This window comes from Vescimonas sanitatis (genome assembly GCF_049060325.1).
In the GTDB taxonomy this organism is placed as follows: domain Bacteria; phylum Bacillota; class Clostridia; order Oscillospirales; family Oscillospiraceae; genus Vescimonas; species Vescimonas sanitatis.
The window spans coordinates 169,457-219,422 of the sequence record NZ_JBMGPW010000003.1; the positions used below are offsets into that span (position 1 = coordinate 169,457).

Sequence of the window (49,966 nt, forward strand, 5' to 3'; positions counted from 1 at the left end):
CACCGAAAGGCGGTATTTGTTGCGCGTTCCTTTGATTTTGGACGCAAAAAAAGATTGCAGCCGCCATGCGCTGCAATCTCCCGATTTCTCATATTGTGAGGTTAATCCTCTGCTTTTTCGACTTCCGTTATCTCCCTTGCTGTTGCGGTTACAATCCGTATGCCTTTATCGCTCATACCGTCCAGCAGCGCGTCAAGCTGCCGCCGCCCGGTGGATTTCTCCGCATTGCTGTTCGGGAAGAAAAATTGATCTACCGAAATATGATACCGGGTTACAAGGTCATAGAATACCTGTAAACTCGGCTGTTGTCCCTTGTTCTCGATATTCGCAAGGTAGCGCGGGGAAATATATAACTCGTCGCTTACCTTTTTGCGGCTCTCGCCGTATTCATTTCTCGCGGCTTTTATAGCTGCCCCGAAAGCCTTAAAGTCGTACAATGGTACGGGTCTTTTTGCCATTTTCATTCACCCTGTTACATTTTACAGTTCACCTTTCTTTTTGGATATGTCCACACAATTCATATCATTAGGTTAAATACTTCCTGTTGTGTATTGACAGTAGACTGATTTTCTGATAAAATAAAATTTATGTAAAAGGAGGCGGCGTTTATGTTGCATAGCATGCGTATTAGATAAGCATTGAAAAAAAGGATTTTCCCATTTTCAACATGGGCTTTTTTGTCATGCTTATTTTGCGGATGCTATACAAAAAACTAACGACGTATAGATATAGTATAGACATAGTGCAAGCTATGCCTTAGTTTTGTTGTACTGCTCTGTGCATTATAAATGCAGGTCAATGCTCATGTTGAGGATTGACCTGCATTTTTTTGTGTAAAAAGGACGAGTGAAATATAATGCTTAAAAAATATTGGATAAAATGTCCGATTTGTAACGGAAAGACGAGAGTTCAAGTATTTCATAATACTGTATTAAAAGATTTTCCTCTTTTCTGCCCTAAATGCAAATTGACGCATATCATTGATGTAGAAAAATTAGAGATTGTAATCAAAAATACAGAAAAACAAACTTTTATTATTTAGAAGAAAGGATATAAAAATGAAACGTTTACCTAAATATACGCCTGCGGAAGTACGGAATGATCCATACGGATTTACTTACAAAGAAATGTCGGAAGTTATTGGCGAGAATGAAGCAAAAGCCTTATATGAAGAATTATATAAGCAATTACCACGCAAAAAAAATCTATCAATGTTGGTAAAAAATATTTGCAAAAGCAGTGATACTGAAAAGTATGTTTACGAACTGAAAGACAACAAATACATTGAAACGGTTTTTATCAAGCGGCGAGATGGTGGAACTGTTTGCGTGAGCACACAAGTCGGTTGTCCTGTTGGTTGTATTTTTTGTGAGTCCGGGCGAAATGGCTTTGTTCGTAATCTAACATCGTCAGAAATCGTACAACAGATTATATTGTTGCGTCGAAAAGTAAACCGTATCGTTTTTATGGGTATGGGAGAGCCTTTATTCAATTATGACAACTTGATAAAAGCAATCCATATTCTCCGAGATAGATATGGGCTCAACTTTCCAACCGACGGCATTACCATATCAACAGTTGGTCCGGTCGATCAATTAAAAAAATTGCGCGAGGAACATCTTAAAATTCAGTTGACAATATCTTTACACGCAGCAACACAATCTGCAAGAAATCGTATTATTCCTCACATGCGCATATATGCTATTGAAGATGTTGTTAAGCAAGCCTTATCCTATTCTGAAAGGCATAATCGCAAAATTGTCTTTGCGTATTTGCTTTTACCGGGTATAAATGACCGGCCCTCAGATGTAAGACAACTTGCAAAATGGTTTCGGGGCAAAAAAGTTATGATTAACGTGTTACAATACAACCCAACAAGCAATTCAAGAATTAAAGCACCACAGAAACGGGAAATAGTTGCATTCAAACATCAATTAGAGCAAGCAGGACTTGAAGTTACTATGAGAGTTTCTCATGGCAGAGAGATTAACGCGGCTTGTGGACAGTTAGCTAACACATATAATAAATTCAAAAAAAAATGATTAAAAGTGCCAGACGCATAGACGCAGAGCCGATAACGCATTAGGTCAAAAAACCTATGTGTTATCGGCTTTTTTATTTAATATTGCGCAAAAGCCGCTGTTCCCTATTATAGAATGGATTGCGGGTAGTGTATTAAAGTCGCCCTTTTTTAAGGATACGGCGGTATCGGGGAGGTATCGCCGTGTCCATTTTTATTTACTGTAACCCGCCTAATGCTTTGCGGTCAAAAAAAGCTATGCTCCGCAAGCGGGATATTCCGGCTATGAATGTGAACTGTCAATACATTTAGCTACTGCTTACATTTCCTTTGCGCCCGTCCGCGTCTTGCGGACGGGCGCATTTTGCTTTTTTCAACTTTTTTCTGAAAAGCGCACTCAAGAGCCATCTCCCGAACGGGTACGGAGCGAAAGGGGCAGAGAGGACAAGCCCTTAACTCCCGTCCTCTACTCCACGCGGGAAGGAGGTGAACTCTATGGAGCTATCTTCTTCCGACAAGGAAAGAATACAACATCAGTACGACGCATTAGCAAAGAAAACTTTGGTCGGCGAAGCGAAAAGCCACCGCCGCACTCTTGCGAAACGCGCAGCACGCGAAGTTACTTTTTCGGATTTGAGCGAAAGCGAACTCGCGCAGCTTTTCACAACGGACGAATACGAAAGCGATTATTTCCGTTTTCAAGTGTCCGGCTTTGATGTACTCGTCAAAAATGAACTGCTTGCCGAAGCCCTTAACGCTTTGCCCGAAAGGAAACGCGACATTATCCTTTTGTCCTACTTCTTGGATATGAGCGACGCGGAAATTGGCGAACTGCTGAATGTTGTACGCACGACGGTTTTCCGGCACAGGAAATCCGCGCTTGCGAAAATCAAACAGTATTTGGAGGGAAAAGCAGATGATGAATACCGTTAGGAAGTCTGAAAATCTGTTGCCGTTCCCTGTCATTTCCGCAGCGGCAAACGGCGACACAACCGCCATGTGCGCGATCTTGAAGCACTACGAGGGTTACATAGCGAAACTTTGTACCCGCACGCTGAAAGACGACGCGGGCAATACCTATTCCTATGTGGACGAGGAAATGCGTAACAGGCTGCAAGTGCGCCTTATTACCCGCACCCTTGCTTTTCATGTAGGATAATCTTTTAGCCCATGCGGGGAGCGTGTCCCCTTTCCACGCTTCCCGTTATGGGCTATTTGTCGTTCCGCAAAAGCATATCCGCTGTTGATGTGCTTTTGCAGGCCGACAAAGCCTATTGTTCTTTGACAAAGAAAGCGGCCTTTGGTGCGCAGCATAACAGGCAAACGGGTACATTCCGTCTGTACCGAGCCAGTCGGCGGGTACGCCATGACAGCTTTTCCCCATAGGGGAAAAGCCGAGCGAGAACTACCGCGCCGTAAAACAGGTTTAGCAGCTTGTGGGCGACGACATACAAGGCGGCACAATGATACTCCCGCGTTGAACACCCTCAAAGTATTGCGCGGCGCACCCATAAGCATGGGCCGGGGTGAAACTCCCGTGAGGTTGCAGCTAACAACCGCCCGTTTTTGCCTTTTGACGAATATAGTTTATCCATACAGGAAAAGGAGGTTTTTCTAATGGATAAAAAACAGACAATTACAACCGAACGCAAAATAGGGAAAATCACCTATCTTGTTCAAGCGTTGCCGAGTGAAAAGGCAACCGATACAATCCATAAAAAGATTGAGAAACTCATTGTAAAGGATTTGCAGAAAAAGCCCGGAAATCCGGGATTTTTAGCGTCCGAGTAGTGCATTAGGCGGCGGGATATGGTATAATGATAGCAACACATTATACCTGTTTATTCGGCTGTCGGAAAGGAGGACTAATGTTACAGTCGAATAAAATCACCGCCCTTTACTGCCGTTTAAGTCAAGAGGATATGCAAGCCGGAGAAAGCGGAAGCATACAGCACCAAAAAATGATACTTCAACGCTATGCGGACGAACACCATTTTTTGAACACAAAGTTTTTTGTGGACGACGGATTTTCCGGCGTGAGTTTTGAGCGCGAGGGGCTGCAAGCGATGTTGCAGGAAGTGGAAGCCGGACGAGTGGCGACGGTCATTACCAAAGACCTTTCCCGTCTTGGCAGAAACTATCTGAAAACGGGCGAACTCATAGAGATTGTATTTCCCGAAAACGGAGTACGCTATATCGCGATCAACGACGGAGTTGACACAGCGCGGGAGGATAACGAGTTTACCCCCTTGCGGAACTGGTTTAACGAGTTTTACGCCCGCGACACAAGCAAGAAAATCCGCGCAGTTAAACAGGCACAGGCGCAAAAAGGCGAGCGCGTCAACGGGGAATATCCATACGGCTATATCCCAGACCCGAACAACCGCCACCACCTTATACCCGACCCGGAAACCGCGCCGATTGTCAAACAGGTTTTCGCTATGTTTGTTAGCGGCGTGCGTATGTGCGAAATCCAAAAATGGCTTGCGGAAAACAAAGTCTTGACGATTGGAGCGTTGCGCTATCAGCGTACAGGACAGGCGCGGTATCAGCGGGCAATGATCGCCCCCTATACTTGGCCGGACAAAACGCTCTATGACATATTAGCAAGGCAGGAATATTTAGGGCATACCATAACCGCGAAAACTCACAAGGTATCCTACAAGTCGAAAAAGACCCGGAAGAACGAAGAAGAACAACGCTATTTCTTCCCAAACACCCATGAGCCGCTTGTTGACGAGGAAACCTTTGAACTTGCGCAAAAGCGGATTGCTACCCGCCACCGCCCGACAAAAGCAGCGGAGATTGATATTTTTTCCGGCTTGCTGTTTTGCGCTGGTTGCAGACATAAGATGTATTACCAACAGGGCGTAAATATCGAGCCGCGCAAGTTTTCCTATTCTTGCGGCGCATGGCGCAACAGGGCAAGGACAGGCAGCGAGTGTACCTCTCATTATATCCGCAAAAACGTACTTCTTGATTTAGTGCTGGAAGATATGCGGCGGGTTTTGCGGTATGTTAAGGAACACGAACAGGACTTTATCTGTAAAGCTACCGAGTACGGCGACATGGAAGCGAGAAAGGCATTAGCGCAGCAGCAAAAGGAACTTTTCAAAGCACAGGCGCGTATGACCGAACTTGACACGCTTTTCCGCAAGCTGTATGAGGACAACGCATTAGGCAGACTGACAGATGAACGGTTTGTGTTTCTAACTTCCGGCTATGAGGACGAAAAGAAATCCCTTGCCGCAAGGATAGACGAGTTACAACAGCAGATCGCAACCGTTACCGAGCGAAAAAGGGATATATCAAGGTTTATTCAGATTGTCGGGAAATACAGCGACATACAGGAATTGACCTATGAAAACGTCCATGAGTTTATCGACCGTATTTTGATACATGAATTAGACCGGGAAACCAACACCCGGAAAATCGAAATCCATTATAGCTTTGTCGGACAGGTTGATACCGAGCAGGAGCCGACGCAAGTTGTCAACCATGACCGCCGCAACATGGTAGATGTAAAAAGTATCGCTATCTAACCCCAGCAAAATTCGCGCCGGAATAGCCATCGTCCACATAAAATCTGGTGTTCTGGAACCCATTCTCATCGGCGTACTTTTGCAGGATAAGTTTTTGGTTCTGGATACTGTTGGAGTCGCCCTCCAGATTATCATCTCGGGACAGACGGCAATAGAGCGCCGTGATCTTTTGGTTTGGCTGTAACATATTGACCTCCTTCATAAAACGCCAAACCGATTGAGAGATTGCAACCATACAATACCCTCAATCGGTTTGTTTGTCTATGCGAACCTGTTTTTCAGGCGGAAATATTTTTTGCGTCCTGCTCCAGGTCGATGACCTGTTTCATAAGATCGACCGTAGATTGCGTTCCTCCGAAACTGAATTCCGCGAACACAATGTACTCTCTGCCGCATACATGCTGTCGGCGGCTTTTTATAATCTTGCCGTCCCTTTCTTCCACTGCGGTATCCCGCACTGCCTTGGCAGAGGGAATATCCTCATCTCCATGCTTTTCTTCACTGTAGGAGCGGGGACGCTCATTGTATTTGAATTTATACGCCATATCGTTCCTTTCCCCTGACGCTACAGTCAGGCAACAAAAATAGCAGACCGTTACATGGTCTGCTGCTGTGTTTGTTCTGCCTGCTGATCTTCGGTCCACTGCTGTTCTGTAGATGATTGCTCATCCTGTGTGAGCACCATGGCTACGCCGGCCACCAGTCCGATGACAGCGCCGATATTTTTGGCTTCCTGTTCTGCCTGGATACGGCGGTAACGTTCCTCGACATCTTCGTTACCATCATCCAGTAACGCTCCAGTTACCGCCAGACCATACAGTCCAGCGTGGAGCGGCTTCATAGAAACAGGTTGCGGATGTTGCTGACCACTGTCGCTGTGCCATACCCCATCCCCAGCAGTGCCGCCACGATGAGCAGTACCAGTACGATCCATTTGGCCACTACGATCAGGTCGAAGTCCGGAAGCCAGTCCAGCCATTTGCAGGAATGCTTTTCTTTCTTCTTCCCAGCCTGTTCCAGCAGAGTGGTCATCTCCGTCAACGATTTCTGGATCTCCGCCATGCTGTTCTGCACCGCTGTCAGGTCTGTGTGTGATCTCAGGTTCGGAATATACTCCCGCATTCCACGCACTTCCCACCCGATGGATTCTGTCTTCTGTGTCAGCATCGTCAGAGCCTCCGGCAACGGACACTGGATGACAATGGGCGTGATCGGTGAACTCGACTCCTGCGCTGTCGGCTGCGGTGAAGGCTCGGGCCGGTTCAGGGCCATGAGCTCGTCCATAGATAATTTCTTCTCTGATCCTGAATTCATATTCCATGTTCTCCTTTAGATATTTGTCACCGAACAGCAAACGGTCCCGACACTGCCAGCCACTCGGCGTGGTATAGGTGATATTCTTTCGGGACTTTTCCCAGCGAACCTTGTAGCCCTCGCTCTCCATCAGCGCAATGAACTCCTCGCGGTTGGAAGCGTGGCGCATACAGTCATTGATGATATTCATGAGCTGCAGCTTCTTGCTCTGACCACGGGCCGCCGTGTGATACTCTCCGATGGTCATAGTCTTTGTTTTCTGCTTTTGTTCCCTGGGTTGAAATACAGGAAGTGAAAACTCCTTGCAGACCATGTCGTTGCGTTGCCGCAGTTCCTGGAGCTGCTCCTTTGCGATATGCAGTTTCCGTCCGGTATCGAAATTGACCGAGTTGATGAGGAAGTGGGAATGGATGTGCTCACGGTCTGTGTGGGTGCAGACCAGAACTTCGTATCCCTCATAGTACTCGGCCAGCTTCAGCGCGGCCGCGTGAGCGGTGACCGGGTCGACTGCTTCGCCTTTCGGGAAGCTCTGTACCATGTGATAGAACAGTACACCGTCCGTCTTGTGGTAGAGCCGCTTGGTGGTCATGAAATCCGCGTAGACAGATTCCGGCTGACAGTTGATACCTGTGACCAACTGCTGCCCCTCGAACTCGGTCTTTTTATCCTGCATGGTATACCGCATCACGGCGCTCATGCATCCGGTGGTCTGGCCCCGCTTGTAGTTTGTGAAGCTGATGATAGCCATAGCTTACCAGCGCTTTCGTTCAAGGATCATCCGAACGGCACCACAGAGTTCAGAGAACGCCCGACATACGCTTTCCAGATCGATCACGGTCACTCGTCCCATGTGCGCCAGGGTGACGAGCTGGTTCAGATTTCTGCCGATGGACTTCAGCTCCTTCAGCACTTCTTTCAGGCCGTCGATGACCACCACCTGCTTTCCCAGGCAGCAGGCAGTGACGTAGTCGCTCATGGACATCCCGGACTGCTTCGCCAACTCCTTGATGGCCTCCCGGTCTGTGGACGCCATGCGGGTGCTGAATTTAACATCTTTTTTCATGTCGTTTCCTCCAAATCGTAGATAAAGTGGGCCCGGGCTTCTGCCCGGAATTCATGCGGAAGTCGGGCAGCGGCGTTGCCGCAGACCAGACAAACGCGATGCTGGCCACCTCCAAGGAGGTGATTTCCCTGCACCGAACACCCGCGCTCCGCTTTCGGCCACAAATGGCCACAAACGGCGTTTCTTTTTCCCTGCGGGTGTTTACTCGCCATGCCCGGCAATCTCCCGCAAATCGCCGCACAGCGCCCCAACAGGGTCAACAGGGGCGACCACAGGTACACCCTGGGCATCGTCACTTTCGGCACGGCGCAGCTCGATGAGCCGCTTCCCGTTGCTGCGGCGCACCATACCGAAAATTCCGATTTTGCTTAGCGCGTCAAGGCTTTGCAGGATCAGGCGGGACACTTTCTTAGGCGAGATACGCTCCATACCGACAGGGTCGATTTTTTCAGACAGCTCTGTGGGAGTGCCGATAAATTTCGTACGGTCGCGCATCAGTTCAGAGACCAGATAGGTGATCCGGTCGCCCAGTAGCTCCGGCTGCGTTCTGCTGTCTGCTACCATCTCCCACACGTTTTCAACGTTGCGTTCCAGAGACAACTCCCGGTATTCAATGTCACGACCGATGCAGGAGAGCTTCGCCTTACCGCTGCCGCGCCGATCTTCCACCAGAGTAAAACTGGAATCCACCGCCCCGCTGATGGCTGTCGTACCGGAGATACGGTTGAACACATCATCGGCAGTTTCCTTTCGCAGATGATGGATCAGCAGGATGGCGATGCCGTGCTTGTCCGCCAGCCACTTCAGCACGGACAGGTCCCGGTAGTCATTGGCGTAGGTGGCATCGTGGACGGGGCGGACCATCTGCAGCGTATCGACGAGGACCAGAACAGTATCCGGGTGAGCTACGAGGAAGCCCTCCACCTGCTCCTCCAGCCCCTGACCGATGGGAGCGCACTCCGTACAGAAATGGACGCTGTCCGGCGCGTCCTCTGTGATCTCGAAGAGGCGGTTCTGGATGCGAAGGACGGAGTCCTCCAGGCAGAGATAGAGGGTGGTGCCCTGCTTCACGCTCATTCCCCAGACCGGTTCTCCCTTGGCCACCGTCACCGCCAGCCACAGGGCCAGCCAGGACTTGCCCACCTTGGGTGAACCCGCCAGGATATGCAGACCCTGAGAGATCAGCGTGTCCACCACAAAATTGGGCGGCTCCAGCGGACGGTCCATCAGCGTCCTACCGTCCACCGTGACCAGAGGACGGTCCATTTTGTTGCTCATAGTCAGTACCTCCAATTCAAAATATCTGAATACAAAAATCTCCCACCTCGAAAGAAGTGGGAGTAGTATTCTTTTAGAGGAGCAGTGCCCACAGGACTTTTGAGCATCCCCTTGCCCCTCTGCTCGTATTGTGGTGGAAAAGATGGTATCCTGATAAAAAGCATGGACAGATTAAAAATCAAGTAGGACAAATTATTGCAGAGGAGGGGGCCAGCGGAAATGGAGGGGAGCATCATATTCTATACCTACGGCAGCACCTTGGAGCTGAACGGGCAGCAGTTTGAGGCAGGCAGGCTGACCGAAGATCTGCTGAATCTATCACCGGATGACTACCACCCCCTGCACGAACGGATGGTGCGCATCCGTACCCTTATGGACATCTACGAGTAAGTCCGCAAGAGTGAACTTTGGTGGAAACTGAATGATGAGATGGAGCAGTTCTGTCAGGAACTTCGCCGCTATACTGTGTTCCGCTTGCTACCGGACGATTGCTATGACGCTTTCTTTTCGGTGATACGGGAGATCACAGGACAGTTCAGCTTGTTTCCTCCCGAGGAGCACAGCCTTTCAGAGGATGATCAGACAAAACTTCTCAGCGCCTCAGCGGAAGAATTCTTCCAGAGCGATGATGGGGACAGCGATCCTGAAATCTCCTTGGGACTGCTGGATCTGTTTCGTCGCAGAGAGGGCAGCGAGGAAAAGGGCGAGTTGTTTTATTACGAGATGTTTCGCCTCCTGGGAGCGTGCGAAGATACCTGGAGTGCCTACAAGAAATACATCGACCGCTACATGATGTATCTTCACGACATCCGTGCCTTTATTGCCGCATCACCAGAGTGAGCAAGCCCCGAGGGCGTCCACCGAAAGCAAAGGCGGGTGGGACCCATGACCAATGAGGAATTGGTCCGCCGATATTACGGCGGTGATGAGCGCGCGCTGGAGGAGTTGTACCGCAGGAATCTCGGGCTGATCCGGCGCATCGCCCGGGAGACTGCCAGAGAGTTCAACTGTCTGCATATGGACAGGGAAAGACCGGGAGAGTTGTCCGGCTATACGAAAACGATTCTGGAGGATCTTTGCGGCGAGGGTGCGTTGGAATTTCTGACACGGGTCCAGAGCAGAGAATACGATAAGAGCCGTGCTGTGCTTGCCACCTACCTGTACCCACATCTGAAAGGCCGGATGACCCGTTGGCTGGAGCAACATATCGGAAATCTTTCTCTGAGCAAGCACGAGATGGATGCTGTCCGGCAGGCACAAAGGCTATATCATTCAGGTCAGTTCAGCATCGAAGAGATCGCGGAGAAAATGGATGTCCTTCTGGAACAGGCTGTCAAGCACATCCGTTACAACACCCATTTTGTTGGTGTCAATGATCTTATCCCTGGGAGCTATGACGGTGATCCCTTTGAGCGGCTGATGCCTGGGAATCTCTCTGTTTCTGCGGAGCAGGTCGTGTATCGAAAAGTCTGCATTGAGCTGCTGCAGGAACTATTTGATGCTCTCCCGAAGAAGGACAGGGACATCCTCGGAAAATTCTACGGCGTATTCGGATTTGAAAAAACTTCGCTGAAGGAAATCGGCATGTACCACATGATGAAGGAGTCCGCCGTGGAAAAGGCAAAGGAGCGTGCTGTCACAAAGCTGAAAAAAGCCTATCCGGGTAGCAGGCTGCAGATCTGGAGGAATGTTCATCGTATGATACGCAGACCGATCCTGCCAGCGAAGGATGACAGAGCACTGCGGCGCAGCTTCACGACTTCGACCCTACGAAATCAGGAGTCTGGAAGATCGTAGTTTCGATACAGTCTGGTGAGAATTTTGCGCAGACAGGAGACCGCAACAGTCCCCTTTAGGACATGTTTAGGAAAAATCAAGAGTCATACTCGCTTTTTTATACGTTCCGTGCTATAATGCAGAAAAACACGAAAGGCCGGCAACTATGGCTACACATATTTTAGTCGTCGATGACGAGACTGCGATCGCAGATCTGGTGGAGGTCTATCTGAAAAACGAAGGCTTCACCATCCACAAATTCTATAATGCCTCCGACGCCCTGGCTTGTGTGCGGACGACACGCTTGAATCTGGCGGTGCTGGATGTGATGCTGCCGGACATGGACGGCTTTACCCTCTGCCAGCGCATCCGGGAGGACCACCTGTTCCCCATCATCATGCTCACCGCAAAGGTGGAGGATATGGACAAGATCATGGGGCTGACCTTGGGAGCGGACGACTACATCACCAAGCCCTTCAATCCTCTGGAACTGGTGGCCCGGGTCAAGACTCAGCTGCGCCGCTACACCCGGTACAACCCCAGGGAGGGGACAGTCCAGGAGGTCACCGAATACGACTTCCGAGGCCTTCAGATCTCCAAGGCCACTCACAAGTGCGTCCTGTTCAGCGAGGAACTGGCCCTGACGCCCTTGGAATTCTCCATTCTCTGGTATCTATGTGAGCACCGGGGGAATGTGGTGTCCAGCGAGGAACTGTTTGAACATGTTTGGGGCGAGGCGTTTATGGACAGCAACAACACCGTCATGAGTCACATCGCCCGGCTACGGGAAAAGATGCACGAGCCCAGCCGAAAGCCCAAATTCATCAAGACCGTTTGGGGGGTGGGGTACACCATTGAGTAAGAAAGGAAATACCCGCAGCCGCCGGAGATCTTTGCGCATCTGGGGCGGCTACCTGCTGGTCCTCATGGCTTGGGTGGTCGCAGTGATGGCCTTGGCATTTCTGGGCTTCATCATCTGCGCCAGCATCACCTGGCAGCCCTCGCCGCTCTACGACTTCCTGAATTGGGTTCGAGACTACATCGTTCTGGTCTGCATCGTCACAGTGCTGGCGGGCTGGGTGGTCATCAGCTTCTATTTTATCTCCAAGCCCATCAAGCAGCTGGACGTGGTGGCCAATGCGGCAGAGCAATTATCCCGCCCCAGTGAGGAGCCCATCCAGCTGCCGGATTCCCTGGAGGACATCTCCATCCAGCTGAATCTGGCCCGGGAGCAGGCTCTCCGGGACGCCCGGGCAGCCCGGGAGGCAGAACAGCGGAAAAACGACCTAATCGTCTATCTGGCCCACGACCTGAAAACGCCCCTGACCAGCGTCATCGGCTACCTGACCCTCCTGCGGGATGAGCCTCAGATCTCCCCGGAGATCCGGGCCAGGTACACCGGCATCGCCCTGGAGAAGGCGGAGCGGCTGGAGGACCTCATCAACGAGTTCTTCGACATCACCCGCTTCAACCTCTCTCGCCTGGAGCTGGAGCGGCAGAGCGTGGACCTGACGCGGATGCTGGAGCAGGTCGCCAGCGAATTCCGCCCCATTTTCGCAGAATCGGGGCTGTCATGCAGCCTGGATCTGCCGCCCAAGCTGCACTATTCCTGTGACCCGGATAAGCTGGCAAGGGTCTTTGATAATCTCCTGCGCAACGCGTCTTATTATAGCCTGCCGGACAGCACGGTGGAAATTGCCGGACGGATAGAGGCCGGGAAAATCGTACTCACCTTCTCCAATGCGGGAAAGAACATCCCCCAGGAGAAATTGGACCGGATCTTTGAACAGTTCTTCCGCCTGGACAGCTCCCGCGCCACCCGGACAGGTGGTGCGGGCCTTGGCTTAGCCATCGCCAAGGAGATCGTGGAGCTCCACGGCGGGACCATTCGGGCGGACAGCACTGAGGATCGGATCACCTTCACCATCTGTCTTCCGTCAGACCATTCAGAAGCGCCGTAAGAAAATCACAAGAATTTCGCAGAAAACTTGCAAGGCATCCGTTGGTAGATAGACAAGTATGAAACGCCTGGTTCTGGTACCATTTCAGTATCAGAACCAGGCGCTTTATTTTGATTAGGAGGTCTTATCCCATGAAAACCATTCTCGTTCTCTTCGGCGGATGCTCCACGGAGTACGAAGTTTCTCTCCATTCCGCCTATGCGGTGCTGTCCCACATGGACCCCGCCCGCTATACTCCTTTGGCTGTGGGCATCACACGGGAGGGGCAGTGGCTCTGCTATACCGGCGACCTCTCCCGGCTGGAGGACGGTACTTGGCAGCAGGCGGCAGACTGTATCCCCTGCACCCCACTGGTGGAACGGGAGGCCCACGCTTTACTACTGCTGGACGGCTCCGGCCGCCGTCTCCTCTTTGACGCGGTATTCCCAGTCCTCCACGGCAAGAACGGCGAGGACGGTACGGTACAGGGACTCTTTGAACTGGCCGGGGTCCCGGTCATCGGCTGCGGGACATTGTCCAGCGCCTTGTGCATGGACAAGGACCGGGCCCACCAGCTGGCGGCCCTGGCCGGCATCCGGGTCCCCCGGAGCCACGTCTTTCATTCCAGCGATGATTTCAGCCGGATCGCCCAGGCAGCGGAGGAACTGGGATACCCGGTGTTTGTCAAGCCGGTCCGGGCCGGTTCCTCCTTCGGTATCACCAAAGTCTCCGGGCCGGAAGAGCTGCCCGCCGCCATGGAGGAGGCATTCCGCCACGACAGCGCCGTGATCCTGGAGGAGACGATCCCCGGCTTTGAGGTGGGCTGCGCGGTCATGGGCAACGAGGAACTGACCGTGGGTCTGGTGGACGAGATTGCGCTGTCGGAGGGCTTTTTCAACTATGAGGAGAAGTACACCTTAAAGACCTCCGCCATCCACTGTCCCGCCCGCATCCCGCCGGAGAAGGCGGCAGAGATCCAGGCAGCGGCAAAAACCATTTACCGTGCCCTGGACTGCCGGGTATTCGCCCGGGTGGATCTGTTCCTCACCCCGGATGGGGAGATCGTCTTCAATGAGGTCAACACCATCCCCGGCTTCACCGCTCACAGCCGCTACCCCAGCATGATGCAGGGCATCGGCATTTCCTTTGGGGAGCTGGTGACCCGCCTGATCGAGTTGGGGGTGGCGGGATGAGAACCGTGTCGATTCCCCGGGAGCAGATTTTTCAGGGGCCGCTGGTCCTGGTCAACCGGTCGCATCCCCTGCATGAAAAAGAGCGATCTGCGCTGACCTCGGTGGACCCGCACCACCCCGACATTCTTCTTGAAAGCCGGGCACGGCAGCTACTGTCTGCCTGTATCCAAAAGGCGGGGGGACAGCGGGAGATCGTGCCGGTGTCCGGCTGGCGGAGCCAGCAGGAACAGCAGCGGATCTGGGACGACTCCATGGCGGAGCATGGGGAGACATTTACCCGCCAGTATGTGGCCCTTCCAGGATGCAGTGAGCATCAGACCGGCCTCGCCATCGACCTGGGAAAGGCTGCCGGATACATCGACTTCATCCGGCCTGCCTTTCCCTATGACGGCGTCTGCGGAAGATTTAGGCGTCTGGCGGCCCGGTACGGCTTTATCGAACGCTACCAGCGGGGCAAGGAGGAAGTCACCGGGATCTCGGCTGAGCCGTGGCACTTCCGCTATGTGGGGGCGCCCCACGCCCAGCTGATGGAAACCAACGGGCTGTGTCTGGAGGAGTACCGGGACTTTTTGCGGCAAGGTCCCCGGAGCGTCGCTCTGGAAAACGGCCGCATGGCCCAGGTGTTCTATGTGCCCGCCGCCGGAGCCGTCACAGAGGTGGAAGTGCCGGAGGGCTGCTGCCAGATATCCGGCGACAATGTGGAGGGATTTATCCTGACATGGTGGGGGGATACCCATGAGAACGGCTAAGAAAACCGTCCCGACTTTGGACCTCTTTCGTCTGGCGGCAGTCCTGCTGGTGGTGATGAACCACACCTCGCCCCTGGCGGATGTGTCTGCCATGGCTGATTTCTGGCTTACCCGGGTACTGGCCCGGGTGGCAGTCCCATTCTTTCTGATGACCACTGGGTACTTTCTGAGCCGGAATCACTGGGCTGGTGTGGGGCGGCAGCTGAAAAAGCTCTGCCTGCTCTACGGCGTCTGCATCCTTTTGTATCTGCCAGTGAATCTCTATGCCGGCAGCTTCACCGGTCCGGCGGATGTTTTGCGGAAACTGCTGGTGGACGGCACCTTCTACCACCTGTGGTATTTCCCGGCGACCATTCTGGGCATCGTCATCGCCCGGTGGCTCAGCCGGCTGGGCCTGCGGGTGGCTCTGCCTGTGGCGGCGCTACTCTATCTCATCGGTCTGGGCGGGGACAGTTACTATGGACTGGTTTCCCAGATCCCGCTGCTTCGGACCCTTTACAACGGCATTTTTACACTGTGCGGCTATACCCGCAATGGCCTGTTCTTCGCGCCACTGTTCCTTCTGCTTGGGGCCGCCGGAAGGCGGTGGAACCAAAAGCTGTCTCTGGCGGGCTTCTTCCTCTCTCTGGCAGCCATGAGCGCCGAGGGGCTGTGGCTCCATCGCATGGATGTCCAGCGCCACGACAGCATGTACCTCGCCCTCCCCCTGTGCATAGTATGCCTTTTTTCTCTGCTGCTGGGCGGAAACAAGGGCGAGTCCAGGAAAGTCCGGGAATTTTCCACAGCCATGTATGTGCTCCATCCCCTCTGCATCGTACTGGTCCGGGGAGCGGCAAAACTACTGGGACTGGGAGAAATGCTCATTGAAAACAGTGTTCTCCATTTTATTGTGGTGCTGGCGCTCAGTGCGCTGCTCTCCGCCCCTTGCCTGCTGAGGCTTCAAAAGAAGCCCAGCCCCACCGCTCGGGCCTGGCGGGAGGTGGATCTGGCGGCCCTTGGGCACAACGCCCAGGTGCTGCGGAACACATTGGCCCCGGGGACAGAGCTGATGGCGGTGGTAAAGGCGGAGGCCTATGGTCACGGCGGGGCAGTGACCGCCCGCACCTTACAGCGAGCGGGCGTCCGGGCCTTTGCCGTGGCCTGCCTGGCCGAGGGGATTGCTCTGCGAAAGGCGGGCATCCGGGGGACGATCTTGATCTTAGGTTATACCTCCCCGGAGGAAGCTCCGCTCTTGACACGATGGCATCTGACCCAGACGGTGGCGGATATTGACCACGGGCGGGCCTTGGCAGCCAGAGGGCGGCGTGTCCATGTCCATCTGGCCCTGGACACGGGGATGCACCGGCTGGGCATCCTGGCGGAAAACCGGAAGGAGATCCTGGAGGCATTCCGGCTTCCAAACCTGGTAGTGGACGGTGTCTTTTCTCATCTATACGTCTCGGACAGCCTGGAAGCCGAAGATGTTGCCTACACCCAGGAGCAGCTGACCTTGTTCTATGATACGGTGACCTGGCTCCGAACTGCCGGATATGATCCCGGCAAAGTTCATATCCAGTCCAGCTATGGACTTTGGAACCTCCCAGCTCAGCCCTGTGACTATGTCCGGGCTGGAATCGCACTCTATGGAGTTCGAAGCGATGATGCGCCTGTTCAGCGAAGCCTTGACCTGCGGCCGGTTCTGTCTCTCCGGGCCAGAGTGGCCAGTATCCGCACTGTGCAAGCCGGAGAGAGCGCCGGGTACGGGCGGGTCTTTCAGGCAGAGCAAGAAACCAAACTGGCGGTGGTCACCATCGGCTACGCGGACGGTCTGCCCCGGAATCTGCCTCAGCGGGGCGGCCAGGTGCTGATTCAGGGCCGGCGTTGTCCTATGGTGGGGCGGATGTGCATGGACCAGTTGCTGGTGGACGTCAGCGATCTTTCGGAGGTCGCTCCTGGCGATACAGTGACTATTATCGGCCGGGATGGCGGTCAGGTGATTCGGGCAGAGGAACTGGCTGCATGCTGTGGGACGATTACCAACGAACTGCTCTCCCGGTTAGGCATGCGGTTACCCATTGTTTCTGGTTAAAGAGCGGTAGGGAATTTTACAAAGATTCCGGTTCGGATTTCAACATGAATATACCTTTAAACAGAAATAGCCACCAACCACGATGAAATGGTTGATGGCTATTCCCGTTTGGTCGACACCAAGAGATTCTCTCAATCGGTTTAATCTGGTGTTTTCAAGATGTCCTTATGAGGAGTCGCCCTTGCGGTCTCTTTTTTATTACATTCTTCCGCTGATCCGCAGTCGGTTCAGGGCGCGGGCCAGGTTGCCCTGGGCCAGCTGGTACTCAGCCATGCTGCGCTTCTGCCGCAGCTCCTCCTCCGCCTCCCGGCGGGCCCGGAGCGCGCGGTTCACGTCGATATCCTCCGGCCACTCCGCCGCGTCCAGCAGCAGAAGCACCCGGTCCCCGTCGATCTTGAACAGCCCCGGCGCCACCGCCGCCCGGCGGTGCTCGCCGTCCTCCGTCTCGAACCGCAGCTCGCCGGCGCACACCGCGCCCACAGCGTTGCTGTGGCCGGCCAGCACACCGTACTCGCCGTCCGTCACGGGGATGACCGCCGACACGCACTTGCCCTGAAAGAAGGGCACGCTGGCCGCCAGCACGTCCAGTTGGAACACGGCCGCCATCACATACCGCCTTTCTTCAGCTCCTCGGCCTTGCGCTTCACGTCGTCAATGGTGCCCGCGTTGAAAAACGCCGCCTCGGGATACTCGTCCATCGCGCCGGACAATATCTCCTTAAAGCCCCGCAGCGTCTCGTGCAGCGGCACGAATACACCGGGTGCGCCGCTGAACTTCTCCGCCACATAGAAGGGCTGGGACAGGAACCGCTGGATACGGCGCGCCCGCGCCACGGTCTTCTTGTCCTCATCGCTGAGCTCTTCCATACCCAGAATGGCGATGATATCCTGCAGCTCCCGGTACTTCTGCAGCGTGGACTGCACCGCCCGGGCGATGTTGTAGTGCTCCTCGCCCACGATGTCGGGCTCCAGAATGCGGGAGGTGGACTCCAGCGGGTCCACAGCGGGATAGATGCCCTGCTCCGCGATCTTACGGCTCAGCACCGTGGTAGCGTCCAGATGGGAGAACGTGGTGGCCGGCGCCGGGTCGGTCAGGTCGTCCGCGGGCACATACACCGCCTGCACAGAGGTAACAGACCCGTTCTTGGTGGACGTGATGCGCTCCTGCAGTGCGCCCATCTCCCCCGCCAGCGTGGGCTGATAGCCCACGGCGGAGGGCATGCGTCCCAGCAGCGTGGAAACCTCGCTACCCGCCTGGACAAAACGGAAAATATTGTCGATAAACAGCAGCACGTCCTTGTGCTCCTGGTCGCGGAAGTACTCCGCCATGGTCAGGCCCGACAGCGCCACGCGCATACGCACGCCGGGGGACTCGTTCATCTGCCCGAAAACCAGCGCTGTCTTGTCGGACACGCCGGACTCCCGCATCTCGCCCCACAGGTCGTTGCCCTCGCGGCTGCGCTCGCCCACGCCGGTGAAGATAGAGTAGCCGCCGTGCTCCATAGCCACGTTGTGGATCAGCTCCTGGATCAGCACGGTCTTGCCCACACCGGCGCCGCCGAACAGACCGATCTTACCGCCCTTGGGATACGGCTCGATCAGGTCGATGACCTTGATGCCCGTCTCCAGAATATCCGCGGCGGGCATCTGCTCGGCGAAGGTCGGCGCGGCGCGGTGGATCTCCCACCGGGGCGCGCTCTCGTCCACCGGCGGTTCGCCGTCGATGGGATCGCCCAGCACGTTGAACATACGTCCCAGCGTCTTCTCACCCACCGGCACCCGGATACCGTGTCCTGTGGCGGTGACGGTCAGCCCGCGGGCAAGCCCGTCGCTGCCTGCCATCATCACGCAGCGTACGGTCTTGTTCTCCAGGTGCTGCTCCACCTCCATGGTATAGCGCTGACCGTTCGCCTCCACGGTCAAGGCCTCATTGATGGCGGGCAGGCTCCCCTCCGGGAAGCGCACGTCGATAACAGGGCCGGAAATGCCCGTGATACTACCTTGTTTCATTGAGGTCAGCCCTCCTTTTCTTTCTTGCTGCGCTGGGCGCGCTCACCGGCGGAGACCTCGGTGATCTCCTGGGTGATGGCGGCCTGGCGCGCCCGGTTGTACTGGACGGACAGGTCCTTCAGCAGCTCCTCCGCGTTCTGATCCGCCGCGTTCATGGCGGTCATGCGGGCGCTCTGCTCACTGCAGAAGCTATCCACCAGCGCGCTGTAAATATAGCCGGTCAGGCAGCTGCGGGCGGCGTTGTCCAGCACCGCCCCTGCGGACGGCACGAACTCATACGCCTTATCCCCGGCGGCAGCCGCCGCGGCGGCGTGAAAGTGCTCCCGGTGCATCGGCAGGATCCTCTCCTGCCGCACCACAGCCTCCAGGCCGTTCTTCATGTCGGTATAGATGACCCATACCGCGCTGATCTTCCCCGCGTCAAACCGTTCCAGCAGCAGCTCCGCGATGTGCCGCGCCCGGTCCAGCGTAGGGTTCTGCGCCGTGTAGTGAAAGCTCTCCTCGATGGCGATCCCTCGCTGGCTGAACCAGCGCCGGCCATACTCGCCCACCACATACAGCACCGCGTCGCCCTGGGCGGTCAGCAGCTGCTGCGCCTGCCGTATGGCGTTCTGGTTATACGCGCCGGCCAGTCCCTTGTCCGCCGTGATCAGCAGGCACGCCGGCACGCCGGGCAGGGGCTTGGCGTTGGGATCCACCGGATCCACATACCGGCTCTCTATGGTGCTGTCCGCGTTGAACACGCGGCCGATCTCCGTCTGCAATGCCTGGAAATAAGGCCGTGTGTTGTCCAGATCCTGTTTGGCCTTCCGCAGCTTCGCCTGGGAGATCAGATACATGGCGTGGGTGATCTTCTGGGTCTGCCGTACGCCTCCGATGCGCCGGCGGATCTCACTGGTGCTGGCCATGCGCTCACCGCCCGCCTGCGCGCTTGAATTTCTCCAGCGCCGTCTTTGCAAAGTCGTTGATCTGGCCCCGCAGCTCGTCGTCCAGCGCCGCGCCCTGCTCCAGCTGGAGCATCAGGCTCTGCCGCTGCGCGGCGAACTCGCCCAGCAGGAAGTCCCGCAGGGCGCACACCTGGGCCACCGGCACCTGCTGATAGAGGTGCGCCATGGCCGTCACCAGCGTGACGATCTGCTGTCCCTGGCTCAGCGGAGCACTGCGCCCCTGCCGCAGGATATACATCAGGCTCTGGCCGTAGGCCAGCTGGCTCTTCGTCTCCTCGTCCAGGTCGCTGGAGAACTGGGTGAACACCTCCATCTCGCGGTACTGCGCCAGATCCAGGCGCAGGGTGCCCACGGCCTTCTTCATAGCCTTGGTCTGGGCCGCGCCGCCTACGCGGGACACGGACAGACCCACGTTCACCGCCGGCCGGTGGCCGGAGAAGAACAGACTGCTCTCCAGAAAGATCTGACCGTCGGTGATGGAGATGATGTTTGTGGGGATATAGGCCGACACGTCGCCCGCCTGGGTCTCCACGATGGGCAGGGCGGTCATGCTGCCGCCGCCGCGCTCGTCGCTGAGCCGCGCCGCGCGCTCCAGCAGACGGGAGTGCAGATAGAACACGTCGCCGGGATACGCCTCGCGTCCGGGGGACCGCCCCAGCAGCAGGCTCAGCGCACGGTAAGCGATGGCGTGCTTGCTCAGATCGTCGTACACGATCAGCACGTCCTTGCCCTTGTTCATGAAATATTCGCCGATGGCCGCGCCGGCATAGGGCGCGATGTACTGCATGGACGCGGACTCGCCCGCGCCGGCGCACACAACGATGGTGTAGCGCATGGCGTCGTGCTTCCGCAGCAGCTCGGCGATCTGCGCCACGGAGCTGGCCTTCTGGCCGATGGCCACGTAGATGCAGATCATATCCTTCCCCTTCTGGTTCAGGATGGTGTCGATGGCGATAGCGGTCTTGCCGGTCTGGCGGTCGCCGATGATCAGCTCACGCTGGCCCCGACCAATGGGGAACATGGAGTCGATGGACAGAATGCCCGTCTGCATGGGAGTGTTCACCGGCTGGCGGTCAATAATGCCGGGTGCCGGGCTCTCGATCATGCGGTATTCATCCACGGGGATGTCTCCGCCGCCGTCGATGGGCGCGCCCAGGGCGTCCACCACGCGGCCGATCATGCCGTCGGACACGCCGATACCGGCGGTCTTTCCGGTGCGGTACACCGCCGTGCCCTCGCTGACCTCCTCCACGCGGCCGAACAGGATGCAGCCGATACGGCCGGAGCGCAGCTCCTGCACCATACCCCGGATGCCGCCTTCAAACAGCAGGATCTCGCCGTAGGTGGCGCCCTCCAGGCCCTCCACATAGGCGATACCGTCCGCCACGGTGAGCACGCTGCCCACCTCGCGGGCGCATACCTCCGGCACCCAGCTCTTCACCGCGTCCCGGATCAGGGGGATGACGGAGCCCTCACTCTTCAGTCCGGTCAGCCGTTCCTTCAGCTGCTCCAGCCGGCCCTCCGCCGTCCAGTCGATGACCTCGCTGCCCAGCTCAATGCGGAATCCGCCCTGTGCGGTGCGGTCCTCCTGCCAGACCAGCTCGACGGCCTTGCCGTACTTTTTCGACAGCACATCCTCCAGCTTCTCTTTCTGCGCGCTGTCCGGCGGACAAGCGCTGAGCAGTTTCGCCGTCAGGCGTGCATCAGTGTTCATTCTGTTCCTCCTTCGCGGCATTCACGAAGGCGTCATAGGCCTGGGCCGTCTGGGCGGCCATCAGCTTCTCCATGGCGTCCTCGGCAATAGCCACCGCCTCGCGGTTGGCCTCGGCCACGATCTTCTGGCGCTCGCTCTCGGCGGCGTCCTTGGCATCGGACAGGATCTTGTCCGCCTGCGCCTTGGCCGCGTCGCGCTGCTGCTGGGCAAAGGCCTCCGCCTCCTTGGCGGCGGCGGCACGCTTCTCCTCCAGCACGGCGTCAAAGTCCGCCTCCCGCTGGGCCATGGCGGCCTTCAGCGCCTCGGTGTCCTTCTCCCGGGCCACGGCGGCGGCTTCCATATCCGCATAGTGCTTCTCCCGCTTTTCCATAAAGCTCTTCACCGGCTTGAACAGCAGCAGATACAGACCGCCCACCAGGATGGAGAAGTTGAAGAAGTGCAGCAATATCTGCTGCCAATCAATATTCAGAGGGATATTCATAGCGTCTCTCCCCGTTTCTTACAGCACGAAGATGATCAGGATGACCACCAGCAGGGCATAGATGATAGCCGTTTCCAGGAACACCAGACCCAGCATCATGGTGGTGCGGATCTTACCCTCGGCCTCCGGCTGACGGGCGATACCCTCGGCGGACTTGGCGATAGCCATACCCATACCGATGGCGCCGCCGGCGGCGGCCACACCGATGGCAACACCGGAAGCGATGGCCTTGGCGCTCACGCCGCTGTCGGCCGCTTCCTCGGTCTGGGCGGCGGTGCCGTCGGCAGGTGCGGTATCGGCGAACGCGGTCACGGTGAGCAGGGCGGTCAGTGCCAGCACCAGGCACAGCAGCAGGGCAAAGGCCTTCTTATTGAACAGCTTTTTCATGGTTTCTCTTTCCTCCGTCAGTTATTTACAGTTTCAGCTTTGATTTTTTTGTTTTTCTTGGGCTTGGGTGCGTGCTTTTCCGTAGTCTCTCCGTAGAACATGGAGGTCAGCGTGGTCAGCACGTAGGCCTGGATCAGCGCGTGGAGCAGCGTGAACAGCACGCCCACCACCACCGGCACAACGAAGCTCAGGGACACATAGTAGTACACCAGCTCCGTCACCAGCAGGCCGCTGAGCAGCGCGCCGAACATACGGAAGCTCATGGAGATGGGCAGGGAGAAATCCTTGAGGGCCTTGCCCGCGCCCTTTGCGCCGTTGGCCACGATGCCGCCCACCAGGATCACGCCGTAGGACAGGCAGCCCAGGGAGATGGCCGCGTTCACGTCCGACAGCGGGGCCGGCAGCGCGATGGTGTGTCCGCCCGTGGTGATGGCCTGGAAGCCGAACAGCTCAAACAGCGTTCCCACGAAGATGTACACGCCGGCGCCGAAGATGTATGCGCCCAGGAACTTGTTGCGATGCGGGCTGTTGCCCTTGGCCATCCCGTCGAACAGCCCTACCGCCGTCTCCAGCGCCATCTGCAGCTTTCCCGGTACCATCTTGAACCGAGGGATGACGAACACCCGCAGCAGTATCGCCGCCAGCAGCAGTGCGCCCACCACCACCAGCGAGGATATGTACGCCGGGTTCACGTCCTTCAGCCCGAACAGGCTGATGCGGTTCGTCCCGTGGAGCACTGCGTCACGCATGGCCTCCTGCACCGACTCCGACTTGCCGTGTCCGGGGACAAGCAGAGAACCGGCCAGGAACGCCGCGGTGATCAGCAGCCACACCACGATGAACCTGATTTTCTTCTTTTTTTCCATTCGTCTTTCACCTTTTACATCCGGTAAAATTTTTGTGCCGCGTCGCGTCGTAAAACGGCAGAAGCGGCACGGCGCCGACCTCACCCTTCCGATTTCTTGTCGAAATCTTAACGTGCGGTACCAGCATCTTGACACTTCTTTTTTATTATAATAAAAACCCTGTGCTAACACAAGCTTTTTTTCGCCGCATTGCCTCCAACATTCCGCAGAAACCGTCACATTTTTTATCATCCCCCCTTATCTGACAGTCCCACCGTCTTTTCCCCCGCTCTGCCGCCCCGGCCGCCCCGCAAAAAGCAGAGCGCCCCGCAGCAGCGGGGCGCTCTGTCGTCGTTATTTCCCGTTTCGTTTCTTGGCGAAGGCCGCCTTCTTCCGTGGCGACATCTTCCCCTTCTGCGCCAGCGGCTTCGCCGTGGGTGTCCCCCGCCGCCCCCGGTTGCCGGAGGCCTCCTTTTTCCGCCGCGGCTGTCTCTCCGGCCTCTCCGGCTTCTCCGGCTTGACCGGCGGCTGACCGTAGGGCTCCCCTTTCCGCGGCCGGATCAGGCACTTCTTCTCGTACCCGATCAGGTCTGTCCGCCCCGTCTCCTCCAGGGCCTCCACCACCAGCGCCCGCTTCTCCGGCCGCGACCACTGCAAAAGCGCCCGCTGCATGGCCTTCTCCTTGGGATCCCTGGCCACATACACCTCCGACATATCCCGCGGGTCGATGCCCGTGTAATACATACAGGTGGACAGCGTTCCCGGCGTGGGATAGAAATCCTGCACCTGCTCCGGCGTCCTGCCGTTTTTGTGCAGGAACTCCGCCAGCTCCACCGCGTCGCTGAGGGTACACCCCGGGTGGCTGGACATCAGATACGGCACCAGATACTGCTCCGTGCCACCCTCCTCGTTCAGCTTCTGGTACTGCCGCCAGAACTTCAGAAACACGTCAAAGTGCGGCTTTCCCATGTAGTCCAGCACCGAACTGACGCAGTGCTCCGGCGCCACCTTCAGCTGTCCCGAGATATGGTACTTCACCAGTTCCTTAAAGAACGACCTGTCCTTGTCCTGCAGCATATAGTCGTACCGGATGCCGCTCCGCACGAACACCCGCTTGATCCCCGGTATCTCCCGCATCCGCCGCAGCAGCTCCGTGTACTCCGAGTGGTCCGCGTCCAGATTGGGGCACGGCTCCGGTGCCAGGCAGCTGCGGTTCTTGCACATACCGCACCGCTTCTGCTTCTGGCAGCTGGTGTGGCGGAAGTTGGCGCTTGGCCCGCCCACGTCGTGGATGTACCCCTTGAACCCCGGCTCGCGGGTCAGCAGCTCCGCCTCCTCCAGCACCGACTCGATGGACCGGCTGGTGACCATCCGCCCCTGGTGGAAGGCCAGCGCACAGAAGTTGCACCCGCCGAAGCATCCCCGGTTGTGGGTGATGGAAAACTGTACCTCCTCGATGGCCGGTATGCCGTTCTTGTACATGGGATGCACCTGCCGGGTGTAGGGCAGGGCGTACAGGGCGTCCAGCTCCTCCCGCCGCAGCGGCCGCGCCGGCGGGTTCACCACCAGATACCGCCCCTCGCAGGGCTGCACCACCGCGCAGCCCCGGATGGGATCATGCTCGTCGTATTCGATCTTCGTCGCCCGGGCATAGGCCGCCTTGTCCGCGCATACCGCCTCATACCCCGGCGCGTCCGCCCGGTGGAACTTCAGCTCATCCACCTGGTCGGTGATGTACGCCGTCCCCGGTATATCCGTCAGCTCCGACGGCGATGCCTTCCGCGCCAGACGCCGGGCGATCTCCGCCGTGGCGCTCTCCCCCATGCCGTACACCAGCAGGTCCGCCGGCGCGTCGAACAGTATGCTCCGCCGCACCTTGTCGTCCCAGTAGTCGTAGTGGGCGAACCGCCGCAGCGACGCCTCCAGCCCGCCGATAACGATGGGCACGTCCGGCCACGCCTCCCGCACCCGGTTGGCGTACACGATGGTGGGCCGGTCAGGCCGCTTGCCCATCTCTCCGCCCTCGCTGTACAGGTCGCGGGTCCGCCGCCGCTTGGCCACCGTGTAGTGGGCCACCATCGAGTCCAGGTTCCCCCCGCCGATCAGCACCCCGTACCGGGGCTTGCCCATGGCCCGGAAGTCCTCCGCCGAGTGCCAGTCCGGCTGGGGCAGTATCGCCACCCGATAGCCCCTGCTCTCCAGCAGCCGAGCGATCAGCGTGGTGCCGAAGCTGGGGTGGTCGATATACCCGTCCGCCGTCACCACCAGAAAGTCATAGTAATACCAGCCCCGGTCGATCATCTCCTCCCGGCTCACCGGCAGAAATTCCATTCCCTTTTCCATGTGTTTTCACTCCCAACTTCCATCCTATCTTCGTCCCCCCTCCCGTCCGCAGGCGTCAGCCTTCCCCCTGATGAGGTCACAGGGAGACGGGTGCCCAGGCCGCACAAGCCCAAGCCTTCCCCTCGCAGAGTCCGCGGTGTTGAGTGGCGCACCCCCTCAAGCCTTCCCCCTTGATGGGTCCGCGGTATTGAATGACACGCCGGTGGCGTGTCAGACCCGCGGACCGACCGACCCGCAGGGAGACAGGTGGCACGGCGAAGCCGTGGCAGATGAGGCGTCGCCGCGCAGCGGCGTAAGCGCATGATTTGTCTCCGCCGGGGATAGTTTCGCGCCCCGGCGCGAGCTACTTTTGTCTGCGGTGACAAAAGTAGCCAAAAGCACCGCTTAGACCTGCGGTCTAAGAACCCCTCGCGCGCTATACTCAGTTGCGATTTCCTGCGTATTCTCGCGGACATAGCCTTTCATCACCGTTGTCGGTCAAAAGGACTGCGTGTACGCTCACCGGCGCGGAGGCTGACGCGGCCGCTTGCCCCAGCCACGGTAGGTGTTTTTCGCTCTTACCGCCGCACCCCAAGCCTTCCCCCTGGAGGTCCGCAGTGTCGAATGACACGCCGGTGGCGTGTCAGACCCGCGAACCGACCGACCCGCAGGGAGACAGGTGCCCCCGAAGGGGGCGGATGAGGCGTCGCCGCGCAGCGGCGTAAAGCCCCCCGTCCCCGCCGCAGCGGGCTATTTCGCGCCCCGGCGCGAGCGTTTCTTTTGTCTCCGACGGGGATAGTTTCGCGCCCCGGCGCGAGCGTTTCTTTTGTCTCCGACGGCCCCATTTCTTCCAACAGCGGAAGAAATGGGGGAAAGAACGCCGGCAGAAACTGCGTTTCTGCACTTCCTCAGCGCGCTACGGTCGGCTGTGATTTCCCGCATCTTCTCGCGGGCATAACCTTTCATCACCGTTGTCAGTCAAAAGGACTGCGTGTACACTCACCGGCGCGGAGGCTGACGCAGCCGCTTGCTTCAGCCACGGCAGGCGTTTTTCGCTCCTACCGCCATCCCCCAAAGCCTTCCCCTTGAGGGGTCCGCGGAGTTGAATGACACGCCGGTGGCGTGTCAGATCCGCGAACCGACCGACCCGCAAGGAGACAGGTACCCCCATATCCCGGCGGCGTTAGCCGCCACCTACCCATTGCGGTGCTTCGCGCCGCAATGGGCGCGATTTGATAATCGCCATTCGATCAGCGCACCAGCCCCTATCCTCGCTGTTGTCAGCGGCAGCGGCGCAAGAGGTACAAGCGATCCCCCGAACCGACAACGTCCCCCACCGCACCAATTCCGCGAGATCAGCACCGCCAAATTTGCACTTGCCCTCCCCGCGCCAAGGGATCCTTAAACCGTAGGTTTGAGTGGTTTTCTTTGGTAACTTTCTTTTTACAAAAAAAGAAAGTTACTCGTGCCGGGGCACGAAATTCCCCATCCCGCGCCCGCAGGCGCAACACCTGCTCGCCGCCGGGGCGGCGAAACCCGCCCCGCGCCAAGGGCCCTTAGACCGTAGGTCTAAGTGGTTTTCTTTGGTAACTTTCTTTTTACAAAAAAAGAAAGTTACTCGTGCCGGAGCACGAAACGCCCCATCCCGCGCCCGCAGGCGCAGCACCTGCTTGTCCCCGCGCCAAGGAAGTCTTGAAACGTAGTTTCAAGCGGCTTTCTTTGGCAGCTTTCTTTCAACGTTGAAAGAAAGCTGCTCGCGCCAGGGGGCGGCGAAACCCTCCCCCCGCCGCGAAGTATTGACGCAAAATCCCCCGCCGTTACTGCCACGCCGCCGGTACCGGCGGCATAATACGCCGCACATCTTTCTCCATGGTATCCCCCGCCGTGGGCACAAAGCCCAGCCGCGCGAAGAACAGCCGCAGCCCCTTGTCCGGGCAGTCCACCCGCAGGATATCCCTCCCCCGCCGCAGGCAGGCGTCAACAGCCTGCCCCATGGGCGGGATACCCAGGCCCTTCCCTCGCCATTGCGGAGTCAGGCCGTACCAGCTCAGCCGCAGGGCGTCCCCCTCGTCGGACAGGCTGAAGGCTCCGATCAGCGCCTCGCCGTACCACACGCCGGTAGCCTCGCCCCCGGCGGGCATACCCAGCGCCGCCCGCTTCTCCTCCGGAAGCGGGCCGTAGCCCTCGCCGGACTCCACCATGTTCTTCTCCTTCCACCAGCTCTGCCTGGCAAAGGTAGACAGTCCCCGTTCCGTCAGATGGCTGTTGTCGTCCCGGTATACCACCCGGAACGTCCCGTTCTCCCATTCCAGCAGCGACACGGCGGTGTTGTCCCCGTGGGGCGTCTGCCCCACCTCCGCCAGCGTCTGCCCCTGCAAAACGCCCAGCACGGTCCGCAGCGCCATCCCATGGGAAAATACCGCTGCGGTGCCGCCCTCATGGGCCCGGGCCACGCGCTCCAGCGCCGGGATAAACCGGTCCACCACCTGCTGTGCCGTCTCGGCCCCCGGCACACGCCACAGGTCGGCCCGCCGGTTGAAGTTGTACATCTCCTCCGGGTATTTCACGTTCAGCTCATGCCAGGTGTGGTCCTCCCACTCCCCCATGCAGATCTCCCGGAACGCCGGCTCCAGATGCAGCGGCAGGGCCTTGGGCAGCCAGATGGCCCGTGCGGTGATCTGCGTCCGGTACAGGTCGCTGCTGTACACCGCGTCGATGTCCACCTTCCGGAACCTCTCCCGCAGAGCGTCGATCTGCTGATACCCCCGGTAGTTGGTGATCAGCCCGTTGCAGTGGCCGTGTGCAACGCGGTACAGGTTTCCCTCCGCCTCCGCGTGGCGGATCAGATACAGCCGCGTCATACCACCGTCACCCACTGCTTCCACGCGCGGACCGCCTCCTCGACCGCCGCCGCCGGCTCCGCCGCGTACTGCAAAGCACTGTCTGTCGCCAGCGCCCCGTGACCCATATCGTCAAAGGCCGGCAGCGCATTCTCCCCGTCGCAGTCCTCCAGCAGCAAAAACGCCCCCGGACATACTCTCCGCACGTCCCTCACATCCAGACTGTACCCCGTGGACACAGCCAGCGCCGCACCCCGGCGTGCCATCTGCTCCGCCACGGACAGCCACAGCGCCCGGTCGCCGGCCACCAGACTCTGCACCTGTCCGCCAGTCCGTACCGCCGCGATGGGCAGCATCTCCCCAGCCTCCAGGCACCCGCTTCCGCCGTAGGGGCACACCGTCACGGCGTCCGCCCTGTACCCGGCCCAGCACTTCGGCTCCGCGGTGTTCATATCCAGTATCACATACAGTTCCTTGGCATGGGCCGCGCTGACAAGGTTCGCCAGCACGTCCGCCCCCACCATCCCGTGACGCAGATACGCTCCGCCCCGCAGCACCACCGCGGGCAGCTTTCCCGCCGCCGCGTCCAGCAGCGTCGTGCCGTGATACCGCAGCGCCTCCGCCTGGGCCATGGGCGTGTCGCCGAACATATCGATAAAGTTCTTCACAAACTTCCCATTCAGCTTCTCCGCCTCCGGCGCCAGCGTCAGCGCCAACGGTGTTTTTTTCTCGCGGATACGCCGCTGCAATTCCAAATCAAACATCATGTTCTCCTTTTTTACCTTTGCGCTCCCATATACACGCGCTAAGAGCACGCAAAATGACAAATGGCATATAAATAGTGTATAGATAACCTATAAACAACATCTACGCAAGTGTCTGACATCGTCTCATGGTATTATACCAATTCCGCCCCCGCTTGGCAAGAAACACCGCCGTCTTTTTCGCATTTTTTCACCTCTGCCGGGCATACTGTACACAGGCCGATAAAGGATAAAAATGCAACGAAAAAGAGGTGAACACGATGAAAACGTGTACTTTCCTCAAGGGAATGGTCGCCGGCATGGCTGTCGGCGTCCTGCTGGACAACGCCCTTCGTCCCTCGCCCAAGTTCCGCAAGACCCAGGCGGGCAAAACCCTCCACCGCCTGACCTGCGCCCTTGACGACGCCGTGGACGAGGTCTGCTCCAAGCTGCAATAATCGCGGTATCGCATCCGGGCGGTGTATGGTTATGTAAACCATACACCGCCCTATAATCAGCAGATTTCCATTGTTCAAAATTACACATTATGTTAACTTAGATATTTGCTGTCAATTCCACAACTCACCCCGAAAATTCCATCTTGACAAACCTGGTATTTTTGGTATAATAGTCCATGCTGTTTGTCAGCGAATCGAATATGCAGTGGTATCGAAGAGGTCATAACGAGCACGACTGGAAATCGTGTTGTCGTCAAAAGCGGCACGAGGGTTCGAATCCCTCCCACTGCGCCAGTGAAAAGCCCTGTAACCATGCCGGTTACAGGGCTTTTCTTCTGCGCCAGAACGGGGATTTGACCATAATTTTGACCACAAACACGCCGGTGCTTACTGACCGCGCGGGCTGTCACTCCTCCACCAGCGGCGGCTCAAAGCTCTCAATAGCACTACGAAGCTTGGCGTGACGGATGACAAAATGTATGGCGGGTGATTTTTCCTTGGACACCATGGCCCACCGCCCCTCGTGCATGACGATCTGCAAATTGCGGAAGGTGCTGTCGGCGGTCAGTTCCAGGCGGCAGCGCGGGTGCACTGCCGCGAACTGTTCTGTCTGACCGATGTGTTCCAGATACTCCTGATAGGTATACGGTATATCACGTTCATAGAACGATCCTGACAGGGGCAGGGACATCGGGTATCGTTCAAAGGCTTCCTCTGTCAGTCGGGGCAGAGCCAACACCATTTCATTGTCCCGCAGGATGGTTTCGGCCTGCTCCCGGCGGCTTTTGGCGTGGGCCAGGATACGCTCCTGATCCGGCGCAGGCACATCGTGTCTTTGCAGCACCGCCGCCAAAAACGCGGGGTCCGCGGTATACAGCGGCGGCGCCGATAGGACACACCGCCGTCGGCCGGGGGTGCGGCTGTCGGCCAATAGAAACGCGTTCAGCCGGGAAGCGCCGTCGGCACGGTATATCTCCATCAGCGGCTTGGCGTTCTCCAGCAGAGCGTCGGCCCGACGGCGGTAATAGGCCACCTCTGCGCGGCTGTTGGTCAGGTAATACCGCCCCTCGCTATGGTGGCCGGACACAGCCTCGCCGGTCAGTGCGGCGGTGCCGGATACCCGCAGGAAATGCAGGAACACACCGCCCTGTGGCGCTTTGAAGTAATACGGCTCGATCTGGCCGGTCATATACATGGGGATGAAGCTCTCCAGTCCCAGCATCATCTCCGGCAGATTGCGGTCAATGTTGTGGATGATCTGCAGCCGCAGACCTTTTTTCAGCAGCAGCGCCATGCCGAACATCCACTTCTTGGGGAACTCCGGGTCCTGGGCCATCTCCGTCATGGGCATATCGCTGTACATAAACACCGGCTCTGTGGAGCGCGACAGCACCGCCGCCTTCATAAAGTCCAGCTCGCTGTCCATCATCTGCCGCAAACCGGAGTAACTGCGGCTGGTGGGCAGCTGGAAGGGCGCCACAGGGACCTTCAGCTCGTCAAAATGGACGGAGCGTATGTACGCATTCAGATCGAACTCATCCAGCTTGGTCAGGAAACGGGAGACACTGTCCTCCCGGGGCGCATGGCTGCCCAGCAGCCAATCCTGCACCCGCCGGCAGTAGGCGGCGCGGTCGCCGAGATCTTCAGCGGCACAGCCCAGCAGCGCGGCGGCCACCTCCCGTTGGGCGGGGCCGTCCATCTCCCGGGAAACATAGGACGCCACGGCGGCGGCGAACTGCTCCGGCTCCGCCGGCTGACGCTCGCCCCGGCGGAAGCGGAAGATGGCGGACGGGTCGTAGTTGGCGCAGCGGCACAGCTTCGCCACGCTGAGCCCCATGACCTCGATCAGCGCATTGAAGTTCTCCCGCAGCATTTTCTTGTCCGTGCAGGCATATTCATCGCATTGCAGGAACGCGCTATGCAGTGTGTCCGCGTCCATATCCGGCAGCGCCTTTGCTTTGGCCATATCGGCCAAAGCATCACTCAGCGCCGTGAGCACGGCGCTGCCGCGGCCCGGCGTGCGCTCACCGGTGCGGTAGCGGCTCAGGGACGGCGCGGATAGCCCGGCGGCCTCCGCCAGCTCCTTGCCCCGGCAGTCCAGCCGGGTGATGTATTCGTTCAGCTGCTCACAAAAGCGCATGGCGCACCTCCTGCGGTGAAAGCTGTGTATAGTATACGCCCATATGGCAAAAAAGTGAAGCAAAAAATTTCCAAAACCAGCAATCGCCGCAGCCGGTAATCGCGTTTCCCTGCCTCGGCCGCCGTGGTACAATAGAAAATGTAAAAAGCTTGTAAATACGTGAAAAATTGAAACAGGAGGATGGAACAAAATGGCAAAGAAAAGGTTTTTTCCGGCGCTGCTCCTTACGCTGGTCCTGTCGCTGGCGCCGCTGTCAGCGTTTGCGGATTCCGGATCGTATACTGTTAAATTTTACCCCGGAGATTATGGTACCATGCGTAAAAACGACCAGATCCCGTCTGTGTATTATAACATTGATGATGTTAACAAACCCTTCTACTACAAGCTGCATGTATCCGAGACAGAGACTCTCAGCTTTGCCAGCAGCATCATGGATACGCTGCTTCCAAATCAAGGATATGAGTTTGCCTACTGGACAGCCGATGCTGCCGTATACCGGGTCGGCAGTGGTACTGCCATTCCAGCCGGCACCGCTCTTTCCTCTGATCAATTACAGAACAAGGTTACCGTGAAAAGTGATGTGACATTCACGGCCCACTTTAAGCAGAGCTCTGAAAATCCTGACGATTCAGAAATCACCACCGTTGAAATCACCGGCGCAACCCTTTCCTACAACCCCGGTGATGCGCCCCGGGCCACGGCTGCCGTAGCCGCCGATCAGGGCAAATACCGAATTTACGACGAATGGTGGCAAGAGTTAAATGAAAACGATGAGCCCGTTGCCATATGGCATTCCAACGACAGGATATACAGCACCTTGCCGACCATTACTGCGTTTGAAAGCGGGAAAAAATATGTATATTCCGTTCTGCTGATGCCGGAAAGGGAATATGACTTCGCCGGAGAAGTCGCCGCTACGGTGAACGGAAACGCAGTGACAGCGGTTCCCGCCACAGACGGCTACCTGAGTCTTCCCAATGTTAAAACGATCACGCCGACCGGACAAATCACTCCCCCCGCCACCGGCGGCTACTACTATTCCCCCTCTGCCGGCGGCAGCAGCGCCAGCCCCAAGACCACGGACCCCGGCGTGGCGCTCTATGCCGCTGCCGCCCTGCTGAGCACCGCCGGTCTGGCGTGGAACGGCAGGCGCCGCGGGCAGTAAACCAGCTATTCTCTCCGGGTCGATACCGACAGGGGTAAGCCGCAGCAGCGGCAAGCAAAAACGCCGCCCTTTCGGGCGGCGTTTTTGTCGACTGCGCACACGCGGAAAAACAAGCGTCATATCGGTGGAAATACCTTAAGACCCGCGAACCGAGTCATACTTGGAATTGCCCAAAGCGCTGAGGTAAGCGTCGTAGGCCTCCTCTAACGAAGAAAACGCTTCTCCGTTTTTCAGAATCTGCTTATACTGGTTTTGCGAAGTAAGTGATTGGGAAACGGCGACATATTCGCTGCCGTTTTTCGTCCTCTTGCCGGTCGTGGTTTCGGAAACATAATACTTCCCGTCCCCGGTCTGGACGATCACGGGAATTTCCTTTCCGGCCCCGACTTCGTTAGTGTTCAGAGAGGTCCAGAAAAGGTATCGGTTTGCATCTTGTCCATCTTTTCCGCTGCCAAGAAAGGCCCATGTGCAGTCCGGCAGCTGCAGGAGACTGTTGTCTAACTTTTTGATTGCTTCGGAAATAGCCGGAACAAAATCTGATTTCGGACACCTGGAGTCAAACTCGAAGTTGGGTTCATTTTTTACAGTGCCGTTTTTCCAAAAGTCTGTACTATATAGAAGCTGGAAGAAATTCGTCACGCTTGTGTTAAACGGATACTTAGGGGCAGAAGGGTCGGCTTTTCCACTCCAAGTCAGAATAATTCCGTAATTCTTATCATATGAAACAACACAGGTTCCATTCGGCGTAGCAACGCCTTTCCAATTATCCGTATCTCCTCGGCCTTTGTAATGGACAATGCCGCCGATATTTACCGGATCGACCGACTGCCAGTCCGCCTGCTTCTGCTTCAGATCGACCGTGACCGTGGCCTCAAAATTTCCGAGCTGCGCCTCTGTGGAGACCTGTGCATACGCGGCGCGTACATTCGCAAGGTCTGTGGCCTCCCTGCTCTTTTCAAGCTGTGACGCAAATACCGGAATCGCGATCGCGATCAGTACGGCAATGAGCGCAATGACGATCAGCATTTCCATCAATGTAAATCCGCTGCGATTTCGTTTTCGTTTCATATGATCCCTACTTTATCTTTGATAGGACAAACACATGGTGCACCCATCATGAATTGTTATCTTTAGAGTATAACACACCGCTGTCGAAAAATAAAGTAATCAAATGAAGCCAAAAAAGGATTTCTGCGAAAACTCTGCTTTTTTCGATCCCACTTTTCAGCCGCACCGGTATTTCGCCATCGGAGAGCCACGTCTGTGCGATCATAGTCCCGATCCCAGGTAACAAACTGGATGCCGTGTTTACTATGCGTTCCCGCCAGTATCGTGCCATTGAAGTCGGCAAGGATGCGGTAGTCACCCTCCAGCCCGCTGGCTTCGGGCTGCGGAGCAGTTTCCATCGCAGTCATGTACTCCAGCGTTCGGGCGGCGATGTCCTCATCACGAGGCTCGACTCGCTGCCGGCATCCCACGAATGGCAGAGCCATTCGCAGGAGCCCTGCCGGACCTCTTGATTTAACGCGCTTCGCGCCGGTCGAGGCAGCGTGTTCGCGCCTGCCCGCGACATTCCAAAAAGAAAACACCACCCTGATGGATGGTGTTTCTTTTTGGAGCGGGCGACGAGGCTCGAACTCGCTACCTCGACCTTGGCAAGGTCGCGCTCTACCAGATGAGCTACGCCCGCAGGCGGCACCACTATTGCGGCGCCTATGGTGCCTCAGGCCGGGGTCGAACCGGCGACACGCGGATTTTCAGTCCGCTGCTCTACCAACTGAGCTACCGAGGCATATGGCGACCAAGAAGGGGCTCGAACCCTCGACCTCCAGCGTGACAGGCTGGCGTTCTAACCAACTGAACTACTTGGCCGTGTGGATGGTGGGAACAACTGGACTCGAACCAGTGACCCCCTGCTTGTAAGGCAGGTGCTCTAACCAGCTGAGCTATGCTCCCGTACCTGTCGTTCAAACGACAAGGCATATTATAACGTTCCCATCCGCATCTGTCAACAAAAATTTTTCAATTTTTGTCCTTTTCCTTACATATTTTTCAGCAGGCCCTTCAGGTCCTCCGCCGAGAAGTCGTACACCGCGTCACAGAACTGGCACGTCAGCTGGCAGCCGCCCTGCTCGGAGAGCATCTGCTCCAGCTCGTCACGGCCCAGGGAGATCAGCGCCCGTTCCACCCGTTCCCGGCTGCAATAGCACTTGTAGGATACTGGGCACGTCTCCAGTATCTTCAGGTCAAAGTCGCTCATCACGTCCCGCAGCAGCTGTTCCGGGTCGTCGTTTTTGTCCAGCAGCGCCGAAACCGGCCCCGCGGCCATGATGCCGCCCTCCACCTTGGTGATGACGTCCTCCCCCGCGCCGGGCATCAGCTGGATAAGATATCCACCGGCGGCCTTGACGCTCTGGTCCCGGTCCACCAGTACGCCCAGGGCACAGGCGGTGGGGATCTGCTCCGATTCCACGAAATAGCCCGCCACGTCCTCGGCGATCTCGCCGCCCAGCAGATCGATGGTGCCCACATAGGGCTCCTTCATGTGCAGGTCCTTGATGACCGTCAATGTGCCCTCATGACCCACGGCCGCGCCCACGTCCAGCTTGCCGTCCGGCCGCAGAGGCAGGTCCACATGGGGGTTGGTCACGTAGCCCCGCACGTTGCCCTCGTTGTCGCTGACGGCCAGCACCGTGCCCAGCGGACCGCCGCCCTTGAATTGCAGCGTCAGGCTGGCGCCGTCGCTTTTCAGTGCGTTGCCCATCATGGACGCCGCCGCCAGCGTGCGTCCCAGCGCCGCCGTGGCCACAGGCAGCGTCTTGTGTATCTGCCGGGCGCGCTCCGTCAGGCCACGGCTGCAAATGGCCGCCGCCTGCACCATGCCGTCGGTGGAAATAGCTCTTACGATACGATCTGCCATAGATATAACCCTCTTTCGCCTCACACGCCCCGCCCAAAAGGGCGGGGCGCGGTCATTCCTTTTGATCCGCCCGAGTACCGGGCCGCTTTATTTGCGGACACAGCTGATGTAGACCCGCTGCTCATCCGCACGGGGCCGGCGCATACGCATATCGCCGTAGACCCGAACATCGCCAAAGCCCGCCGCTGCCAGCCAGGCGGTCAGTTCCTCCACAGAGTAGGCCCGCTGCCGGTGCACCTCCGCGCTGCGGCGCCATGCGCCGTCGCCGCGGCGGCGGAACAGGTCCATGTAGTAGGTACAAAGGCCCCTGTGGTACTCCGTCCGCCACACGCAGTAGGTATCCCCCGTCTCATCCAGGAATACCTGACCGTCCAACGCCGCCAGCTTAGCCGCGGTGTTCACGTCGAACACCAGCATCCCGCCGGGGGCCACAAACAGATGCAGCCGCCGGAACGTCCGCTGTACGTCCTTTGGGTCCGTCAAGTAGTTGAGACTGTCCAGACAGCACACCGCCGCGTCCACCGTACCGTACAGGTCCAGCTTCGGCATGGACTGGTGCAGGAATACAGGCGGCACACCAGACGTCTCCCCGCCCTTGCTTATGGCCGCCGCCAGCATATCCTCGCTGCCGTCCACGCCGATGACCTCGTAGCCCTGCTGCGTCAGCAGCCAGCTCATGGTCCCGGTGCCGCAGGCCAGGTCCAGCACCAGCTTCACCGGGATACGGCTGCGGCACAGCAGCTTCTCGATGAAATCCAGCCGCTTTCCATAGCCCACATCCTCGGTCAGCGCGTCATATGAACCGGCCAGCGCCTCATAGCAGCTCATTTCTTCTCTTTCTCCTTCATCTTCTCCAGCACGCTCTCATACCCGCCGTTGCCGTAGATCAAGCTGCGGTTCACTCGGCTGATGGTAGCGCTGGATGCGCCGGTGCGCTCCAGAATGTCGTTGTAGATCATCCCGTCATTCAGCAGCGTGGCTACCTCATAGCGCTGCTCCATGCTCCGCAGCTCAGACACCGTGCACAGATCCTGGAAGAAGTTATAGCACTCCTCCTCCGTCTCCAGCATCAGAATGGCCTTATACAGCCGGTCATTCTTTTCTTTCTTTCCGATCTTGGACTTTGCGGTTCGAACCATGATCGTCTCTCCTTCTTTCTCCCTTTTCGGGTACTGATGCCAGTATAGCATTTTAGTCCGCGAAAGTAAACCACCTTATTAAAAATATTTTTGTCGACTAAAGCTGTAAAGCGTCACAGCAGCTGCCCTCTGCTCGCCACCAGCTCATCGATAAACACCTTGGCCGCCAGCGGCAGGGTGCGGCGGTCCTTGGTGACCAACAGCCAGCGTCCGGATGATGGGCGGATCAATGGACAGCTCCCGTTCCAGCGAGGTCATCATCTGGCTCAACGCGGGCCGGGTGTAGCCCAATAACTCCGCTGCCTTGGTAAAGCTGCCCACCTCCGCCACCTTCAAAAACGCTTTGTATCGATGCATGCTCAAATAACATTTCTGCATGTTCATATAATGAACATCAATTTTACTTATTTATAAGTTAAGCATATAATGAGGTCACCAAAAAGTCCGGGAGATGGTAACGATAGGGAAAAACGAGTTTGCCCCCGGCGCGAAGGCCGCGCTGTACTTCGAAGCGGAGTTCCATGTATAAACCACACATCACCATGCCTTTCTCTCCCCCAAAAAGGCAGCGGCGGACGCTTCGCGTCCGCCGCTGTCTTTTTCACATATTCATGCTTCCGTCTTGCCGTGCAGCTTCTTTTGCAGCCAGTCCTTACCGTCCACATAGCGGGACACGATGAAGGATACCACATAGTCGCCTGCGGCATTGACCATGGTGGCGGGAGGATCCACCAGATTGCCAATAGCCAGCGCGATGGGGTACGCGATGGCCAGCTGGTCAGGGAAGAAGATGGTGCAAACCACCAGTTCGCCGGTACCGCCTCCGCCAGGGATACCACTCATGGCCACAGAGGAGAACACCGCCACGATGATAGCCAAAATAGCCTTATCCGTGGAGAAGTCCATCCCGAACACGCCGAACAGAAATGCCACCTTGATGATGGCGGACATGGCCGAGCCGTCCATGTGCATGGTAGCGCCCAGGGGCAGCACGATGTCCGTCACGTCCTTGCTGATACCGGACTCCTCCGCTACCTCCATATTGGTGGGAATGGTAGCCACGCTGGAGCAGGTACCGAAGGACACCGCCGCCGGGCGGAACAGCTTGGAGAACATGATCTTGGCACCGCCTTTGCCGCCGCCGAACCGGGCATAGATGGGGAAGAAGATAAACATATAGGCAAAGCTCATCACATAGTAGATGATAAGCGTACGGCTGTAATCGCCGATGAGCGTCGGGCCATAGGTGGCCACCAGGCTGGCGAAGAAGCCGAAGAAGCCGATGGGCGCATAGTAGGTGACCAGCTTTACGGTCTTCATAATGCAGTTGGTGATATCCTCCAGGAACTGCGCCGTCTTGGTCTCGGGACCGCCATTCATCTGGACACCGAAGCCGAACAGCACCGCCGCCACGATCAGGGGCAGAATGGCCCGGCGGCTCAGCAGCTCCGCAAAGTCAGGCTTCGTAAAGAAATTGACGATCATATCGCCGAAGCCCAGTGCTTCGCCGACCTCGCCCTCCACGATGGTGTAATGTCCATCTACCAGCGGGAAGATGCGGCAGACGATATACATCAGTACACCGGCAATGGCGGCGGTGACGAGGAACGTGGCGATGGTCACGCCCATGATCTTGCCAGCGCGCTTCACGCTCTTCATATTGGCGATGGCGGAGGCAATGGAGCAGAACACCATAGGCACCACCACGCAGAACATCATATTGATGAACAGCGTGCCCAAAAACTCGATCTTGCTGCCGAAACTGGGCGCAAACGCGCCTACCAGGCAGCCTGCCACGATGCCGGCAAGCATACACAGAATAAACCAGTAGTTCTTCAGAAATTTTTTCATAGTGACCTCCCACTCTCTCAAATGAAGTCTTACAGTCCCTATTATACGGGCATTTTTCGCAAAGTAAATCAGAATTCCTGCGTTGTTATTTGCAAATCCTGCTGTTTTCCTTTGGCGTCCGCCGAAGGCCCATGGCCAAACTGCTTTTTATAGGCCCGAGAAAAGGTAGAGTAATCCTGATACCCCGCCTGTGCCGCCGCCTCCGCCGGGGTACAGCCCTGGCCCAACAGCTGCCGGGCCAGCAGCAGCCGTTTCTCTGTCAGGTATCCATGCACGGAATACCCCGTCTCCTGCCGGAACCGGCGCATCATGTGGTACTTGCTGATATAAAACCGCGCGGCCAATTCATCAATGGTCAGCGGGTCCGCCAGGTGCAGGTTCAGGTATTGCAGCAGTGACACCACCTTGCTGTCGCCGCCGGCGGCGCCTACCCGGTGGCCACCCCGGACCACCCGGTTCACCTCCACCATCAGCTCCGTAAACTGCGCCTGCGCCAGCAGTGCTGCCCCATAGCCGCCCTGCCGTACCGTCTCCGCCAATGCCTGGAACAGCGGCCGCACCCGGCTGCCACCCTCGTCCCGGTATACATATTGAAATGTCTCCTGTGCCTGTCGGAAGCACTCGGAGGGATCGCAGTCCCCCACCGTCAGTGCGCGCAGATAGTTCGGTGCGATATACAGGATCATCCTCTCATAATAATCCCCCGTTTCCACCACCGGACGATGGATGCTCCCGCTGCCCACCAGCACGAAATCCCCCGGCGCCAGCTCATACCGTTCCCCCTCCACCGCATAGCCAGCTCTGCCGGCCAGCAAAATGATGATCTTGTGGAACGTATGGTAGTGGTATTCGATATATTCCCCCCGCCCATCCGCCAGATGGAACAGTCGGAACGGCTCCTTCAGGTAGCCGCGCACCTCATATTGCAGTGGTTCCATGCGCTCACCTCCGCACTTTTTGCCGTTATTATAGCACTTGCTATGCAAATATTGCAAGTTTCCTTTTCAATTATAACCATTCTGAAAATTTTGTTTCCATTTTGTAATTTTTGTGTAGCTTTTTTGATAGACTTGTGCTATGATAATTCATGTTAGATGTCGGGGGAGCCAATTCCCCGCCGACTGACGGTGTATGCCGGGAGCCTTACCCCGGCAGATCCTATGCGAACGGAAGGTAATATCCCATGCTTGGAAAACAGATCGCGGCACTGAGCCTTTCCGGCCTGCTGCTTTTCTCTGGCGCTGTCACCGCCGCTAACGCGGACGAGGCCACGCCCATCGACACCACCGGCTACGCCGCCGCGGCCGAGGTCCTGGCGGGCAACGGCGTGGCATCCAGCGCCGCTACCGCTATGCAGACCGGCAGCGGCCTGCGCCTGGCCCAGGCCTCCGGCCTGCTGGACGGCGGCGAGACGCCTACCCTCAATCAACTGGCCGCCCAGGCCCTGCTGCAGGAAACGGCTGCCCTGGAAAAGCAGAACTTCCTGGCGGAGTATGACGGCGTTCTGGTAGACTGCGGCTCCTATCTCTCCCTGCGCGCCGAGCCGGACACCTCTGCCGATCGCCTTCGCATCATCTTTGACGGCAAGGCAGCCCAGCTGCTGGACGTTACCGATGACGGTGAATGGTACAAGGTCACCTATGGTACCGACACCGGATACGTTCTGGCCGAGTACTGCCAGCCCGTGCATTACGCGGACTATGAGGGCACCGCCGCCACCAATACATTGCTGGAAGACGTTATTTCTCAGGCGTACACATATCTGGGCACCCCCTACCGCTACGGCGGCACCAGCTACAGCGGCATCGACTGCTCCGGCTTCACCATGAAGGTCTTTGGTGCCCTTGGCATCAGCCTTCCCCACGGCGCCACCAGCCAGTATTATATGTGCCGCGGCGTCACCACAGAGGAACGTGCCCCCGGCGACCTGGTGTTCTTTGCCACCGGCGGCAGCGGTATCGGCCACGTGGGCATCTATCTGGGCAACGGGCAGTTCATCCACGCCAGCACCTCCAGCGGTGTCATCATCAGTTCCCTGTACGAGAGCTACTACGCCCGCACCTACCTGTATGCCGCACGGCTCATCGAAATGTAAACACGGCAGCTTCTTCATGGCTCCCTTTTTGGATTCGGAAGCGCCAGCCAAAAGGCTGGCGCTTCCGCTTTTTTCTTGTACTCTGCATATTTGCATATTTATTCAATTATGCGACTATCGTATACAGTAATATACACAGCTACCTTTCCTTTGCTCCCCAGTTTATCGTGTGCTTCTTGTACAAATTTACATTTCGTGCGGATTTTTATACAAATTCATGTTGACATTTATTCACATCAGGTGTATAGTAGCCATCGTCAGGAGGGAAACCTCCAATATGACCGTCTATATTCCGGTTCCCGGTATAGGACCATACAAGATCTGAAAGGAAGTACATAACATGAAAAAGTTTATGGCAATGCTGCTGGCGCTGGTCATGGCGCTGAGCCTGGTGGCCTGCGGCCAGAAGGCTGACGACACCGCCAAGGATGATGCCAACACCGATAACACCGATGATTCTCTGGTGGTTCTGGAGAACGTGGTGGATTGGGGCGAGACTGAGCCCTACCGCGTCCTGGTGCAGAAGGGCGACCCCAAGGGTCTGCTGGAGGGCATCAACAAGGCCATCGCTGAGCTGACCGCCAACGACGGCGCTCTTATCAAGGAAATCGAGGACAAGGTCGCTTCTCAGGATACCTATATGCCCGACGCTGTTTCCTCTGACCTGGCCGCCGAGACCACCGATGATACCGCTGCCAGCGACAAGCCCGTTCTGGTCATGGGCACCAGCCCCGACTATCCCCCCTATGAGTTCTTCGCAGATGCCGCTATGACCGAGTACGCCGGCATCGACGTGGAAGTAGCCAAGTATATCGCCGAGTCCATGGGCATGACCCTGCAGATCGAGTCCATGAACTTCGACAACCTGGTGACCTCCCTGAGCAACGGCGACTTTGACGTGGTGCTGGCCGCCTGCGAGTACACCGAGGAGCGTGCCAAGGCCTGTGACTTCTCCGATCCCTACTACACCGATCTGCCTCCCGTCATTCTGGTGAAGGCTGCCAACGCCGACAAGTACAAGACCGTTGACGATATCAACCAGGCCTCCGTCATCATCGGCGCCCAGAAGAACACCACCAAGGCCATGGCCGCCGCGGATATGTTCCCCGAAGCTGCCAACGGCATGGTTCTGGAGTCTCTGGTCCCCACCCTGGTCACCGAGCTGAAAAACGGCACCATCGACCTGCTGGTGCTGGATGGCAATGTGGGCCTGAGCTACGTGGGCTGATCTCCCTGTCCCCTATCGCAAACGTGCAAGGCGGCCGCCTTGCACGCTTGCGTGTTCTTAAGAACTTTTGAAAGGATGCTTCGTCTATGTCGTGGAATGATCTGTTTGTCAACATGGACAACACCAACTTCTTCAACTTCTCGTTCCTGCCCAAGTACGGCTCCGCCTTTGTCCGCGGCTTCGAGTATACGCTGCTGCTGGCGGTGGTGTCCGTGCTGCTGGCCGTGATCCCCGCCCTGCTGCTGGCCATGATGCGCCTGAGCAAGATCAAGCCTATCAAGTGGTTCGCCGGCGCGTATATCGCCGTGTTCCGTTCCACCCCCATGCTGGTGCAGCTGTCCATCATCTACTTCGGCTTGTTCCACTACATTAGCCTGCCCCGGACACTGTTGTTCGGCTTCATCGCCATCAACCGGTTTATCCCAGGCGTGGTCGCTTTGGCGCTGAACAGCTCGGCGTATGTAGCCGAGATATTCCGCGCTGGTATACTGGCCGTGGACAAGGGGCAGACCGAGGCGGCCCGTTCTCTGGGCCTCAGCAGTTGGCAGTCCATGCGCCTGGTGGTGCTGCCCCAGGCCATCAAGAATGTCCTCCCTGCCCTGGCCAACGAGGTGGTCACCATGGTGAAAGAGTCCTCCATCTGCTCCGTGCTGGGCATGGCGGAGATCATGTACACCGCCCAGACCGTCTCCGGCAACAGCTACATCACCCTGGCTCCCTACGTGCTGGCCGCGCTGGTCTACTTCTGCATCAACTACCCGGCCTCCAAAGCCATCGAGGCCATAGAAAGGAGAATGCGCCGTGGCGATAAGCAGTAAAGTTCTCATCTCCGTAAAGCACCTGGTCAAGGAATACAACCACGGCACCGTTCACGCATTGGACGGCTGCGATCTGGATATTCACAAGGGTGAAGTGGTGGCCATCATCGGCCCCTCCGGCTCTGGCAAGTCCACGCTGCTCCGCAGCTTGAATATGCTGGAGGAGCCCACCTCCGGCGCAATCTACTTCGACGGTGTGGACCTGGCCAGCAAGTCGGTGAACATCGACCTCCACCGCCAGAAGATGGGCATGGTGTTCCAGCACTTCAACCTGTTTCCCCATAAGACTGTGCTGCAGAACATCACGCTGGCGCCCGTCACCCTGAAGAAAAAAACACCCGCTGAGGCCGAGACCCAGGCCCGCACCCTTTTGGAGCGCATCGGCCTGTCCGACAAGGCCAACGAGTACCCCAATATGCTCTCCGGCGGTCAGAAGCAGCGTATCGCCATTGTCCGTGCTCTGGCCATGGATCCGGAGGTCATGCTCTTCGACGAGCCCACCTCCGCCCTGGACCCCGAGATGGTGGGTGAAGTGCTGGACCTGATGCGCGACCTGGCCAAGGACGGGATGACTATGGCCGTGGTCACCCACGAGATGGGCTTCGCCCGTGAGGTAGCCGACCGTGTGGTCTTCATGGCCGACGGAAAGATCCTGGAGGAAGGCTCCCCCACGGACATCTTCGACCATCCCCAGGACCCCCGGCTGCAGGATTTCCTCAGCAAAGTGCTGTGACAACGATAAAAAGCCCACCCCTTTTGGGGTGGGCTTTTTATCATCCTTATGACTTTCCGTGTATCTCATTGCCGCAGCGGGGACAGGTGATGACAATGCGCCCTTTCCCTCTGGGCACCCGGCACACCGCGCCGCAGCCCGGGCAGGTAAAGTAGCAGTGCTCTTTATCCATCCGCTGCTGCCTTTTCCCGGCAATACGGCGGCTGATGGGCCACCAGACCTTCTCCATGAACCGTGCGTTCTCCGCCCGCCGCTTCTCCAGATTGCGGGAAAACATCCGGAACAGTGCCAGCAGGGTGATGATCCCGGCCACGGTGCCGATGATGCTGTATGCCAGCGGCACCTTCTCCCGCAGAAAAATGTTGATGATATCCAGTACCAGAGCCGTCCAGACCATGGTCAGCGTCAGCCGGTCCACACCGTTGCGCCCATACATGAAGCGCGACAGCGCGTTGCCAATACGTTGCAAGAAGTTCATAAAACCGTCCCTTTGCCTTCCGCGTCCACACCGCAGGTTTTCTGACAAGATATTTTACAGGAAAAGTCAGCAAAGGTAAACCCCTTTTATTCAAAATTCACAGAATGGACAAATTTTTGTTTTTTTACTGCCGGCGCAAAACCAGTCCCGCCGCCTTGCAATTCGCCATAAACCTATGCTATAATAAATTGATTATGCACCGCGAGCCGGCGGTCACCCGCCGGCTCGCCGCAGGCCCCGACCTCTCCGGGCGGGATCGGCTGCGCTGTCTGCCGCACTGCGGGGCCTGCATATCCCATACTATGCCGCCGCACTGCTGCCAGTGCGGCGCGAAAGGAAGCTGCTCTATGATCAAGATCGCCCCCTCCATCCTGTCCGCGGATTTTGCCTACCTGGCCCGTGACATCGAAAAGATCTCCACCGCCGACTACGTCCATGTGGACGTGATGGACGGCCTGTTCGTGCCCAACATCTCCATCGGCATTCCGGTGGTCAAGTCCATTCGTCCCACCACCGCCCTGCCGTTGGATGTCCATCTGATGATCGATCGCCCGGTCCGCTATGTAGAGCAATTCTGCGACGCCGGTGCGGACATCGTCACCTGTCATGTGGAGGCGGACACCGAGGAGAATATTCTCTCCGCCATCAACAAGATCCACGCCAAGGGCAAAAAGGCCGGCGTGGTGGTCAAGCCCAAGACCCCGCCCAGCGCCGTCCTGCCCTTCATCGACAGGGTGGAGCTGATCCTGGTCATGACCGTGGAGCCGGGCTTCGGCGGTCAGAAGTTTATGGCCGATATGATGCCCAAGGTACAGGCCATCCGCGGTTATATCGATGCCATGAACCCCGCCTGTGAACTGGAGGTAGACGGCGGCGTGGATGGCGACACCTGCAAGCTCTGCATCGCCTCCGGTGCCAACGTGCTGGTGGCCGGCAGCGCCGTATACAAGGCTGCCGACATCCCCGCCAAGATCAAAGAACTGAGAGGGTAACATCCTATGGAGTATTTTCCCGCTCCGCTGGAAAAATTAGTGGAGCAGTTCGCCCGCTTGCCGGGCGTGGGCTATAAATCCGCCCAGCGGCTGGCCTTCTATGTGCTGTCCCTGCCGGAGCAGGAGGCCCGAGCCTTTGCCGACGCCATCATGGACGCCAAGCGCAACGTGACCCTCTGCCCCGTGTGTCAGAACCTGACCGCCGGCGGCCTGTGTCCCATCTGTGCCGACCAGAAGCGCGACGACGCCACCATCTGCGTGGTGGCTGACCCCCGGGACGTGATCGCCATCGAGCGCAGCCGGGAGTACCGCGGCCGTTACCACGTGCTCCACGGTGTGCTGTCCCCCATGAACCACGTAGGCCCTGACGATCTGCACATCAGATCCCTGCTGGACCGCGTGGCCCAGGGCGGCATCACTGAGGTCATCATGGCCACCAACCCGGACACCGAGGGCGAGGCTACGGCGCTGTACATCGCCCGGCTGCTCAAGCCCTTCGGCGTCAAGGTCACCCGCCTGGCCTATGGTATTCCCGTGGGCGGTCACCTGGAATTCGCCGACGACGCCACGCTCATGCGTGCGCTGGAAGGGCGGCGGGAACTGTGAAACGATTTGCTTGCCTTATCTTGGCCGCGCTGACAGCGCTGTCTCTGACCGGCTGCGGCGCCGCCCGGCCCACCGAGCTGTCCCTGTTCGCCATGGACACCTACATGACCTTCGTGGCCATCGGCGACGGCGCTGATGACGTGCTGACTGACCTGAGCCGCACCGTCAACACGCTGGAATCCTCCCTCTCCCGCACGGTGGACACCAGCGAGGTCTCCCGTCTGAACCGTGACGGCTCCGCCGTCTGGGACGAGGACGGTGCGCAGCTGCTGTCGTGGGCGCTGCAGCACAGCCAGGAAACGGACGGTGCCTTCGATATCACCATCGCCCCGCTGGTGGAGCTGTGGGGCATCACCTCCGACAGCCCCCGCGTCCCCTCTCAGGCGGAGATCGACGCGCTGCTGCCTCTGGTGGGCTATGAGCACGTCCACCAGTCCGAATTTTGCAGCATCTCTCTGGATGAGGGCTGCTCCGTCGATCTGGGCGGCATCGCCAAGGGCTACGCCTCCGACTGCGCCGCCGTCCTGTTCCACCGCAGCGCCCTCACCGGCGGCTGCGCCAATCTGGGCGGTAACGTGTACGTCTACGGCACCAACGCCCAGAACAAGCCCTGGTCGGTGGCCATTCAGGATCCCGCCGACAGCGAGGGCTATGTCTGCACCCTGAGCCTGTCGGATGCCTTTGTGGTCACCTCCGGCGGCTACCAGCGCTATTTCACCGCGCCGGACGGCACGGTGTACCAGCATATTCTCGATCCTAAGACCGGCTATCCCGTCCAAAGTGACCTGACCAGCGTCTCCGTCGTCACACGGGGTGGCTTCGGCGGGCAAGGCACCCGTGCCGACGCCTACTCCACCGCCCTGTACGTTATGGGTGAGCAGGCCGCCGTGGACTTCTGGCGCTCCCAGAGCATGTCCTTCGACATGGTGCTCATCACCCGGGACGGCCGCGTGGTCTACACCCCCGGTCTGGCCGACTGTTTCAACGAAAAGGACGGAACCGCCTATGTCTACCAGCTCCTCGCCTCCTGAACTGAAATGGAACCGCTTTGACGCGCTGGTGGCGCTGGCGGTCGTGCTGCTGGCCGTCGTCTCCGCGCTGTGCTTCTATCTGCCCAAAAACCAAAGCGGCGCCCTCACCGTGGTCATCGACATCTCCGGTCAGGAGGTCCGCCGTGTCCCCCTGTCCGACTTCACCGAGGCCACCGTCACCAGCCGCGGCTATACGCTGCACATTGCCGCCGAGGGCGGCGCCGTCTCCGTGACCGACAGCGACTGTCCCACCCAGGACTGCGTCCACACCGGGGCTATCTCCCGTGCCGGGCAGTCCATCGTGTGCCTGCCTGCCCAGGTGGTCGTCCACCTGGAGGGCGCGTCCACGCCGGACGCGCCTGACGCGATCGTGGGGTGAGCACATGAAGTGGACAGCAAAAAACATCGCCCTCTGCGCCGTGCTGGCAGCGCTGGCGCTGGGGCTCAGTACCCTGGAGGGGCTGTTCCCCATCTCCCTGCTGGTGCCCCTGCCCGGCGTGAAGCTGGGCCTTGCCAACATCGTGACGGTGTTCGCCCTGTATCAGTTGGGTGCCGGCGCGGCGCTGGCCATTCTGCTGACCCGCTGTCTGCTGGGCGGACTGTTTGCCGGAAACCTGTCGGCCATGCTGTTCTCCGTGCTGGGCGGACTGACCGCCATGCTGGTGATGATATTCCTGCGGCGCCTGCCGAAGCTCAGCGTCTACGGCGTATCCATCGGCGGCGCGGCAGCGCACAACATCGGCCAGATGGCCGCGGCGGTCATCACCCTTGGCAGCACCATGGTCTTGGGCTATCTCCCCTTTCTGCTGGCCGTGTCCCTTTTCACCGGTGCGCTGACCGGCTTCATCACTGCGCTTCTGCTGCGTGCCACGCGGCATATCCGATTTCACTGAGAGGTGCCACTATGGATAAGAAAGATCAGATCATTTTGCAGCAGCTGGACGTGATACGCTCCATGACGGAGAACAACGTCCGCCGCATGGGCAGCGACTTCTGGGGCACGCCCTTCCAGGACGTTGGCAAGGCCCCCGCCGCCCCCGGAAAGCCTGCCGCGCCCGAAAAGCCCGTCCCCCCCACCGCCGACGCCAAGCCCGGCGATGCCGCGCCCGAAAAAGCCGAGGAGCTTCCGCCTCCGGAAAAAATCGAGGACCTACTCGCCGAGCTGGACACCTACATCGGCCTGAACGTGGTCAAGGACGAGGTCCACGACCTCATCAACATGGTCCAGGTCTACAAGCTCCGCGAGCAGCACGACCTCCCCACCACCGATATGTCGCTCCACATGGTCTTCACCGGCAACCCCGGCACCGGCAAAACCATGATGGCCCGCATGATGGCCCGCATCTACCGCAGTCTGGGCATTCTCAGCAAGGGCCAACTGGTGGAGGTGGACCGCAGTGGTCTGGTGGCCGGCTACGTAGGCCAGACCGCCCTCAAGACCCAGAAGGTCATTGAAAAGGCCATGGGCGGCGTGCTGTTCATCGACGAGGCTTACGCCCTCAACGGCAAGTCCGAAAACGACTTTGGTCAGGAGGCCATCGACACCATCCTCAAAGCCATGGAGGACCACCGCGACGACCTGGTGGTCATCGTAGCGGGCTACACGGAACTGATGGACAGGTTTATCCACTCCAACCCCGGTCTGGAGAGCCGCTTCAACCGTTTCCTGCTGTTCGAGGACTACACCCCGGAGGAGATGTTCGAGATCTTCAAAATGCGCTGCGGCAAGGGCTACGTCCTCGCGCCGGAGGCCGAGCCCCTGGTCCGCGACTACATCGCCGAGGAGAGCGCCGACCCCAGCTTCGGCAATGCCCGCGGCGTCCGCAACCTGTTCGAGCACATTCTGGTGGCCCAGAACAACCGTCTGGCCAAGCTGGAAACCGTCACCCGCGAGGACCTGATGACCATCACCCCCGACGATGTGCTCCATGCCCGCGGCAAGCTGGACGACTGACACGCAAAAAAAGAAAGCCCGTATGGGCTTTCTTTTTTTGTTCGCTCAGTGCCGCTTTTTGCCGACCCACGCCATGCCGGTGACGGACAGGACAGCCGTCACGGCGTAGATACCCACGCCCGCGTCAAAGGTCTTGGGAGAACCCTTGGTCTCGTCCGCCTTGGTGTCGGTGGTGGGGTGGTAGTAGTAGCCGCCGGTGGAGATCACTTTACTGCTATTGACTTTCTCCGCATAGAGCTCGGCAATCTCATTAACTCTATCGGTCTCTCCACTGGCAACAGCGAATTTAACAACGTCTTTCAAATTGTTATTTGAAAACTTTGCAATGTACTTTACACTATCACTCGTATTTCCACTCATACTGCTGTGAATTCGCACCACCGCATACGCTGTAACAGTATTATCGGAAAAGGTGATCATCTCCTGGCCCGCATCAGAAAGGTTCGCGCCATCCCAATTACCGGCGATCTGAAGCGCCATATTGTCAGAGTTCTCCGTAGGTAAATTAAAAGTACTGCCAGAGATCACCACCGTAGGTTTGGCATTACCTAAGGTTGCGGTGTCACTTCCCACCGGTACACCAGGAATAACATTAATGCCGCGGCCCTTGGAGTTAGTGGAGTTAATAGTGCACCCGGTCAGCGTGTAGGAAATGGCTCTATTGTCAAAAGCAGGCTCCACCACATTCAGCGTAATGGCATATCCCGTAGTGCTGTTGTTGAACTCACACTGATCAAATGTGTATTTTGCCACATTGCAAGGCATGATTTTGTACATCTGCCAAGCATCTTCAAATGTGCAATTAACGAAGTCGACTTGAATAGAATCCTTAAACTGCTTAGATGTATCTACTCTGCGGTCATTCAAAATCACCTTTTGCAGCTTATCCAATTCCTGCTCCATTATGAGTTGTAAGCAATTATGAAAAGACCTCCTTCCAAAATATTGAAATTTCTTTGAGAATTAAAAAGATGCTGTGCATAATTTCCCTTTATACTGTGAGCATCACAATATAAAGGAGGCAAACTATGCACAGCAGAAAGACAGTTCCAATCCCTGACTTGATGAGCGCAGCAAATATGGAGTTGATCCGTCTGGACTTCAAATCGTCAACCCTCAGTCGGCAT

General features: G+C 57.7%; 51 protein-coding genes, 5 tRNA genes and 2 pseudogenes. 27 read left to right on the forward strand and 31 right to left on the reverse strand.

The window, feature by feature from the left end:
* Positions 1 to 101 precede the first annotated feature (101 nt).
* Complete coding sequence (locus tag ACOMDU_RS05580) at positions 102 to 458, reverse strand: helix-turn-helix transcriptional regulator (protein ID WP_002584957.1); 357 nt, start codon at positions 456 to 458, stop codon at positions 102 to 104.
* 398 nt (positions 459 to 856) lie between these two features.
* Here ACOMDU_RS05580 and ACOMDU_RS05585 point away from each other — a divergent pair, with 398 nt between their 5' ends.
* From ACOMDU_RS05585 to ACOMDU_RS05610, 6 genes are all read left to right on the forward strand, one after another.
* Positions 857 to 1,042, forward strand: coding sequence for a cysteine-rich KTR domain-containing protein (locus ACOMDU_RS05585; protein WP_003431289.1), 186 nt, complete (start codon positions 857 to 859; stop codon positions 1,040 to 1,042).
* Positions 1,043 to 1,058: 16 nt separating this feature from the next.
* Positions 1,059 to 2,042: a 23S rRNA (adenine(2503)-C(2))-methyltransferase RlmN gene (rlmN, locus tag ACOMDU_RS05590; protein ID WP_002584956.1), complete on the forward strand. Its 984-nt coding sequence runs from the start codon at positions 1,059 to 1,061 to the stop codon at positions 2,040 to 2,042.
* Between the two features lie 473 nt (positions 2,043 to 2,515).
* Positions 2,516 to 2,953 carry a sigma-70 family RNA polymerase sigma factor gene (locus ACOMDU_RS05595; protein ID WP_002604474.1) on the forward strand — a complete coding sequence of 146 codons (438 nt, stop codon included), beginning with the start codon at positions 2,516 to 2,518 and terminating at the stop codon, positions 2,951 to 2,953.
* Entirely contained in the window at positions 2,937 to 3,179 is a 243-nt protein-coding gene (locus tag ACOMDU_RS05600; protein ID WP_002604473.1) for a helix-turn-helix domain-containing protein, read from the forward strand. Before ACOMDU_RS05595 ends, ACOMDU_RS05600 begins: the two co-directional genes overlap by 17 nt.
* A gap of 458 nt (positions 3,180 to 3,637) precedes the next feature.
* Positions 3,638 to 3,811 carry a transposon-encoded TnpW family protein gene (locus tag ACOMDU_RS05605; protein ID WP_002604472.1) on the forward strand — a complete coding sequence of 58 codons (174 nt, stop codon included), beginning with the start codon at positions 3,638 to 3,640 and terminating at the stop codon, positions 3,809 to 3,811.
* A 77-nt stretch (positions 3,812 to 3,888) separates the two neighbouring features.
* Positions 3,889 to 5,562, forward strand: a complete 1,674-nt coding sequence (locus ACOMDU_RS05610; RefSeq protein WP_002604471.1) for a recombinase family protein — start codon at positions 3,889 to 3,891, stop codon at positions 5,560 to 5,562.
* 7 nt (positions 5,563 to 5,569) lie between these two features.
* Here the strand turns inward: ACOMDU_RS05610 and ACOMDU_RS05615 are convergent.
* The 5 genes and pseudogenes from ACOMDU_RS05615 to ACOMDU_RS05635 form a co-directional block, all read right to left on the reverse strand.
* Positions 5,570 to 5,749, reverse strand: a pseudogene (locus ACOMDU_RS05615) (recombinase family protein); the annotation flags it as partial.
* A gap of 91 nt (positions 5,750 to 5,840) precedes the next feature.
* A complete protein-coding gene (locus tag ACOMDU_RS05620; RefSeq protein WP_118602248.1) occupies positions 5,841 to 6,107 on the reverse strand; it encodes a hypothetical protein in 267 nt (88 codons plus the stop codon).
* Positions 6,108 to 6,157: 50 nt separating this feature from the next.
* Positions 6,158 to 7,624, reverse strand: a complete 1,467-nt coding sequence (locus ACOMDU_RS05625; protein WP_228298438.1) for a relaxase/mobilization nuclease domain-containing protein — start codon at positions 7,622 to 7,624, stop codon at positions 6,158 to 6,160.
* Between the two features lie 3 nt (positions 7,625 to 7,627).
* On the reverse strand, positions 7,628 to 7,939 hold the full coding sequence (locus ACOMDU_RS05630; protein WP_021858462.1) for a plasmid mobilization protein: 312 nt from the start codon (positions 7,937 to 7,939) through the stop codon (positions 7,628 to 7,630).
* A gap of 201 nt (positions 7,940 to 8,140) precedes the next feature.
* On the reverse strand, positions 8,141 to 9,217 hold the full coding sequence (locus ACOMDU_RS05635; RefSeq protein ID WP_421129427.1) for an AAA family ATPase: 1,077 nt from the start codon (positions 9,215 to 9,217) through the stop codon (positions 8,141 to 8,143).
* 219 nt (positions 9,218 to 9,436) lie between these two features.
* Here ACOMDU_RS05635 and ACOMDU_RS05640 point away from each other — a divergent pair, with 219 nt between their 5' ends.
* The 8 genes from ACOMDU_RS05640 to vanT all read left to right on the forward strand — a co-directional run bounded on the left by ACOMDU_RS05640 (position 9,437) and on the right by vanT (position 16,943).
* The gene (locus tag ACOMDU_RS05640; protein WP_421129428.1) at positions 9,437 to 9,607 is read left to right on the forward strand and encodes a hypothetical protein; all 171 of its coding nucleotides are present in this window, start codon (positions 9,437 to 9,439) and stop codon (positions 9,605 to 9,607) included.
* Between the two features lie 39 nt (positions 9,608 to 9,646).
* Positions 9,647 to 10,057: a hypothetical protein gene (locus ACOMDU_RS05645; protein ID WP_421129430.1), complete on the forward strand. Its 411-nt coding sequence runs from the start codon at positions 9,647 to 9,649 to the stop codon at positions 10,055 to 10,057.
* A gap of 45 nt (positions 10,058 to 10,102) precedes the next feature.
* Positions 10,103 to 11,014, forward strand: coding sequence for a sigma-70 family RNA polymerase sigma factor (locus tag ACOMDU_RS05650; RefSeq protein ID WP_421129431.1), 912 nt, complete (start codon positions 10,103 to 10,105; stop codon positions 11,012 to 11,014).
* Positions 11,015 to 11,159: 145 nt separating this feature from the next.
* A complete protein-coding gene (vanR, locus tag ACOMDU_RS05655; protein WP_213541854.1) occupies positions 11,160 to 11,855 on the forward strand; it encodes a VanR-ABDEGLN family response regulator transcription factor in 696 nt (231 codons plus the stop codon).
* Positions 11,848 to 12,954 carry a sensor histidine kinase gene (locus ACOMDU_RS05660; protein ID WP_227106235.1) on the forward strand — a complete coding sequence of 369 codons (1,107 nt, stop codon included), beginning with the start codon at positions 11,848 to 11,850 and terminating at the stop codon, positions 12,952 to 12,954. Before vanR ends, ACOMDU_RS05660 begins: the two co-directional genes overlap by 8 nt.
* Before the next feature lie 131 nt (positions 12,955 to 13,085).
* Positions 13,086 to 14,126, forward strand: coding sequence for a D-alanine--D-serine ligase VanG (gene vanG / locus ACOMDU_RS05665; RefSeq protein ID WP_021858468.1), 1,041 nt, complete (start codon positions 13,086 to 13,088; stop codon positions 14,124 to 14,126).
* On the forward strand, positions 14,123 to 14,875 hold the full coding sequence (locus tag ACOMDU_RS05670) for a M15 family metallopeptidase (protein WP_421129433.1): 753 nt from the start codon (positions 14,123 to 14,125) through the stop codon (positions 14,873 to 14,875). Before vanG ends, ACOMDU_RS05670 begins: the two co-directional genes overlap by 4 nt.
* The gene (vanT, locus tag ACOMDU_RS05675) at positions 14,862 to 16,943 is read left to right on the forward strand and encodes a serine racemase VanT catalytic subunit (RefSeq protein ID WP_421129434.1); all 2,082 of its coding nucleotides are present in this window, start codon (positions 14,862 to 14,864) and stop codon (positions 16,941 to 16,943) included. The genes ACOMDU_RS05670 and vanT overlap by 14 nt, the downstream gene beginning before the upstream one ends.
* 198 nt (positions 16,944 to 17,141) lie before the next feature.
* Here vanT and atpC read toward each other — a convergent pair whose 3' ends face one another.
* From atpC to ACOMDU_RS05725, 10 genes are all read right to left on the reverse strand, one after another.
* Positions 17,142 to 17,549, reverse strand: a complete 408-nt coding sequence (gene atpC / locus ACOMDU_RS05680) for an ATP synthase F1 subunit epsilon (RefSeq protein ID WP_421129436.1) — start codon at positions 17,547 to 17,549, stop codon at positions 17,142 to 17,144.
* The gene (atpD, locus tag ACOMDU_RS05685; protein ID WP_421129438.1) at positions 17,549 to 18,952 is read right to left on the reverse strand and encodes a F0F1 ATP synthase subunit beta; all 1,404 of its coding nucleotides are present in this window, start codon (positions 18,950 to 18,952) and stop codon (positions 17,549 to 17,551) included. The genes atpC and atpD overlap by 1 nt, the downstream gene beginning before the upstream one ends.
* Positions 18,953 to 18,957: 5 nt before the next feature.
* Positions 18,958 to 19,860 carry an ATP synthase F1 subunit gamma gene (atpG, locus tag ACOMDU_RS05690; protein ID WP_421129440.1) on the reverse strand — a complete coding sequence of 301 codons (903 nt, stop codon included), beginning with the start codon at positions 19,858 to 19,860 and terminating at the stop codon, positions 18,958 to 18,960.
* Between the two features lie 4 nt (positions 19,861 to 19,864).
* A complete protein-coding gene (gene atpA / locus ACOMDU_RS05695) occupies positions 19,865 to 21,613 on the reverse strand; it encodes a F0F1 ATP synthase subunit alpha (protein ID WP_421129441.1) in 1,749 nt (582 codons plus the stop codon).
* On the reverse strand, positions 21,603 to 22,094 hold the full coding sequence (locus ACOMDU_RS05700) for a F0F1 ATP synthase subunit B family protein (RefSeq protein WP_421129442.1): 492 nt from the start codon (positions 22,092 to 22,094) through the stop codon (positions 21,603 to 21,605). Before ACOMDU_RS05700 ends, atpA begins: the two co-directional genes overlap by 11 nt.
* Positions 22,095 to 22,112: 18 nt before the next feature.
* Positions 22,113 to 22,481, reverse strand: coding sequence for an ATP synthase F0 subunit C (gene atpE, locus ACOMDU_RS13850; protein ID WP_022135657.1), 369 nt, complete (start codon positions 22,479 to 22,481; stop codon positions 22,113 to 22,115).
* A gap of 17 nt (positions 22,482 to 22,498) precedes the next feature.
* On the reverse strand, positions 22,499 to 23,347 hold the full coding sequence (locus ACOMDU_RS05710; RefSeq protein WP_421129443.1) for a F0F1 ATP synthase subunit A: 849 nt from the start codon (positions 23,345 to 23,347) through the stop codon (positions 22,499 to 22,501).
* A gap of 333 nt (positions 23,348 to 23,680) precedes the next feature.
* Positions 23,681 to 25,669: a YgiQ family radical SAM protein gene (locus ACOMDU_RS05715; RefSeq protein WP_421129444.1), complete on the reverse strand. Its 1,989-nt coding sequence runs from the start codon at positions 25,667 to 25,669 to the stop codon at positions 23,681 to 23,683.
* 1,796 nt (positions 25,670 to 27,465) lie between these two features.
* Positions 27,466 to 28,533: a histidine phosphatase family protein gene (locus tag ACOMDU_RS05720; RefSeq protein ID WP_421129445.1), complete on the reverse strand. Its 1,068-nt coding sequence runs from the start codon at positions 28,531 to 28,533 to the stop codon at positions 27,466 to 27,468.
* Positions 28,506 to 29,255, reverse strand: coding sequence for a beta/alpha barrel domain-containing protein (locus tag ACOMDU_RS05725; protein ID WP_421129446.1), 750 nt, complete (start codon positions 29,253 to 29,255; stop codon positions 28,506 to 28,508). Before ACOMDU_RS05725 ends, ACOMDU_RS05720 begins: the two co-directional genes overlap by 28 nt.
* Positions 29,256 to 29,512: 257 nt before the next feature.
* Here ACOMDU_RS05725 and ACOMDU_RS05730 point away from each other — a divergent pair, with 257 nt between their 5' ends.
* Positions 29,513 to 29,689, forward strand: coding sequence for a hypothetical protein (locus ACOMDU_RS05730; protein ID WP_421129447.1), 177 nt, complete (start codon positions 29,513 to 29,515; stop codon positions 29,687 to 29,689).
* Positions 29,690 to 29,891: 202 nt separating this feature from the next.
* Positions 29,892 to 29,983, forward strand: a tRNA-Ser gene (locus ACOMDU_RS05735).
* A gap of 112 nt (positions 29,984 to 30,095) precedes the next feature.
* Here the strand turns inward: ACOMDU_RS05735 and ACOMDU_RS05740 are convergent.
* Positions 30,096 to 31,829 (reverse strand): hypothetical protein, encoded by a 1,734-nt coding sequence (locus tag ACOMDU_RS05740; protein WP_421129448.1) that lies wholly within the window; start codon positions 31,827 to 31,829, stop codon positions 30,096 to 30,098.
* Positions 31,830 to 32,019: 190 nt separating this feature from the next.
* Between ACOMDU_RS05740 and ACOMDU_RS05745 the strand changes: the two genes are divergently transcribed.
* Complete coding sequence (locus ACOMDU_RS05745) at positions 32,020 to 32,994, forward strand: hypothetical protein (protein ID WP_421129449.1); 975 nt, start codon at positions 32,020 to 32,022, stop codon at positions 32,992 to 32,994.
* Positions 32,995 to 33,129: 135 nt separating this feature from the next.
* Here the strand turns inward: ACOMDU_RS05745 and ACOMDU_RS05750 are convergent, their stop codons facing one another.
* From ACOMDU_RS05750 to ACOMDU_RS05805, 12 genes and pseudogenes are all read right to left on the reverse strand, one after another.
* Entirely contained in the window at positions 33,130 to 34,062 is a 933-nt protein-coding gene (locus ACOMDU_RS05750; protein ID WP_421129450.1) for a prepilin-type N-terminal cleavage/methylation domain-containing protein, read from the reverse strand.
* A 62-nt stretch (positions 34,063 to 34,124) separates the two neighbouring features.
* On the reverse strand, positions 34,125 to 34,487 hold the full coding sequence (locus ACOMDU_RS05755; protein WP_421129451.1) for a hypothetical protein: 363 nt from the start codon (positions 34,485 to 34,487) through the stop codon (positions 34,125 to 34,127).
* A 121-nt stretch (positions 34,488 to 34,608) separates the two neighbouring features.
* A tRNA-Gly gene (locus ACOMDU_RS05760) sits at positions 34,609 to 34,684 on the reverse strand.
* 26 nt (positions 34,685 to 34,710) lie between these two features.
* Positions 34,711 to 34,786, reverse strand: a tRNA-Phe gene (locus ACOMDU_RS05765).
* Positions 34,787 to 34,789: 3 nt separating this feature from the next.
* Positions 34,790 to 34,866, reverse strand: a tRNA-Asp gene (locus ACOMDU_RS05770).
* 7 nt (positions 34,867 to 34,873) lie between these two features.
* A tRNA-Val gene (locus tag ACOMDU_RS05775) sits at positions 34,874 to 34,950 on the reverse strand.
* An 85-nt stretch (positions 34,951 to 35,035) separates the two neighbouring features.
* A complete protein-coding gene (gene hslO, locus ACOMDU_RS05780) occupies positions 35,036 to 35,914 on the reverse strand; it encodes an Hsp33 family molecular chaperone HslO (protein WP_421129453.1) in 879 nt (292 codons plus the stop codon).
* An 87-nt stretch (positions 35,915 to 36,001) separates the two neighbouring features.
* Complete coding sequence (locus ACOMDU_RS05785; RefSeq protein ID WP_421129455.1) at positions 36,002 to 36,742, reverse strand: class I SAM-dependent DNA methyltransferase; 741 nt, start codon at positions 36,740 to 36,742, stop codon at positions 36,002 to 36,004.
* Complete coding sequence (locus ACOMDU_RS05790) at positions 36,739 to 37,053, reverse strand: YerC/YecD family TrpR-related protein (protein WP_022135671.1); 315 nt, start codon at positions 37,051 to 37,053, stop codon at positions 36,739 to 36,741. The genes ACOMDU_RS05785 and ACOMDU_RS05790 overlap by 4 nt, the downstream gene beginning before the upstream one ends.
* Before the next feature lie 243 nt (positions 37,054 to 37,296).
* Positions 37,297 to 37,437 (reverse strand): annotated as a pseudogene (locus ACOMDU_RS05795) (LysR family transcriptional regulator); the annotation flags it as partial.
* A gap of 225 nt (positions 37,438 to 37,662) precedes the next feature.
* A complete protein-coding gene (locus tag ACOMDU_RS05800) occupies positions 37,663 to 38,904 on the reverse strand; it encodes a dicarboxylate/amino acid:cation symporter (protein WP_421129456.1) in 1,242 nt (413 codons plus the stop codon).
* A gap of 68 nt (positions 38,905 to 38,972) precedes the next feature.
* Positions 38,973 to 39,842 (reverse strand): helix-turn-helix domain-containing protein, encoded by an 870-nt coding sequence (locus ACOMDU_RS05805; RefSeq protein ID WP_421129457.1) that lies wholly within the window; start codon positions 39,840 to 39,842, stop codon positions 38,973 to 38,975.
* A gap of 245 nt (positions 39,843 to 40,087) precedes the next feature.
* Between ACOMDU_RS05805 and ACOMDU_RS05810 the strand changes: the two genes are divergently transcribed.
* The 4 genes from ACOMDU_RS05810 to ACOMDU_RS05825 all read left to right on the forward strand — a co-directional run bounded on the left by ACOMDU_RS05810 (position 40,088) and on the right by ACOMDU_RS05825 (position 43,778).
* Positions 40,088 to 40,999: a C40 family peptidase gene (locus ACOMDU_RS05810; protein WP_421129458.1), complete on the forward strand. Its 912-nt coding sequence runs from the start codon at positions 40,088 to 40,090 to the stop codon at positions 40,997 to 40,999.
* 340 nt (positions 41,000 to 41,339) lie between these two features.
* Positions 41,340 to 42,227 carry a transporter substrate-binding domain-containing protein gene (locus ACOMDU_RS05815; RefSeq protein ID WP_421129459.1) on the forward strand — a complete coding sequence of 296 codons (888 nt, stop codon included), beginning with the start codon at positions 41,340 to 41,342 and terminating at the stop codon, positions 42,225 to 42,227.
* Between the two features lie 86 nt (positions 42,228 to 42,313).
* Positions 42,314 to 43,045 carry an amino acid ABC transporter permease gene (locus tag ACOMDU_RS05820; RefSeq protein WP_022135258.1) on the forward strand — a complete coding sequence of 244 codons (732 nt, stop codon included), beginning with the start codon at positions 42,314 to 42,316 and terminating at the stop codon, positions 43,043 to 43,045.
* Positions 43,035 to 43,778 (forward strand): amino acid ABC transporter ATP-binding protein, encoded by a 744-nt coding sequence (locus ACOMDU_RS05825; protein ID WP_421129480.1) that lies wholly within the window; start codon positions 43,035 to 43,037, stop codon positions 43,776 to 43,778. Before ACOMDU_RS05820 ends, ACOMDU_RS05825 begins: the two co-directional genes overlap by 11 nt.
* 46 nt (positions 43,779 to 43,824) lie before the next feature.
* On the opposite strand, the gene ACOMDU_RS05830 is transcribed toward ACOMDU_RS05825, so the two are convergent.
* Positions 43,825 to 44,256 carry a ribonuclease P Rpr2/Rpp21/SNM1 subunit family protein gene (locus ACOMDU_RS05830; RefSeq protein ID WP_421129460.1) on the reverse strand — a complete coding sequence of 144 codons (432 nt, stop codon included), beginning with the start codon at positions 44,254 to 44,256 and terminating at the stop codon, positions 43,825 to 43,827.
* Positions 44,257 to 44,603: 347 nt separating this feature from the next.
* Between ACOMDU_RS05830 and rpe the strand changes: the two genes are divergently transcribed.
* Genes rpe through ACOMDU_RS05860 form a run of 6 tightly spaced genes read left to right on the forward strand, consistent with a single transcriptional unit; the run spans position 44,604 to position 48,839 of the window.
* Positions 44,604 to 45,248, forward strand: a complete 645-nt coding sequence (rpe, locus tag ACOMDU_RS05835) for a ribulose-phosphate 3-epimerase (RefSeq protein ID WP_421129461.1) — start codon at positions 44,604 to 44,606, stop codon at positions 45,246 to 45,248.
* A 6-nt stretch (positions 45,249 to 45,254) separates the two neighbouring features.
* Positions 45,255 to 45,854 (forward strand): recombination mediator RecR, encoded by a 600-nt coding sequence (gene recR, locus ACOMDU_RS05840; protein ID WP_022135262.1) that lies wholly within the window; start codon positions 45,255 to 45,257, stop codon positions 45,852 to 45,854.
* Positions 45,851 to 46,885: an FAD:protein FMN transferase gene (locus tag ACOMDU_RS05845; RefSeq protein ID WP_421129462.1), complete on the forward strand. Its 1,035-nt coding sequence runs from the start codon at positions 45,851 to 45,853 to the stop codon at positions 46,883 to 46,885. Before recR ends, ACOMDU_RS05845 begins: the two co-directional genes overlap by 4 nt.
* Positions 46,860 to 47,264: a NusG domain II-containing protein gene (locus tag ACOMDU_RS05850; protein WP_421129463.1), complete on the forward strand. Its 405-nt coding sequence runs from the start codon at positions 46,860 to 46,862 to the stop codon at positions 47,262 to 47,264. The genes ACOMDU_RS05845 and ACOMDU_RS05850 overlap by 26 nt, the downstream gene beginning before the upstream one ends.
* A gap of 4 nt (positions 47,265 to 47,268) precedes the next feature.
* On the forward strand, positions 47,269 to 47,778 hold the full coding sequence (locus tag ACOMDU_RS05855) for a Gx transporter family protein (RefSeq protein WP_022135265.1): 510 nt from the start codon (positions 47,269 to 47,271) through the stop codon (positions 47,776 to 47,778).
* An 11-nt stretch (positions 47,779 to 47,789) separates the two neighbouring features.
* Positions 47,790 to 48,839, forward strand: a complete 1,050-nt coding sequence (locus tag ACOMDU_RS05860; RefSeq protein ID WP_421129466.1) for an AAA family ATPase — start codon at positions 47,790 to 47,792, stop codon at positions 48,837 to 48,839.
* 45 nt (positions 48,840 to 48,884) lie between these two features.
* Here ACOMDU_RS05860 and ACOMDU_RS05865 read toward each other — a convergent pair whose 3' ends face one another.
* Positions 48,885 to 49,730: a hypothetical protein gene (locus ACOMDU_RS05865; protein ID WP_421129468.1), complete on the reverse strand. Its 846-nt coding sequence runs from the start codon at positions 49,728 to 49,730 to the stop codon at positions 48,885 to 48,887.
* Positions 49,731 to 49,966 lie beyond the last annotated feature (236 nt).

Bases quoted from the DNA above. Each gene is read 5' to 3' on its own strand.
- ACOMDU_RS05580 (WP_002584957.1), bottom strand. From the start codon at position 458: ATGGCAAAAAGACCCGTACCATTGTACGACTTTAAGGCTTTCGGGGCA.
- ACOMDU_RS05585 (WP_003431289.1), top strand. From the start codon at position 857: ATGCTTAAAAAATATTGGATAAAATGTCCGATTTGTAACGGAAAGACG.
- rlmN (WP_002584956.1), top strand. From the start codon at position 1,059: ATGAAACGTTTACCTAAATATACGCCTGCGGAAGTACGGAATGATCCA.
- ACOMDU_RS05595 (WP_002604474.1), top strand. From the start codon at position 2,516: ATGGAGCTATCTTCTTCCGACAAGGAAAGAATACAACATCAGTACGAC.
- ACOMDU_RS05600 (WP_002604473.1), top strand. From the start codon at position 2,937: ATGATGAATACCGTTAGGAAGTCTGAAAATCTGTTGCCGTTCCCTGTC.
- ACOMDU_RS05605 (WP_002604472.1), top strand. From the start codon at position 3,638: ATGGATAAAAAACAGACAATTACAACCGAACGCAAAATAGGGAAAATC.
- ACOMDU_RS05610 (WP_002604471.1), top strand. From the start codon at position 3,889: ATGTTACAGTCGAATAAAATCACCGCCCTTTACTGCCGTTTAAGTCAA.
- ACOMDU_RS05620 (WP_118602248.1), bottom strand. From the start codon at position 6,107: ATGGCGTATAAATTCAAATACAATGAGCGTCCCCGCTCCTACAGTGAA.
- ACOMDU_RS05625 (WP_228298438.1), bottom strand. From the start codon at position 7,624: ATGGCTATCATCAGCTTCACAAACTACAAGCGGGGCCAGACCACCGGA.
- ACOMDU_RS05630 (WP_021858462.1), bottom strand. From the start codon at position 7,939: ATGAAAAAAGATGTTAAATTCAGCACCCGCATGGCGTCCACAGACCGG.
- ACOMDU_RS05635 (WP_421129427.1), bottom strand. From the start codon at position 9,217: ATGAGCAACAAAATGGACCGTCCTCTGGTCACGGTGGACGGTAGGACG.
- ACOMDU_RS05640 (WP_421129428.1), top strand. From the start codon at position 9,437: ATGGAGGGGAGCATCATATTCTATACCTACGGCAGCACCTTGGAGCTG.
- ACOMDU_RS05645 (WP_421129430.1), top strand. From the start codon at position 9,647: ATGGAGCAGTTCTGTCAGGAACTTCGCCGCTATACTGTGTTCCGCTTG.
- ACOMDU_RS05650 (WP_421129431.1), top strand. From the start codon at position 10,103: ATGACCAATGAGGAATTGGTCCGCCGATATTACGGCGGTGATGAGCGC.
- vanR (WP_213541854.1), top strand. From the start codon at position 11,160: ATGGCTACACATATTTTAGTCGTCGATGACGAGACTGCGATCGCAGAT.
- vanG (WP_021858468.1), top strand. From the start codon at position 13,086: ATGAAAACCATTCTCGTTCTCTTCGGCGGATGCTCCACGGAGTACGAA.
- ACOMDU_RS05670 (WP_421129433.1), top strand. From the start codon at position 14,123: ATGAGAACCGTGTCGATTCCCCGGGAGCAGATTTTTCAGGGGCCGCTG.
- vanT (WP_421129434.1), top strand. From the start codon at position 14,862: ATGAGAACGGCTAAGAAAACCGTCCCGACTTTGGACCTCTTTCGTCTG.
- atpC (WP_421129436.1), bottom strand. From the start codon at position 17,549: ATGGCGGCCGTGTTCCAACTGGACGTGCTGGCGGCCAGCGTGCCCTTC.
- atpD (WP_421129438.1), bottom strand. From the start codon at position 18,952: ATGAAACAAGGTAGTATCACGGGCATTTCCGGCCCTGTTATCGACGTG.
- atpG (WP_421129440.1), bottom strand. From the start codon at position 19,860: ATGGCCAGCACCAGTGAGATCCGCCGGCGCATCGGAGGCGTACGGCAG.
- atpA (WP_421129441.1), bottom strand. From the start codon at position 21,613: ATGAACACTGATGCACGCCTGACGGCGAAACTGCTCAGCGCTTGTCCG.
- ACOMDU_RS05700 (WP_421129442.1), bottom strand. From the start codon at position 22,094: ATGAATATCCCTCTGAATATTGATTGGCAGCAGATATTGCTGCACTTC.
- atpE (WP_022135657.1), bottom strand. From the start codon at position 22,481: ATGAAAAAGCTGTTCAATAAGAAGGCCTTTGCCCTGCTGCTGTGCCTG.
- ACOMDU_RS05710 (WP_421129443.1), bottom strand. From the start codon at position 23,347: ATGGAAAAAAAGAAGAAAATCAGGTTCATCGTGGTGTGGCTGCTGATC.
- ACOMDU_RS05715 (WP_421129444.1), bottom strand. From the start codon at position 25,669: ATGGAAAAGGGAATGGAATTTCTGCCGGTGAGCCGGGAGGAGATGATC.
- ACOMDU_RS05725 (WP_421129446.1), bottom strand. From the start codon at position 29,255: ATGATGTTTGATTTGGAATTGCAGCGGCGTATCCGCGAGAAAAAAACA.
- ACOMDU_RS05730 (WP_421129447.1), top strand. From the start codon at position 29,513: ATGAAAACGTGTACTTTCCTCAAGGGAATGGTCGCCGGCATGGCTGTC.
- ACOMDU_RS05740 (WP_421129448.1), bottom strand. From the start codon at position 31,829: ATGCGCTTTTGTGAGCAGCTGAACGAATACATCACCCGGCTGGACTGC.
- ACOMDU_RS05745 (WP_421129449.1), top strand. From the start codon at position 32,020: ATGGCAAAGAAAAGGTTTTTTCCGGCGCTGCTCCTTACGCTGGTCCTG.
- ACOMDU_RS05750 (WP_421129450.1), bottom strand. From the start codon at position 34,062: ATGAAACGAAAACGAAATCGCAGCGGATTTACATTGATGGAAATGCTG.
- ACOMDU_RS05755 (WP_421129451.1), bottom strand. From the start codon at position 34,487: ATGGCTCTGCCATTCGTGGGATGCCGGCAGCGAGTCGAGCCTCGTGAT.
- hslO (WP_421129453.1), bottom strand. From the start codon at position 35,914: ATGGCAGATCGTATCGTAAGAGCTATTTCCACCGACGGCATGGTGCAG.
- ACOMDU_RS05785 (WP_421129455.1), bottom strand. From the start codon at position 36,742: ATGAGCTGCTATGAGGCGCTGGCCGGTTCATATGACGCGCTGACCGAG.
- ACOMDU_RS05790 (WP_022135671.1), bottom strand. From the start codon at position 37,053: ATGGTTCGAACCGCAAAGTCCAAGATCGGAAAGAAAGAAAAGAATGAC.
- ACOMDU_RS05800 (WP_421129456.1), bottom strand. From the start codon at position 38,904: ATGAAAAAATTTCTGAAGAACTACTGGTTTATTCTGTGTATGCTTGCC.
- ACOMDU_RS05805 (WP_421129457.1), bottom strand. From the start codon at position 39,842: ATGGAACCACTGCAATATGAGGTGCGCGGCTACCTGAAGGAGCCGTTC.
- ACOMDU_RS05810 (WP_421129458.1), top strand. From the start codon at position 40,088: ATGCTTGGAAAACAGATCGCGGCACTGAGCCTTTCCGGCCTGCTGCTT.
- ACOMDU_RS05815 (WP_421129459.1), top strand. From the start codon at position 41,340: ATGAAAAAGTTTATGGCAATGCTGCTGGCGCTGGTCATGGCGCTGAGC.
- ACOMDU_RS05820 (WP_022135258.1), top strand. From the start codon at position 42,314: ATGTCGTGGAATGATCTGTTTGTCAACATGGACAACACCAACTTCTTC.
- ACOMDU_RS05830 (WP_421129460.1), bottom strand. From the start codon at position 44,256: ATGAACTTCTTGCAACGTATTGGCAACGCGCTGTCGCGCTTCATGTAT.
- rpe (WP_421129461.1), top strand. From the start codon at position 44,604: ATGATCAAGATCGCCCCCTCCATCCTGTCCGCGGATTTTGCCTACCTG.
- recR (WP_022135262.1), top strand. From the start codon at position 45,255: ATGGAGTATTTTCCCGCTCCGCTGGAAAAATTAGTGGAGCAGTTCGCC.
- ACOMDU_RS05850 (WP_421129463.1), top strand. From the start codon at position 46,860: ATGTCTACCAGCTCCTCGCCTCCTGAACTGAAATGGAACCGCTTTGAC.
- ACOMDU_RS05855 (WP_022135265.1), top strand. From the start codon at position 47,269: ATGAAGTGGACAGCAAAAAACATCGCCCTCTGCGCCGTGCTGGCAGCG.
- ACOMDU_RS05860 (WP_421129466.1), top strand. From the start codon at position 47,790: ATGGATAAGAAAGATCAGATCATTTTGCAGCAGCTGGACGTGATACGC.